Below are 55818 nucleotides of genomic sequence, written 5' to 3'. Positions count from 1 at the left end.
AGGACGTCCGGGCCGGCGCCCGTACGGAGCAGGCCGCGGAATAAGCGGAGCGGGGTGCGGAATTGACTGCCGACATGACCACCACTTCGTTCGATCCGCGTACGCTGCTCGCCGCCGGCCGCTTGGGCGTCCTCGCGACGATCAAGGCGGACGGCCGCCCCCAGCTGTCGCCCGTACAGCCCTACTACGACCCGGAGTCCGACCTCCTCTACGTCTCGATGACCGAGGGGCGCGCCAAGACCGCCAACCTCCGGCGCGACCCCCGCGCCACCCTGGAGGTCACCCGCCCCGACGGCATGGCCTGGGCCACCGCCGAGGGCACCGCCACGCTCGTCGGGCCAGGCACCGACCCGCAAGGGCCCGAGGTCGAGGCGCTGGTGGACTACTACCGGCGCGCCGCCGGGGAGCACCCCGACTGGGACGAGTACCGCTCGGTGATGGTGGCCGACCGGCGGGTCCTGATGGTGATGCCCGTCGAGCACGTCTACGGCGCCGCGATCGGCTGACCCGGCCCGCGACCTGCCCCCCCTGCCCCGGCCCGGACCGGCGCGCCCGTCAGACGGGGCAGGTCGCGTACTCCCTGACGATGCCGGTCGCCTCCCGCCCGGCCGCCTCGTACGGCAGGCCGCGCAGCTCGGTCAGCCGCGCCACGACGTCGCCCACCCACTCGGGGTCGCCGAGGCGGTCGGCCGCCCCGGCCTTGACGGTGATGGGGAAGAGGTGGCCGGCGAGGTAGATGTCCTTGTGGTCGTACTCGCGCCGGTGGTGGGAGTAGCCCACGGTCCAGTACTCGTACGGGTCGCGCAGCAGGCCCGCCATCGAGCAGGCGGCGGGGCCGCCGACCGGACCGGCTGCGCTCGCGCCGTTCAGCATCCCCAGGGGGCGCGCGGCGAGCCAGGTGCGCCGGGTCGCGCGCAGGTGGAGGACCCGGAAGCGGGGCCACGGGATCAGCGTCCGGGTCTCCTGCGGCCCCGGTCTGCGGTGTTCGAGACCCGCGTCGGCGAGGACGAAGCAGGAACCGCCCGCCCGTTTCAGATCTCCGACGACCCACCGGCCGCCGGACAGTTCCAGCGGCCCCAAGCGCGTGCTCATGAGTTCCTCGATCGTACGTGCGTGATACGAACCCGGATAGTAACGCCACTTCCCGGCGTCGTGAACCTTGGAACTCCTTGGTGGACGCGGGAGTTGAAGCGTCCCGTTCGCCCCGGGACGTCCGTTGTGGCGGGGCTGCGTACGGTGGTGTGATGCCCTTGGCGGAGATCACGTATGCGCCCCATGCCGATGAGTCGTTGCTGTTTCAACTGCGTTCTGCACTGTTGTACTTGGTGTCACCGGCCGTGGAGTGTCCCGAGGAGCCGTACGACGGGGATCTGCAACCGGGCGACGTGGACCTGCGGTTCCGGCCGCGTGGCCCGCTGGACGGCGGTGGTCTCGATGTGGTGATCGAAGTGCGTTCCAAGTGGTACGAGAGCCGGGCCGCCGACCGGCAGCGGCGTGTGGACCAGCTCCACGAACGGATCGGCGCCGCCACGGGGTTGGCGGACTTCGGCGTCTACCTGTCCCTGCCGGTGGCGGCCTGGGCGCAGGGGGACTGAGCGGCGGACGGGGGTGATTCGGCCTGGGCCGAAGGTCGTTGCCCGGCGACCCGTCGCGCGCGGAGTATCTGACGGGCGGGCCGGCCGCGCAGGGGGGAGCCGGTCGGCCCGTGGGACCCGATGGACGACGGAGGGAAGACAGAGGATGTCGCTTCGCACGAAAGCAGCCGCCGCGGCGGTGGCCCTGGCCCTCGGCGGGAGCGTGGCCGTCTCCGCCACACCCGCCTCGGCGAACGCGAGCGGCGGTGTCGTACACGGCACCGGCGTCGCCTGGGACGACTGGAACGACGAGGGCCCCATCTCGCAGTCGTCGTACGCGCACAGCAACGTCGCCGCCATGTGGCAGGCGATCCTGTGGGCCGACGGGCAGTTGTCCTCCACCGCCGCCATCGACTGCCGGTTCGGCCCGGCGACCGCCGCCGCCACCAGGACGTGGCAGGCCGACCACGGCACGGCCAGCGACGGCATCGTCGGGTCGGACACCCTGGCCCGCGCCAGCGGGCAGCTCTCCGGGACACCGGGATCGGGGAACCGGATCTCCTACGAGGGCAGGGCGTCCGGCCGGTACGTCACCTTCACCCGCACCGACGACGGGCGTTGGGGGATGTACGTCGGCAACGACCTGCGGACCCTCTGGTACACCGAAGCCACCTTCTCCGCCTGCGCCTGACACGCGGCGGACCCGGACACGGCCCCGCCTCCTCCCCCCAAGGGAGGCAGGGCCGTTCCGCGTCAGCGGTCCGGGGGCGGGAGGGGGCGTTGAGGACGGCCACGCCGAGGGGGGTGCGCGCCAGGTCCTCGACTGTGAAATGGATGCGATACACCATGTTCCCCTCCGAGCCCCCGACCGGCACAGTGCACTGGGCAATGGTGCGGGAACGTGCGTGTGCCGTACAGGCGGACACCGGCCGTGGCGGCGGGGGCGGAAGTGGCGCGTATGGCCGCCCTCCTGGCCCGTGACCGGCAGCGCTGTCCGCGCGGGCCTGCTGGTTGAATGGGCGCCCTGTGTTCCGGCCCGGGACCGCAGGAAGCCTGGGCCACCACTGCAAGGGAAGTGCCCGTGAACGACACGACACCCCCGGGCCCGGCCGGAGTGCTGCGTCCGGAGGTTCTGCGCGAACTGGAACGCCTGCGAGGCACAGTGCCCGACGACTTCGCCCCACGCGACGGGTGGACCGTCACGACGCCGATCGGCGAACGGCTGCTCCCGGCCGACATCCAGGCCCTGCTCTCGACCGACTGGCCCGACGCCCATGTCCTCCTCGACGAGGACGGCATCGGGACGATCGAGTACCCGATGCCGCTCGAAATCGAGGAAGAGGACGGGCCACGGGGGCGGGCGTGGCTTTTCATCGCCATGACCAGCACCCAGTTCTACTGGCTGGTGGACCTCGACGAGGCCGGGACGGGCGACCCCCCGGTCCACGTCATCGATCACGACTGGGATGAAGAGGAGGGAATCCCCGACCCCGATCCCCTGTCGCGGATGCTCGGGGAGCTGGAGGCCGTGCCACCGCCGTCCGCGGCGGACCTCTTCCCGCGAGCCTGCGCGCTCGGGGACATCGCGGCCGTCCGGGAGGCCCTGGCCGGGACACCGGCGCTCGGGCCGCTGAACGCCTCGGGGCTCACCCCCATGCACCTGGCCGTCATCGGGCGTTCCGCCGCTGTCGTGCGCGCTCTGGCCGAAGCCGGCGCCGACCCTGGCGCGGCCCTCCGCGAGACCTACAGGATTCCCTGGACCTATCGGCACCCGCAACGGCACTGCCCCGGCTTCGGGGACGTGAGCGCCGGAACCACCCCGCTGCACCTGGCTCTCACCCCGCGCCTCCGCGTCAAGTCCGCGCCGGACATCGCGCCGGACGTCATCGAGGCGCTCCTCGCCACGGGCGCGGACCCCAGCGCGCCCGACGAGCACGGCCGCACACCGCTCCACGAAGCGGTCACCGCCGAGGGCCCGGACGCGCTCGCGGCCGTCCGGCTCCTCGTGGAGGCCGGCGGCGACCCCGACGCGCACATGGAACACCCGACGCGCCTGCGCCGCCCGGTCAGATCACATACGCCCCTGACCATCGCCCGTGAACTCGGCCGCACCCAGGCGGCCGACCTGCTGGAGAACGCCCGGACAACCCCGTGAGCACCGTCCGCTGACAGCTCTCCGGGATCGGTGGCGGCGGCCTTCGCCGGCCGGCGGGGCAGGACACCGGACAGGTCGGTGCTCTGCTGGGCTCGCGCGGCGGCGAACCCGTCGTCGGTGTCCGCCACGATCGACTCGCGCCTCGACTCGGCCAGGTGACGGACAGCGTTCCGGACATCGACCGATCCCGGTGATGAGTTTTCGCGACCCCGTCCGTCATATGTATGACCGGACAGGGCGGGACGGAGGGATGACGTGATGAGGGCGGACACGATGACTGAGGAGCTGGGTACGAGCGGGCCGGGCGCGCGCAATCCGGGAGAGGCCGACGAGTCCGAGTTCTCGGGGCTGGCCGAGCGGCACCGGCGGGAGCTGCACGTCCACTGCTACCGGATGCTCGGGTCGTTCGAGGACGCCGAGGACACCGTGCAGGAGACGTTCCTGCGTGCCTGGCGGCGGCGGGAGACCTTCCAGGGGCGGTCGACGTTCCGGGCCTGGCTCTACCGCATCGCCACCAACGCCTGCCTGGATCTGCTCGCCACGCGCCGCCCCGAACCCGCGACCGGCGGCGAGGCGCGGTGGCTACAGCCCTACCCGGACCGGCTGCTCGACGAACTGCCCGCGGGTGACGCGGACGAGCCGGAGACCGTCGCCGTCGCGCGGGAGACGATCGAGCTGGCGTACCTGGTTGCGGTCCAGCACCTCGCGCCGCGTCCGCGGGCCGCGCTGATCCTGCGGGACGTGCTCGGCTGGCCGGCGAAGGGCGTCGCGGAACTCCTCGGCGACTCCGTCAACTCCGTGAACAGCGCGTTGCAGCGCGCACGGGCCGGGATGCGGGAGCACCTGCCCGCGGAGCGGCAGGACTGGACCGGCGGGGAGGAGGACGCCACCCTGCGTGAGCTGGTGCGCCGCTACGCCGAGGCCAGCGTGGCCACGGACGTCAGGGCGCTCGCCGCGATGCTGCGGGACGACGTCCGTTTCTCGATGCCGCCCGCGCCCGGCCTGTACGTCGGCCGCGACGCGGTGGTGACGTTCCTGACCGAGAGCGGCTTCGAGGGCATGACCGGCCTGCGCGCCGTTCCCACCTCGGTGAACCGGCAGCCCGCCCTGGCCTTCTACCTCTGGCGGCAGTCCGAGGGCGCGTACCTGCCGCTGACGATCGACGTCCTGCGCGTCACCGGCGGGACGATCACCGAGATCACCACGTTCCACGACGATCGGTTCCCGCGGCTCGGACTCCCGGAGCGCCTGCCGGCCGACGGCACCGAGTGAACCCGGTACGAACGCTCGCGCTGCGCGCCGGCGCACGCATCGCCGTGATCGCGGAGGAACCGCGTTCCGGCTCCGCGGCACCGGCGTCCGCGCCCGGCGCGACCCGACTGTCACACGCCCGAAGTGCGGGTTCGTCACTCCGCCCGGAAGCCAGGCCTTCACCGCATACGGAAGGGAACGGCATGGACAGCACGAAGGAAACGGCCGTCGTGACCCACCCGGGCGCCGACCGCACCGGCCACCCCCACCGGCTCCGCCGCCTCGCCGGCACCGGTTTCCTCGCCACGCTCGCCGCCACGGCGGCCACCACCCTCGCCGCCGCGCTCGGCCGGGCCGCCGGCGCCGACTTCGAGGTCCATGGTGGCGAGACCATCCCGGTGTCCGGCACGCCGTCGCGTCCCCGGGCGATCACTTCCGGCGCATGGACGTTCCCGCTCCTCTTTCGGTCACGCGTTCGGACTATGGAGAGGCCGGGTGCGAAGCGACCCGAGGGCAGGGGGCCGACGGGTTTCCCGGGTGAGGGGGCGTGCGCCGTCGTGTGGTGGATGCGCCCCGAGCGACCCTTGTGCACTCCGTGCGCCTCTGGTGGTGGCCGTGACGCAGTGTTAGCTTGGCGTAGCCATGTGAACGCGGAGCGTGGCGGGGGCGAAGGGGGCAGGGAGATGGGCGACTTCACGGGACCGGTGCGGGTCATCGGCGTGGAGGAGGAGGCGTACCGGCGGGTCTTCGAGGCGTTCCTCGCCGGGACGGACGAGAAGGCGTCGGTGCACCCGTACCTGACGGACATCGTGACCGCGCTGCCCGAGCGGGGCGTATGGGTGGACGCCGGTGCGGGCGAGGGGGTGACGACGCGTCACCTGGCGCCGTACTTCGGGGCGACCGTCGCGATCGAGCCGGGGGAGCACCTGCGGGCGCGGCTACGGGAGGTCTGCCCGGCCGCCGTGATCGTGACCGATCCCTTCCTTCGGGCGGGGCTCGACCTGCGGGCCGACTTCGCGCTCCTCTCGCACGTCCTCTACTACGTGCCGCCGCAGGAGTGGCGCGAGACCGTGCTGCGGCTGCTCGGCTGGGTCAGACCGGGGCGTGAACTGGTCATCATGCTCCAGGACCCGGACGACGACTGCATGAGCATGGTGCGGCACTTCACCGGCGTGCGCATGGACCTCGCCGTCCTCGCGGAGGAACTGGCCGCGTCCGGCGAGGGGATCGTGGGCGACCTCACCCGCGACAAGCTGCCCGCGACCTACCGGGCCGCCGAGGAGGAGACGGCGCTCGCGGTCGCCGAGTTCATGCTGAACGTGCCGCAGCTCGCCGTCATGGAGAAACGGCCGGACCGGGAGGAACTGGCGGAGTACCTCAGGAGCCGGCACGCACAGCCGGGCGGCGGCTACGCCATCGGGCACTCCAGCGACGTCCTCCGGGTACGTCGCGCGGCCGGGCCGGGGTGGGAGGAGGAACGCGTGGGGTGACGGGCGGTGATCCGCGTGCGCGGGCGGGAGTGCGGGGCCGGGGCGGTAGCATCCCGGGCGTAGCGCAACGGACCCGACGCCCGAGGAGAGCACGAACGCCATGCCGGGAGAGCCGCAGGCCGACTGCCTGTTCTGCAAGATCGTCGCCGGAGACGTCCCGGCCACGATCGTCCGGGAGACGGACACCACCGTCGCCTTCCGCGACATCAACCCCCAGGCGCCCACGCACGTCCTGGTGATCCCCCGGGCGCACTACCCGGACGCCGCGGCGCTGGCCGCCGCGTCGCCCGCGATCCTGGCGGACGTCGTGCGCGAGGCACACCAGGTGGCCATGGACGACAAGGTGCTCGACTCCGGGTACCGGATCGTCTTCAACACCGGCAGCGGCGCGGGCCAGACCGTCTTCCACACGCACGCGCACATCCTCGGCGGACGCGGCCTGGAGTGGCCTCCCGGGTGACACCCGGGGGCCGGGCCGTCAGAGTCTCGCGCCGTTGCCTATGGACACATAGGCGTGCGGGCTACAGGTGATGGGCTGGCCCGTGGCACCCTTCTGCACACAGACGGAGAAGGACACGACCCCCGTTTCCTTCATGTTGTAGTTGCAGGTGACGGTGCGGTCGTTGGCCCCGTAGGCGTTGTGGCACTCGCCGCTGCGGTCGTAGTCCGTGTGCCACTCGGCGACCACCCGCGCGCCGTCCGCCCTGTGGTCCTCGACGGTGAAGATGTCGCCGTGGTGGAAGAAACACCCCTCGCCGAGGTCGGAGCCGGTCCCGTTGTACACCGTCATGCAGACGGAACTGGGAAGGGCGGACGCGGGGGACGTGCCGAGGCCTGTGGCGAGGAGGGCGGCGCCGGAGACAGCGAGAGCGAGGCGCTTGAGGAAGCCCATGGAAAGCCTTTCGCGGAGAAACGGAGGGATGCGAGCGGCACGTGGCGGATCATCCGGACGCGGCGCAGGAGCACTATGCATGAGATGTATCCATGAGCAAAGGGAAAGGGGCGAAGTGTCTCCCCGTGAGCTGATTGTCCTGGGCACCGCGAGCCAAGTCCCCACGCGCCACCGCAATCACAACGGTTACGCCCTGCGCTGGGACGACGAGACGATCCTCTTCGACCCCGGCGAGGGCACCCAGCGGCAGATGACGCTCGCCGGGGTCACCGCGCACTCCCTCACCCGCATCTGCGTCACCCACTTCCACGGCGACCACTCGCTCGGCCTCTCCGGCGTCCTCCAGCGGATCAGCCTCGACAAGGTGCCGCACCCGGTGCACGCCCACTACCCGGCAAGCGGCGAGCGGTACTTCGAGCGCCTCAGGTACTCCACCTCCTACCACGAGACGGCCCGCATCGAGCCGCGCCCCGTTGCGGGCGACGGCGAACTGACCGGCGACACCGCCCCGTTCACCCTCACCGCCCACCGCCTGTCCCACCCCGTGGACTGCTTCGGCTACCGCCTCACCGAGCCGGACGGCGTCCGCATGCTGCCCGGCCGGCTCGCTGAGCGCGGCGTCACCGGCCCCGACGTGGGACGCCTCCAGCGTGACGGCCGCCTGCGCGGCGTCACGCTGGCCGAGGTCAGCGAGACCAGGCGCGGACAACGCTTCGCCTTCGTGATGGACACACGGCTGTGCGACGGCGTGTACGCGCTCGCCGAGGGCTGCGACATGCTCGTGATCGAGTCCACCTTCCTTGACGCGGACGCCGCCCTCGCCCACGAGTACGGGCACCTGACCGCCGCGCAGGCGGCCCGCGTCGCGGCCGACGCGGGCGTACGCCACCTCGTCCTGACGCACTTCTCCCAGCGCTACACCGACCCCGGGGCCTTCACCCGCGAAGCGCGCGAAGCGGGCTACGAGGGCGAACTGACCGTCGCCGAAGACCTGATGCGCGTCCCCGTCCCCCGCCGCAGGACCACCTGACACATGCGGCGGGGCGGCGCCGGGACTCATCGGGACGATTCTCCCAGCGGGTTGAGGCGCCAGGGACGGTGGCCCATCCTTGGCGAATGCCGCTCGCCGCTCCTCTCCTCAGTCACTTCCGCGCCACGGATCACGCCCATGACTGGGCGCTGGTCGACGTGGAGACCTCCGGATTGATCGCACGCCGCGACAGGGTGCTGTCCCTCGCGGTCGTGACGCTCGGACCGGACGGCACGCAGACCGGCGAGTTCTCGACACTGCTCGACCCCGGCTGCGATCCCGGCCCCGTCCACATCCACGGGCTGACGGCGGAACGGCTCCTGGGCGCGCCCACGTTCGACCAGGTCGCCGAGCGGGTCGGGGGGATGCTGGAAGGGCGCGTCCTCGTCGCGCACAACGCCCAGTTCGACTACGACTTCCTCGCGCACGAGTTCGCGCGGGTCCGCAGGTGGCTGCCCGTGCAGCGGCGCCTGTGCACACTCGCGCTGAACCGGCGGGTCGATCCCCCCACGGACGACCTGCGGCTCGGCACGCTGGCCGCCCATTACGGCGTCCCGCAGCACAAGGCGCACGACGCCCTGGACGACACCCGCGTACTCGCCGGGGTGCTGCGGGCTTCGCTCGGGGAAGCCGCACGCCTCGACGTGCCGCTGCCGTTCGTCGCCTGCCCGCCGAGGCAGGACGCGCAGTGGGTGCCGCAGCCTCCCAAGACGCCCTGCGCCTATCGCTGCCCGGGTCCGCTGGCGCCGGGGGCGCCGCTGGTCCAGGGCATGAAGGTCGCGATCAGCGGAGGGACCGGCATGTCCCGCGCGGAGCTGGTCGGCAGGTCCGTCGCCGCCGGGCTGAACGTGATGAACTCGGTCAGCCGGCACACCAGCGTCCTGGTGACCAACGAGCCGGCCGGCGCGTCCGCCAAGACCGTTCGCGCGCGGGAGAGCGGCGTACCCGTCATCGATGAGGCGACGTACCTGCGGCTGCTGGCCGAAGTTCACCCCGGAGAACCGCACGCGAAGGCACCAGCGGCGGCCCGCACCGGCGGCACGCTCCCCCCGGCAGCACCGGCAGCACCGGCAGCACCGGCAGCACCGGCAGCACCGGCAGCACCGGCAGCACCGGCAGCACCGGCAGCACCGGCAGCACCGGCAGGCGCGGTCATTCCCGCGCAGGGAGACGGAGCACCCGTGCCCGCGGCCACCGCGCGGGCCCCGCTGGCCGGCCGACGCGTCCTCGTCGTCGGCGGTGACCACGCCCAGGCGGCGGCCGCCCGCGCCAGGATCGCCGGACTCGGTGGCGCGGCGGCGATCAACCTGTCCGCCGGGGTGACCGATGTCGTCCTCCTCCCCGGTGGCGACACCGCGCGCCGCATGCGCCGGATCACCGCTCTCGGCCTCCCCGTCCACGACCCGTCCTGGCTGGACGCGCCCGCCCCGGCCGGACCCACCGCCGCCCGGCAACGCCCCGCAGCGCCGCGGGTGCTTCCGCGCGGCGGTGTGATCGACCTGCCGGACGTCCGCACCCCCGACACCCGGTGGACGGTCACGGCGACCTGGGCGCAGCGGACGGCGTGCGAGGTGGACGTCGTGGCCTTCGTGCTGGACGAGGACGAGCAGGTGCTGTTCGACGAGGACTTCGTCTTCTACGGCGCCCCCGAGAACCCCGGTGGCACGGTCCGGCTCCTCAGCGACGGTCCGACGGAGCAGACGGTGAGCGTCAGCCTGGCGACGCTGCCCCCGTCCGCCCGCAAGGTCGTGGTGGCCGCCGCGATCGACGGCGCGGCCACGTTCGGCGGGGTCGGCGCCGTCGAGACGACCGCGGGCCCCGGCACGAGCGCCGCGCCGCTGATCCGTGCCACGCTCGACGCGGCGACCACGGAACGCACCCTCGTGCTCGCCGAGGTGTACCGCCGGGGCCCGGTGTGGCGGCTGCGCGTGGTGGGCCAGGGGTACGACCACGGTCTCGCCGACCTGGCGCGCGGCTACGGCGTCGACGTGGACGACGACTGACGGGCGTCCGTCAGCCCCGGCTGAAGGTCTCGGACGGTACGCCGTTGACCGTCGTGCCGCCCTGCTGCCAGTTGACGGCCACCTGCTTCAGGAAGGCGGCGGGGAAGTCCAGGTCCGGGGCGGTGAGGCCGTCGAGTTCCGCCAGGTCCTCGTCGGGGATCGTCACGTCGAGGGAGGCCAGGTTCGACTCCAGCTGGTCCACGCGGCGTGCCCCGATGATCGTGGAGGTGACGGGCTCCTGCTGCCGCACCCAGGCCAGCGACACGGCGGCCACCGTCGTGCCGAGACGCGAGCTGACGCGCTGGAGCGCGTCCAGCACGTCGAAGGTGCGGTCGGTCAGGTGGGCGGCGGCCATCGCGCCGCGCCCGGAACCGGACGGCTCCGGGTTCTCCCGGCTGTACTTGCCCGACAGCACACCGGACGCGAGCGGGCTCCACGGCGTGACGCCCAGGCCCAGCTCCCGCGCGGCGCCGAACAGTTCGCCCTCCACCGTGCGGCGCAGCAGCGAGTACTCCACCTGGATGGCCGCCACCGGCGCCCAGCCGCGGAACTCGGCGATCGTCGCCGCCCTCGTCACCGCCCAGGCCGGGGTGTCGGACAGGCCGACGTACCGCACCTTGCCCGCGCGCACCAGGTCGTCCAGCGTGGCGGCGGTCTCCTCCAGCGGGGTGTGGCGGTCCCAGTTGTGCTGCCAGTACAGGTCGATGTAGTCGGTGCCGAGCCGTTCCAGGGAGGCGTGGACCTGGTGCAGGATCGCCTTGCGGCCCGCGCCGCCGCCGTTGGGGTCGCCCGGGTGCATGTTCCCGGCGAACTTGGTCGCGATGACGAGGCGGTCCCGCAGCCCCGGGTGGGCGCGCAGGTACTCGCCGACGACCCGTTCGGAGCGGCCCTCGGTGTAGCCGTTGGCGGAGTCCAGGAAGTTGCCGCCTCCGTCCAGGTAGCGGTCGATGATGGCGGCCGACGTCTCGTCGTCGGCGCCCCAGCTGGGGTCGCCGAACGTCATGGTCCCCAGGGCGAGCGGGCTCACGCGCAGACCGGTGCGGCCCAGGGTGCGGTAGTGGTCGAGTGACGCCACGGCGGTTCCTTCGTCGAGTCCGGGAAGCGGTTCCGCTGGCATGGTGCGGCATATGTCCTGTACGGGGCGGGAGGTCGCGTTCCGCGTGTGTCGTGTGGGTACGGGGCGGCGCCCGCATCCCGGGTGGGGATGCGGGCGCCGTGGTGGTTGGTGCTGTTGGGGTTTTCTGTGGTTCTGTCTGGTCAGTACGCGCTGTTGACGTTGTCCATGGAGCCGTAGCGGTCGGCGGCGTAGTTGCAGGCGGCGGCTATGTTCGCGACCGGGTCGTAGATGTTCTCGCTGGTGCCGTCCACGTGGTACTGCTCGAACGTCGGCTCGATGACCTGGAGCAGGCCCTTGGAGGGGATGTTCTTGTGCGCGTTGGTGTCCCACAGGTTGATCGTCAGGGGGTCACCGCTGGACTCGCGCATCAGGTTGCGGTGGATGCCTTCGTAGGAGCCGGGGATGCCGTTGTCCTCCATGACGTCCAGGGCTTCCTTGATCCACTTGTCGATGTCCTGCGCGGAGGCGGGCTTCGCCTTCGGCTGGTCCTCACGCGGGATCGGGATCACACTGCCGTCGGCGCGGAAGTGGGCGCCGCGGCCCGGGTCCTCGGCCGGAGCACGCTCGGGCTGCGCGTCGGCGACAGGCTTGTCGTCGGTCTTGGGCTTGTCGGGCTTGGCCGTGTCGGCACCGCTGTCGCTGTCCGTGTCGCCGCTGTGCGTGGGCGCGGTCTCGGCCTGCGCGCGGTCGGTCGGGGTGAAGGCGGTGGGGGAGGCGGTCTGTTCGGCGGTCTTCGTGATGTGCTGCGTGGTGGCTTCGTCCGCGCTGGCGTGGGGGGCGAGGGTGGCGGTCAGGGCGGCGCCGGTGGCCAGGATGCCCGCCAGGGTGCCCTTGCGGGTGATGCGGAGGGTGCCGTTGGTGGCGGTCATGGTGTCTACCTCGTTCCTCATGGGGCGGTGCCCGCGAACCGGGCGGAGGGGGAGAGAAGGGGGGCCGCATCGTGCGACGTGGCCCAGTGTGGAGACTGGCGCCGAAGTGCCGCAAAGCAGTGCGATACGACCCCGCCTCGTAGGAGGTTCCACCCGCCGCGCGGCGTCTCCCCGGGGCCCGCACCACATCCGGAGCGGCGCACCGGTGGGGGCTACGGTCGCGCTTCGTAGATGACGAAGGTCCCTGTGCCGGGCCTCACTCCGGGCCCTCTCCGGGCTCACGCTGCGGATCGGTGACCACTACGCTGCGCAACGGCGACAGGGGGTCGGGGAGTTGACGGCGGCCACGGTCCGCATCGCCGCGCACCACGCTGTGTTGAGAACCGGGACCCCCCGAGCGCCGCGCGGCGGCACCCCGCCGGGATGCCGTCACGCGCCTCGTGCTTTCCCTGTCCGGCCCTTCCCCTCTTATGGGTTTCATGGGGTCCCTCCGGGCCCCGTGGGTGCCGTGGGGCTGTGCGCAGGGCTTCAGGAGCCGGCCCCCGCCGTCACGCGTACGGCCTCACCCAGACGCGGGAAGTCGGTGTAACCCTCCGCGCCACCCCCGTACAGGCCGCTGCCGCGCTGCGGGTTCAGCGGCGCCCCCTCCGCGATCCGGCGGGGCAGGTCCGGGTTCGCGAGGAAGAGTCTCCCGAAGGCGTACACGTCCGCGAGGCCCGCCCGCACCGCCTCCTCGGCACGCCGCACGCCGCCGGGCTCCGCGCCGCCGTCGTACGTCGCCACCAGGGTGCCGCTCCAGCGGGGACGCAGGTCCGCGAGGGCGGGGTACGCCCCGGACTCCACCACGTGCAGGTACGCGAGGCCCAGGCCGTCCAGGGCGCCGAGGAGGCGACGGTAACGGGCGGCGGGATCGGACTCGACGGCGCCGAGGTCGCCGTTGCCGGGGGAGACGCGCAGCGCGGTGCGCTCCGGCCCGATCGCGGCGGCGACGGCCTCCGTCACCTCCACGGCGAAACGCACGCGGTCGGCGTACGCGTCGGTGCGGAGGTTGGCGCTGTCGGAGAGGAACTGTGAGCCGAGGTAACCGTACGCGGCGCTGATCTCGACCCCGTCGAAGCCCGCCTCCACCGCGTGCCGGGCGGCGGCCGCGTGCGCGGTGACGATCTCCGCGATCTCCGCCGCCGACAGCGCGCGCGGGACCACGTACTCCCGCTTCCCGGAGGCGGTGTGGATCAGCCCCTCGGGGACGGGCACGGCGGAGGGGGCGACCGGCTGCTCGCCGCCGAGTATCTCCGGGTGGCTGACCCTGCCGACGTGCCACAGCTGCGCGAAGACCCGGCCGCCCGCCGCGTGGACCGCGCCGGTCACGCGGCGCCAGCCCGCGACGTGCTCGGGCCCGGTCAGGCCGGGGACGCTCGGGCCGCCCTTGCCGAGGCGGTGCGGCCAGATGCCCTCGGTGACGACGAGCCCGGCACTGGCGCGCTGGGCGTAGTACTCCGCCATGAGGGGGGTGGGGGTGCCGGTGGCGTCGTCGGCGCGGGAGCGGGTCATGGGGGCCATGGCGACGCGGTTGGGGAGGTGCAGGGCGGGGGTGCGGTGGGGGCGCAGCAGGGGGGATTCCATGGCGGGGTTCCTTGTTTCTCTGTGGGTGCTCTTCTGGACGGAAATGCATGTACCTGCAATGCAGGGGCATGCATATATCGAGGGGTGAGGGATGAACGGGGTGGCCGGGGGAGCGGTGTCAGGTGGGGAGGCGGAGGCGCCTTGTCAGGGCCGCCAGCTCCCGGTCGGTGGAGGCGGCGGCCTCGTCCAGGGCGCCGGAGAGGGTGGCCTCGTAGACGGGGAGCGCCCGCGCCTGGCGTTCGCGCCCCGTGTCGGTGATCCCGAGATAGACCCCGCGCCGGTCGCCGGCGCAGTGGCAGCGCTCGGCGAGTCCGGCCCGTTCGAGTCTGCCCGCGAGCCGGGAGACCGTGCTCTGGTTCAGCCCCACGAGGTCGGCGACCTCCTGCATGCGCAGCTCGCCGTCGGAGGAGGCGGCCAGGTGGCACAGGGCGCGGAACTCGGACAGGCCCAGCGCGGAGTCGCGGTGCAGCGCCTCGGCGAGGCGCTGTTCGACACGGCTGTGCAGCATGATCAGGCGTGTCCAGCGGTCGCTGTCGGCGTGGGCCATGCGTCACCTCCCGTGTCCCGCTGGGGCTAGGGGGAGCATACATGTGACAGCATTATTTGCACACTCATGGATTGCGGGCGCTGCTCAGGCGGGCGGCGGCAGCGCCCCCGCGCGGTCCAGGACGCGGGCAGCCGCGTCGGCCGAGTCCACCAGCGGATGCAGCGCGAGCGCCCGCAGCGCGGCGGCGCGCGAGCCCGTCACGGCCGCCTCGATCGTCGCCCGCTCCACCGCCTTCACCTGGAGCATCAGCCCCGTCTCGGCCAGCCCCGGCGTGACGGTCGGGACCGGGTGGGCGCCGAGTCCGTCCACGTCGCAGACCGTCTCGACGATGGCGTGGCCCGGCAGTTCGGGGACGGTGCCGTTGTTGCGGACGTTCAGGATCAGGCGCGTGCGCCGGTCCCCGGCGATGGCGCGCATCAGGGCGAGCGCCACGTGCTCGTACCCCCCGCCCGCCAGGTCCTCGGCGTCACGCGGCCGGTCGTCGCCGCCCGCCGCGCGGGCCTCGGCGCCGTACGTCTCCTCCCGTTCGCGGCGGATCCGCTCCCACAGGGCCGGCGCGCCCGCCGGGTCGCGCGCCGCCTCCGCGAAGAACGCGCTCTGCTGCCGGTGCAGGAACTCGCCCCGCGTCCGGTCGGCCGCGAGCGCCGCCGCCCGCGTCTCCCGCGCGTAGTAGTAGTAGTGGAGGTACTCGTTCGGCAGCGCGCCCAGCGCACGCAGCCAGCGCGCGCCGAACAGCCTGCCCTCCTCGAACGACGCGAGCGCCGCGTCGTCCGCCAACAAGCCGGGCAGCAGGTCACGCCCCTTGTGGGTGAGCGTCAGCAGCCAGCCCAGGTGGTTCAGCCCGACGTAGCTGAACCCGACCTCGTCCGGATCGGCGCCCGCCGCGCGGGCCGCCCGGCGCACCAGGCCCACCGGCGAGTCGCAGATGCCGATGACGCGGTGCCCCAGCCGCGTCGCCATCGCCTCCGTCACCATGCCCGCCGGATTGGTGAAGTTCACGACCCACGCCTCCGGCGCCACCGCCAGCACGCGATCCGCCAGGCGCAGGGCCGCCGGGATGGTGCGCAGCCCGTACAGCACCCCGCCCGCGCCCACCGTCTCCTGGCCGAGGACGCCCTCGGCCAGCGGCGCCCGTTCGTCCCCGACCCGGCCCGCCGTGCCCCCGGCGCGCAGGGCGCTGAACACGAAGTCCGTGCCACGCAGCGCGTCGTCGAGGTCCTCCGCGACCCGCACGGACGGGGCGTCCGGCAGGCCCGCCTCCGCCGCCTCCTCCGCCTGCCGCGCCAGGACGGACGCGATGACGCGGGCACGCAGCGGGTCGGTGTCGTGGAGCGTCACCTCGGTGCAGCGCGCGTCGCCGGTGGCCGTCTGTGTCAGTAGCGCCCGGTATACCAGGGGTACGCGGAAGCCTCCGCCGCCGATGATCGTGAGCCTCATGGGCCGGAACGTACCGTAGGAGAGAGGGCCGACCATGATCGGGAGCACAGCATGACCGGACGCACAGCATGACCGGGAGCACGGCATGACCGACGGGAACCCCGGCCCGTACGCGGGCCTCGACCACATGCACACCCCGCGGCCCTGCGCGGGCTTCGACCCGCTGGCCGCCCTGCGCACCCCGGACGCGCCCGCCGTCGACGTCTTCCTCACCGGGACGGTCTTCCTCGACATCGTCTTCACCGGCCTGCGCACCGCCCCCGTGCGCGGCGGCGAGACCTGGGCCAGCGGCATGGGGTCGAGCCCCGGCGGCGTGGCCAACATGGCGGCGGCCCTCGCGCGCCTCGGCCTGCGTACGTCGCTCGCCGCCGCGTTCGGCGACGACAAGTACGGCGAGTACTGCTGGGAGACCCTGGAGCGCGGCGAGGGCATCGACCTGTCGCGCTCCCGCATGGTGCCCGGCTGGCACTCGCCGGTCACCGTCTCCATGGCCTACGAGGGCGAACGCACCATGGTCACGCACGGCCACGACGCGCCGTCCGGCTGGGACACCCCGCCCTACGGCCCCGGGGCCGCGCCCGGCGCGCGCTCGTGCGTCGCCTCCCTGCGGCCGGGGCACCCCCAGGAGTGGATCGCGCGGGCCGCGCGCGGCGGCGCGCTGGTCTTCGCCGACGTCGGCTGGGACGACACCGGCTCCTGGGACCTCGCCGCGCTCCCCGACCTGGCGCACTGCGAGGCGTTCCTCCCCAACGCCGCCGAGGCCATGCGCTACACCCGCACCGACTGCCCGCGCGCCGCCGCGCGGGCGCTGACCGAGGCCGTGCCGCTCGCCGTCGTCACCATGGGCGCCGACGGCGCCTACGCGGCGGACGGCAGGACCGGCGAGACCGCCGAGGTGCCCGGGATCGTCGTGGAGGCGCTGGACACGACCGGCGCCGGGGACGTGTTCACCGCCGGGTTCGTCGCCGGGACGCTCGCCGGCTGGCCGCTCGCCGACCGGCTCGCGCTCGCCGGGCTGACGGCGGCGCTGTCCGTCCAGGAGTTCGGCGGCTCGCTGTCGGCGCCCGGCTGGCGCGAGGTCGCGGCCTGGTGGCGCTACGTGTGCTCGTCGCCCCCCGGCGCCGACGGCTACGACCGCGAACTGCGGCGCTACGCCTTCCTCGCCGACCTGCTGCCGGGACCCGCGCCCGGCTGGCCGCGCCGCAGGGCCGTCCCGACGCTCGGCTTCCGGGGGTGAGACGGAAGTGACCAGGGGGACGGCGCGCCCGCCCGGCGTGTCAAGGCCGCGGGGAGCAGGTGCGATCGCCCTCCGTAAGGCTTTCGTGAGTATTTTCCCTGTGGCACCACGGGCCCCGCGTCGTACCCTGGAGGCCCCCGGCGCTCCGGCGCCGGGCACATCCGGCGCAGTTCGTGCAGACCAGTGCAGAGAGGGATGAGCAGGCCGGTCCCGCGGCCACCCATGACGCAGACACCCACACACCAGCCGGCGGCCGGCGCCGCCGAGGCGACCGCCCGGTTCACCGTCCCCGCCAAGCACCCCATGGTCACGGTCCTGGGCTCGGGCGACGCGCTGCTGCGCGTCATCGAGGAAGCCTTCCCCGCCACCGACATCCACGTCCGTGGCAACGAGATCCGCGCCACCGGCGACCAGGCGGAAGTCGCCCTGGTCCAGCGTCTGTTCGACGAGATGATGCTCGTCCTGCGGACCGGCCAGCCGCTCACCGAGGACGCCGTAGAACGCTCCATCGCGATGCTCCGCGGCGCCGAGGGCACCAGCCCCGCGCAGGTGCTGACGCAGAACATCCTGTCCAACCGCGGCAAGACCATCCGCCCCAAGACGCTCAACCAGAAGCGGTACGTCGACGCCATCGACACGCACACCATCGTCTTCGGCATCGGCCCGGCGGGCACCGGCAAGACCTACCTCGCCATGGCCAAGGCCGTGCAGGCGCTCCAGTCCAAGCGCGTCAACCGGATCATCCTCACCCGCCCCGCCGTGGAGGCTGGCGAGCGCCTCGGCTTCCTGCCGGGCACGCTCTACGAGAAGATCGACCCGTACCTGCGCCCCCTGTACGACGCCCTGCACGACATGCTCGACCCCGACTCCATCCCGCGCCTCCTCAGCGCCGGGACCATCGAGGTCGCGCCGCTGGCGTACATGCGCGGCCGGACGCTCAACGACGCGTTCATCATCCTGGACGAGGCGCAGAACACGAACCCCGAGCAGATGAAGATGTTCCTCACCCGCCTCGGCTTCGAGTCCAAGATCGTCATCACCGGCGACGTCACCCAGGTCGATCTCCCGGGCAGCACGAAGAGCGGCCTGCGCCAGGTCCAGGACATCCTCGACGGCGTGGACGACGTCCACTTCTCGCGCCTCACCAGCCAGGACGTCGTCCGCCACAAGCTGGTCGGCCGCATCGTGGACGCGTACGACCGCTTCGACCGCGCCGAGGAGTCCGGCCGGGCAGCCGGGCCGGACAGGCCGGCCAGGACAGACAGAACCGACAGGACCGGAAAGTAGCCGCCCACCACCATGGCGATCGAGGTCAACAACGAGTCCGGCCTGGACATCGACGCACAGGCCCTGCTCGACATCGCGCGCTACACCCTGGCCCGGATGCGCATCCACCCGCTGTCGGAGCTCTCCGTCATCGCGGTCGACGCGGAGGCCATGGAGCAGCTCCACCTCCAGTGGATGGAGCTGCCAGGACCCACCGACGTGATGTCCTTCCCGATGGACGAGCTGCGCCCCCCCGCGAAGGACGACGAGGAGCCCGTGCAGGGACTCCTCGGCGATGTCGTCCTGTGCCCCGAGGTGGCGCGCACCCAGGGCGCCGACGCGCCGACCAGGCACTCCATGGACGCCGAGCTGCAACTCCTCACCGTGCACGGCGTCCTCCACCTCCTCGGGTACGACCACGAGGAGCCAGGCGAGAAGGCCGAGATGTTCGGCCTCCAGAAGGCCATCGTGGACGGCTGGCGCGACGAGCGCGGCCTGCCAGGACCGTCCCCCGCACCCACCACCACATGACCGCCACCCTGCTCATGTCCGTCGTCGGCCTGCTGGTGCTGGCCTGGCTGTCCTCCTGCGCGGAGGCGGGGATCGCGATGATCACCACCTACCGCGCCGACGAGGCCGAACGGGCGGGCCGCCGCGGCGCGCCCCGCCTGGCCGTCATCGCCGCCGACTCCACCCGCTACCTCAACCTGGCACTCCTCCTGCGCATCTGCGGGGAGATGGCCGCCGCCGTCCTCGTCGCGCACGCCTGCCTCCAGGAGTTCGCCGAGGTCTGGGAGGCGCTGCTGGTGGCCTTCGCCGCCATGGTGCTGCTGTCGTTCGTCGCGGTCGGCGTGTCGCCCCGCACCATCGGACGCCAGCACCCCCTGGCGACGGCCACCGCCGCCTCGTACGTCCTGGTGCCGCTGGCCCGCGTCCTGGGCCCGCTCACCCAGTTCCTGATCATCCTGGGCAACGCGCTCACGCCGGGGAGGGGCTTCCGGCGCGGCCCGTTCGCCTCCGAGGCGGAGCTGCGCGCCCTCGTGGACCTCGCCGGGCGCGAGTCGCTGATCGAGGACGACGAACGCCGCATGGTGCACTCCGTCTTCGAACTGGGCGACACCCTGGTCCGCGAGGTGATGGTGCCGCGCACCGACCTGGTGTCCATAGACCGGCACAAGACGCTCCGCCAGGGCCTCACCCTCGCCCTGCGGTCCGGCTTCTCCCGCATCCCCGTCACCGGGGAGAGCGACGACGACATCATCGGCATCGTCTACCTCAAGGACCTCGCCCGGCGGGTGCACGTCAGCCGCGAGGCCGAGACGCGCCTGGTGGAGACCGTCGCCAGGCCCGCCACCTTCGTGCCCGACACGAAGAACGCGGGCGACCTCCTGCGCGAGATGCAGCGCGACCACAGCCATGTCGCCGTCGTCATCGACGAGTACGGCGGCACGGCGGGCCTCGTCACCATCGAGGACATCCTGGAGGAGATCGTCGGCGAGATCACCGACGAGTACGACACCGAGCTGCCGCCCGTCGAGGAACTGGCGGACGGCGCGCGCCGCGTCACCGCCAGGCTCGACATCGGCGCGCTCGGCGAGCTGTACGGGCTGCTGCTGGACGACGAGGACGTGGAGACCGTCGGTGGCCTGCTGGCCAAGGCGCTCGGCCGCGTCCCGATCCCCGGCGCCTCCGCCACGGTGGACATCGCCCCGGAGCAGGCCGCGCCGCACCACCAGGGCACGCTGCCCTCGGCGCTGCGCCTGACCGCCGAGTCCACCGCCGGGCGCCGCAACCGCATCGACCGCGTCCTCGTGGAACCCCTGGCACCGGACCCGGCGGAGTCGTTGCCCGAGTCCTAGGTGTATTGACCCGCAGGGTTGCCGGAACGCCCATGCCTTCCCGGAAGGGGGGCCTCCGGCACGAGGGCATTCCTCCGCCGTGCGGTGCACCGCACCAGCCGCGGTCACCCCGCCTGGCGGCGGACGGCGCACTTCGTCGGACAGGGCCTGGCGCCCCCCACGCGCGGTCACCCGAATGGTCGGCCGCGCGTGGCCGTGCCGTCCTCCGGATGGCGCCATGGAAGTCATGTACACGCATCTGAGGGCCGCGGCCGTCACCGGGGTGGCCCTGCTGGGACTGACCCTGCTGCCCGCCGACCCGTCCGTCGGCACCGACGTGCTGCCGGAGCGGCGGCTGCGGACGGCGCTGCTGGACACGATGGACTTCCCCGAGGGCTGGGCCGGGGACAGCGCGCGCTCGGCGAAGGAACGGGGCTTCGGCGTGCCACGCCCGCAGGAACGGTCCTGCCGCGCCCTGTTCGACAGCTCCGAGGAGACGGCGGCGCGCGCCGGGTTCGCCAAGTCGGAGAGCGGCCCGTTCGTCACCACCGTGCTCGCCGCGCACGAGAGCGAGGACGCGGCCCACGCCGCCGTCGCCGCCTTCGCGCGCACGGCGGCAGAGTGCCGCACGTTCCACACCCGCGAGGGTCCCGGGCGCGGCACGGTCACCGTGGCGTACGACGGCGCGGACGAAGCCGACGGGCCCGGCGTCAGGTCGCTCGGCGAGGAGAGCGCCGCCCTGCGCTTCGAACGGCGCGTCGAGGGCGCCCGCGACCGAACTCCCGTGGTGGCGGACGTGGTGATCGCGCGGGTCGGCGCCCAGGTGCTGCGCGTCGCCCAGGCGGGGCGCGACGACCGGGGCACGGACTCCCTGGCGCCCATAGCCGACCGCGCCGTGGAGAAGCTGGAGCAGGTCGCCGGGGGCGAGGACCCCGCGCCGCCGCCCGACCAGCCGGGCACCACGCGGCTGTGACCACCCGCGGCAGGGCATAGGCTCGTCCGTATGAGTGAAGCCCCCGAGGCCGCCCCCCTCGACCCCGAGGACCGCAAGATCATCACCCTCGCGCGCAGCGCCCGCGCCCGCAACCAGGTCCCCGAGGGCGCTGCCGTCCGCGACGGCACGGGGCGCACGTACGCCGCCTCCACGGTCGCCCTCGACTCGCTGCGGCTGAGCGCGCTGCGCACCGCCGTCGCGATGGCGGTCGCCAGCGGCGCCGACACCCTGGAGGCCGCCGCCGTCGTCAGCGGCGCCGACGCGCTGCCCGCCGACGACCTCGCGGCGGTCCGTGACCTCGGCGGCCCCGGCACCCCCGTGCTGCTGGCTGGCCTCGACGGCACCCTTCGTGCGACGATCCCGGCGTCATGAGCAGCCCCCGCACCCCCAGCAGCCCCGCGCCCGTCCACCGCTCCGGCTTCGCCTGCTTCGTCGGCCGGCCCAACGCGGGCAAGTCCACGCTGACCAACGCCCTGGTCGGCACCAAGGTCGCCATCACCTCCAACCGGCCGCAGACCACGCGCCACTCGGTGCGCGGCATCGTGCACCGCCCCGACGCGCAGCTCGTCCTCGTGGACACCCCGGGCCTCCACCGCCCGCGCACGCTCCTCGGCCAGCGCCTCAACGACGTCGTGCGCACCACCTGGGCCGAGGTGGACGTGATCGGCTTCTGCCTGCCCGCGAACGAGAAGGTCGGCCCCGGCGACCGCTTCATCGCCAAGGAGCTGGCGGCGATCAAGCGCACCCCGAAGATCGCGCTGGTCACCAAGACCGACCTCGTGCAGGGCGACGCGCTCGCCGAGCAGCTGATCGCCGTCGACCAGCTGGGCAAGGAGGCCGGGTTCGAGTTCGCCGAGATCGTGCCGGTCTCGGCGGTCGCGGGCCGCCAGGTCGAGCTGGTCGCCGACCTGCTCGTGCCGCTGCTCCCCGAGGGCCCGCCGCTCTACCCGGAGGGCGACCTCACGGACGAGCCGGAGCAGGTCATGATCGCCGAGCTGATCCGCGAGGCGGCCCTGGAGGGCGTGCGGGACGAGCTGCCGCACTCCATCGCCGTGGTCGTGGAGGAGATGCTGCCGCGCGAGGACCGCCCCGCCGACCGGCCGCTGCTGGACATCCACGCGTTCCTCTACATCGAGCGCACCAGCCAGAAGGGCATCGTCATCGGCCCCAAGGGCCAGCGGCTGCGGGACGTCGGCACCAAGGCGCGCCGCCAGATCGAGGCACTGCTCGGCACGCCCGTCTACCTCGACCTGCACGTGAAGGTCGCCAAGGACTGGCAGCGCGACCCGAAGCAGCTGCGCAAGCTGGGCTTCTGACGGACGACGCCCGGCACGCCGGGCGCTTGACCTTCACACCGGTGTCAGCCCTTACGGTGCGCGTGTCCGCCGCACGCGCCCCCTGAGGAGCCCGCCATGACCGCAGCACCGCCGCCCGCACCCAGCGCGATCGTCGTCGGAGCCGGTCCCGGCATCGGCGCGGCGGTGGCCCGCCGCTTCGCGCGGGAGGGGTACGCCGTCGGGCTCGTCGCGCGGCGCGAGGGGACCGTACGGGACGCCGCCGCCGGTGTCGCGGGCACGGTCGCGACGGCCACGGCGGACGCCACCGACGAGGCAGCCCTCCGCGCCGCGCTCGACACCCTCACCGGCGCGCTGGGGACGCCGCACGCCGTCGTCTACAACGCGGCGCTCATCCGGCCCGACGCCATCGGCGACCTGTCGCTGCGCGAGCACCTCGGCGCGTGGGCGGTCAACGTGGGCGGCGCCCTCGCCACCGCCGCACACCTCGCGCCCGCGATGGCGGAACGCGGCAGCGGCTCGTTCCTCGTCACCTCCGGGATGCCGGAGGCGAAGCCGGAGTACGCCAGCCTGTCGCTGGGCAAGGCGGGCGTACGTGCGCTGGTGTCGCTGCTCGACGGCACGTACGGCCCGGCGGGGGTGCACGCGGCGAGCATCCGCGTGGACGGCCCGGTCGCGCCCGGCACGGCGTTCGACCCGGACGACATCGCGGGCCACTTCTGGCGGCTGCACACCGAGCCGCGCGGGCGGTGGACCCACGAGGCCGTGCACTCCGGCGACGCCTGAGCGTGTCGCCGGTGCGGGGGAGCCCCGGGCCGCTGTGGCAGCCCTCCCGGCCGGACGCCGGGGCCACCGGGCTCACCCCACGCCGTGGACGCCCCTGCGTGCCTTCCCGCGTTCCCGAAGCACCCGCCCACGGGCAAGTCTTCCGGCCCTGGCCGCACGGGAAGGGATCGCGCGTCCGCGTGCCGGCGCCCGTCAGGGACGCGGTGGTGTGCCGGACAGCGGCGGACCGAGGGACCGCCGCCTGCCCTGCGCGCGGCGCGTGCCCGACCGTGGGCGGACGGTGTGGTGACGCGGTTCGGGGTACCGGCGCGCGGCCGTCGTGGCCCGGCACGGCTGCCGCGCGTTCCCTTCGCGTCCGCCCGTCGGGACCGGGGTCGCGTGGAGCAGGCGGCCGGGGCGGCCCCGTGGTTCCCCGGGCACTGACCGGGGCGCGCGATGGTGCGGCGCGGTGCCGTGGCGGCTGACGCGCCCCCGGGCACCGGCGCGGCCGTCGTGGCGGGGGCGGTGACGCGGTACCGGCTTCCGCGTGCCCCCTTCGTGCCTGCCCGTCGGGCCGTGGGTCGTGCCGGGCGTGGTGCGTGCCAGGCCGGGGGGTGTGGTGGTGCGGCGTCACGGGGTTCCCCGGTATCGGCGTGAGGACGGCGACCCCGCCGCCGGCTTTCGCTCGTCCCCTTCGCGCCCGCCCGGGGCGGCTGCCGTGGTTCTCCGCCGGGCATCGACCGGGGCGCGCAGGCCCCGCGCCGCACGGTCCGGCCGCGGGGCGGCGCCGCGCCGTCACGGGACGAGGACGATCCGGCCGCGGACGCCGCCCTCCGCCATCGCCCGGTACGCGCCGGCCGCCTCGGCGAGCGGTACGACGGCGTGGACGCGGGCCGGCAGGTCCCCCTTCGCCACGCGTGCGAGCAGCCGGGTGAGCAGTGCGCCGTCGGGCCGGGCGAACACGACCTCGACGCTCACGCCGCGTTCCTCGGGGAGCCGCGCGGCCGGCTGCACGCCGACGAAACGGCCGCCGTCGCGTACCGCCGCCAGGGCGCGTTCCTGGAGGGCTCCGGCGTCGGCGACGGCGTCCCAGCCCTCGCCCGCCTCGGTGGTGAAGTCCGCGCCCAGGCCGCGGACGAACGTTTCGTCGGCCGCCCTGGCCATTCCCGTCACCTCCCAGCCGCGGTCCCTGGCGAGCACGGCGACGTGCGGGCCCACCGCGCCGGCGGCGCCGGTCACCAGCAGCCGCCCGCCCCCCCTCGGGCGCATCGCCGACGAGATCGACGATCATGGCCGCGGCGGTGGCGTTGAGCGGCACGGTCGCCGCCTCGACCAGGTCCACGCCGTCCGGGACGACGGCGACGTCCGCGGCGGGGACGACGAGGAGTTCGGCGTGGGAGCCGTGGGCGCGGTCGAAGCCGTCGACGAACCCGGCGACACGGGCGCCGGCCGGCAGCCCGGCGCCCGGCCCCGCGGCGTCGATGGTGCCCGCGAAGTCCCAGCCGAGACCGGTGTGTTGCGGCTGGTGGACCATGCCGAGCCGGTGGAACACGCCCCCGGCCACGCCCAGGTCGACCGGGTTGACCGCCGCGCCGGCGATCCTGACGCGGACCTCCCCCGGACCCGGCTCGACCGGCGGGACGTCGGCGATCTCGACCGAACGGGGCCCGGACGGGACGCGGACCACGGCCTGCCGGAACGTCTTCTGCTGCTGCTGCGTCGTCATCTTCTTCTTCTCCTGGCAGCTCTGGTGCGGTGGTCTTGTCTTCGCGGTGGTGCAGGACCACCATGGAGGCGCCCGGTTACCCGGGGGAAGTAGGCACCTTGAAGTGCCTAAGTCACCGACCGGAGGAGATCACCCGTGGCGACCAGCACCGCGTCCGAGCGGAAGGCCGTGGCCAAGGCGGAGTACGACGCGTTCCTCGCGATGTGTCCCAGCCGCCAGCTCCTGGAGCGGATCTCCGACAAGTGGGTCGCCCTCGTGCTCGCCGCGCTGGGCGGCGACGGCCCGGGGCCCGGGGCGGTCCCCGGGAGCGGACCGCGGCCCCTGCGCTTCTCCGAACTGGCGCGCCGGATCTCGGGCGTGAGCCAGAAGATGCTCACCCAGACGCTGCGCTCGCTGGAGCGCGACGGCATCGTGACCAGGACCGTGACGCCGACGGTGCCCGTCACCGTCACGTACGGGCTGACCGCGCTCGGCGGCTCGCTCCAGGGCGTCATGCTGGGGATCAAGGAGTGGGCGGAGGGCCACATGGGTGAGGTCCTGGCCCACCGCGACGGCTACGACCAGGGCCGGGCCGACACCGCCCGCTGAGGCGCCCAGGGCGCCGCGTCAGTTCGAGGCGGCGGTCGCGGCCTCGGTGAGGAGGACGGCCGTCTCGGCCGCGGAGAGGCCGAGGGCGGCGCCGATCGTGCCGAGCGCCGAGCGCTCCGCCGCGCGGTAGGGGCCGTCCGCGAGCGCGACGCGCGCGCCCTGGAACACCAGCGTCCGCCGCCCGGGGCCCGCCAGGTGCGGGGCGAGCGCGCCCAGCGTCTCGTGCACCTCGTGGTCCATCAGCGGCGACTGGCGGCAGCTCAGCGCCGCCTGGAGCGTCAGCAGCCGCTCCTCCGTGCACTCCGCGAAACCGGCGGCCCGCACCGTCTCGACGGCCGCGCGCCGCGCGGCGGCCTCGTCGCCGCCCGCCGCGAGCATCATCAGGGCGACCGAGTGCACCGCGTCCCGCAGCAGACCGGCCAGCCGGGTCGTCGTGGGCTGCTCCAGCGCCGCCACGGGGTGGTGCGTCCGGCACGACACGCACTCCACGACGGGCTCCACCGCGCCGCGCGGCAGCAGCGGTACGCCCAGCAGCGTGAAGCGCCGCCTGCCCGTCATCCGCTGGTAACAACGGTCCCCGCCGCAGCTCGCGCACCAGAAATCACCGTCGTCGACCACGCGCCAGGCCGTGCGGACCCCCGCAACCCTCACCCCGCTGGAGTGCACCACGCCGTACCTCCGTTACCCACCGGCAACATCGCCGTGGGCGTGATGTTAACCACACCACGGGCCCGGCGTCAGTAGTGCGTCGGCACAAACCGGCCACCGGGCCCGGGGAACGGCGCGCGGGCGCCGGGTCGTCAGGCGCGCGTCGCCCTGTTGACGGCCGAGACGACCGCCTTCAGCGAGGCGCGCACGATGTTCGCGTCGATCCCGACGCCCCACAGCACACGGTCACCGACGGCGCACTCGATGTACGCGGCGGCCTGCGAGCCCGCGCCCGCGCTCATGGTGTGCTCGACGTAGTCCAGCAGCCGTACGTCCACGCCGTCCCCGCCGATGACGCCCGCCGACGTCAGCGCGTCGAAGAACGCGGCGAGCGGCCCGTTCCCCGTACCCCGCAGCACGGTGTCGGCGCCGTCCACCACGGCCTCGACGGTCAGCGCGTCCTGGCCCTCGCTGGTCGTGGAAGCCTGCGCGTCCCGCAGTGCGACGCGGCCCCAGTGCGCCTGGCCCTCGCCGGCGGGCAGGTACTCGTCGGTGAACGTGTCCCAGATCTGCGCCGGGGTGACCTCGCCGCCCTCGGCGTCCGTCCTCCCCTGGATGATCTTCGAGAACTCCACCTGCATCCGGCGCGGCAGGTCCAGCTTGTGGTCGTTCTTCAGGACGTACGCGACGCCGCCTTTGCCCGACTGCGAGTTGACCCGGATCACGGCCTCGTACGAGCGGCCGACGTCCTTCGGGTCGATCGGCAGGTACGGGACCTCCCAGGGCTCGTCGGGGCGCTGCGCCTCGAAGCCCTTCTTGATCGCGTCCTGGTGCGAGCCGGAGAACGAGGTGTACACCAGGTCGCCCACGTACGGGTGGCGCGGGTGGACGTCCATCTGGTTGCAGTACTCCCAGGTCCTGCGCACCTCGTCGATCCGCGAGAAGTCGATCTGCGGGTCCACGCCCTGCGAGAACAGGTTCATGCCCAGCGTGACCAGGTCGACGTTGCCCGTCCGCTCGCCCTGGCCGAACAGACAGCCTTCGACGCGGTCGGCGCCCGCCATGACGGCCAGCTCGGCGGCGGCGACGGCGGTGCCCCGGTCGTTGTGCGGGTGCGTGGACAGGCAGACGAACTCGCGGCGCGACAGGTGCCGCGACATCCACTCGAAGCGGTCGGCGTGCGTGGACGGCGTGGAACGCTCGACGGTCGCCGGCAGGTTCAGGATGATCTCGCGCCCCTCGGCGGGCTGCCAGACGTCCATGACGCCCTCGCAGACCTCCAGCGCGAAGTCCAGCTCGGTGTCGGTGAAGATCTCGGGGCTGTACTGGTAGCCGAAGACGGTGCGGTCGTCCAGCAGCTTCTCCGCGTACTCCATCACCAGGCGCGTGCCGTCCACGGCGATGGCCTTGATGTCCTCGCGCCCGCCGCGGAAGACGATGCGGCGGAACGCGGGCGCCGTCGCGTTGTAGAGGTGCACGGTCGCGTGGTGCGCGCCTGCCAGGGACTCCACGGTCCGCTCGATCAGGTCCTCGCGGGCCTGCGTCAGCACGGAGATCGTGACGTCCTCCGGGATCGCGTCCTCCTCGATGATCGAGCGGACGAAGTCGAAGTCGGTCCGGCCCGACGCCGGGAAGCCGATCTCGATCTCCTTGTAGCCCATGCGCACCAGCAGGTCGAACATGGCCCGCTTGCGCACCGGCGACATCGGGTCGATCAGGGCCTGGTTGCCGTCGCGCAGGTCGGTGGACAGCCAGCGGGGGGCGCGGGTGACGCGGTTGCCAGGCCAGGTGCGGTCGGGGATGTCGACGGCCTCGTACGGCCGGTACTTGTAGACCGGCATGCCGGAGGGCTGCTGGCGTGCGGTGGCCGTGGTCAGCGGCGTGCTCTTGTTCATGAGGGGCGACGGTCTCCTTGCGGGGGGTGACTCGGACGGGAAACGGCCGACGGCAGCGCCGCACTCCGCGGGGAGGGGGTCGGCCTGCGACTACAGACCCTCGCCGCGGCGGCTAAGGAGGAGCATCCCGAAACGCATCGCTCAGCCACGATAACCCCGCCACCGGCCCGTTCCGGCCGCGTATCAGCATCCGAGACGCACGCCACACCCGCGCGCCCCGGCACGCGCCGGGCGTACTCCCGGGGGAGTAACGGGCGCCCCCTGCCGCCCCGGGCGGTACGGCCGACCTCGGTCCGGCGGGCGACGCGACGGGCGGCGCGCGCCGGAAGGCTGGTGGGGCACGTCACCGAACGACCCGAACCACTGCCGGAAAGCCTGGAGGCCACCCATGGGGGCCCTGACCCTCGACACCCCGCCCGCGGACTCGCCGCCCGCACCGCCGCCCGCCGGGCGCCGCCGCCTGCTGCCCTGGGCCGTCATCGGCCTGTGGGTCGCGGTCCTGGCGCTCGCCCTCCCGTTCGCCGGGAAGCTCGGCGGCATCACACGCGACGAGAGCGTGGACTACCTGCCCGACAGCGCCGACTCGACCCAGGTCGTCCGGCTCCAGGAGCTGCTGCCGGGCGGCGAGACCACGGACGTGATCCTCGTCTGGGCCAGGGACGGCGGCCTCACCGCCGACGACCTGGCGGCGGCAGGCGAACGGGCCGCCGAGGTCGCCGCCGCCTACGACACCGGCGGCGCGGAGCCCGCGGCCGTACCGTCCGAGGACGGCACGACCGTGATGTACCCGCTGGCCCTGCACGGCATCGACAGCTCCGAGGAACGCGCGGACGCCGTGGAGGACATACGCGAGCGCACCGACGCCGGTCTGCCCGGCGGCCTGACCGCCGAGGTCGGCGGCGCGGGCGCGCTCCAGCACGACAGCACCGCCGTCTTCGAGTCCGTGGACGTGACGCTGATGATGGCGACCGCGCTCATCGTGGCGGTGCTGCTCGTCGTCACCTACCGCAGCCCCGTCCTGTGGCTGCTGCCGCTGCTGTCGGTCGGCGTGGCGGCGGTCTGCTCGATGGCCCTGCTGTACACGATCGCCCAGGTCTTCGACATCACCGTCACCACCATGAGCAGTTCGGTCATGACAGTGCTCGTCTTCGGAGCCGGCACGGACTACGCGCTGCTGTTGACCGCCCGCTACCGCGAGGAACTGCGGCGGGAACGCGTACCCCTGGAGGCCATGCTGCGCGCCGTACGCGGCTGCGGCCCCGCGCTGCTCGCCTCGTCCGGCACCGTCGCCGCAGGGCTGCTGTGCCTGCTCGCCGCCGGACTGAACAGCAGCAAGGGGCTCGGGCCCGTCGGTGCCGTGGCCGTCCTGTCCTCGCTCGCCGTCATGACGACGCTGCTGCCCACGCTGCTCGTGCTCGCCGGGCGCCGCGTCTTCTGGCCGCTCATCCCCCGATATCACAGCCCCCGGTACGGCAGCCCCGACCCGACGGCCAGGGAGCGGCGCACCCTGTTCGCGCGCATGGGCTCCTCCGTCAGCCGCCGCCCGGTCGCCATCCTCACCGGCGGCGTCGTGCTCCTGGGCGCGCTCGCCCTGGGCACGCTCAACCTGCCGGGCGCACCCCGCAGCGAGGACACGTTCACCGACACCCCCGAGTCGATCAGCGCCATGACGCGCCTCGCCGACGCGTACCCCGGGCACGGCACGCAGCCGCTGGCCGTCATGGCGAGGACCGACCACGCCGCCGAGGTCGCCGAGGCAGCCGGGGCGACCGAGGGCGTGGACCGCGTGGCGGAGGGCAGGTCGGCGGCGGGCTGGACGGAACTCGCCGTCTGGGCCACCGCGCCGCCCGAGTCGGACGGCGAGAAGGAGACCATCGGGGCGCTGCGCGGCGCACTGCACGCCGTCGAGGGCGCCGAGGCGGTCGTCGGCGGCTCGACCGCCCAGCAGATCGACCTCGCGGACACGAGCGCCGAGGACCAGGCGCTCGTCCTGCCGCTGGTGCTCGGCGTGGTCCTGCTGATCCTGATGGCGCTGCTGCGCAGCGTCCTCGCGCCGGTGCTGCTGCTCGCGGCGGTCGTCGCCTCGTGGGGGGCGGCGCTCGGGCTCGGCTCGCTCGTGTTCGAGTCGGTGTTCGGCTACAGGGGGATGGATCCGGCGGTGCCGCTGACCACGTTCGTCTTCTGCGTCGCGCTCGGCGTGGACTACGGGATCTTCCTGATGCACCGCATGCGCGAGGAGGCGCTGGGCGGGCTGGCGACGCGTCAGGCGGCGCTCACGGCGCTGCGGACGACGGGCGGCGTCATCGCGTCGGCCGGTGTGGTGCTCGCGGCGACGTTCGGCGTCCTGATGTCGATGCCGGTGGTGATGATGTTCCAGCTGGGCTTCGTGGTGGCGGTCGGCGTGCTGCTGGACACGTTCCTCGTGCGCACGTACATCATCACCGCCGCGACCTGGCTGCTGGGGCGCCGCGTGTGGTGGCCCGGCCCGCTCTCCCGAGGGGCGGATGCCCGATGATGGCGCCATGCCCGCGCCCGCGCTGATACGCCCGTTCTACCCGGAGGAGCCGGGCACCGTCCCGGCCCTCCGGGCAGACGTCCTGGTCGCCGTCGTCACCTTCGCGTTCTGCGCGCTGACGACGCTGGTGCGCGAGCCCGACGGCAAGGGGCTCGACGCAACGGGCTGGCTGCTGCTCGCCGGCCTGGTGCTGCCGCTGGTCTGGCGGCGGCGCGCCCCGCTCGCCGTACTGCTGGCGCATTTCGCGGGCGCGGGCGCGTTCCACGCCCTGGACTACGACCACGTCGCACCGTTCACCGCCACAGGTCTGGCGGTGTACTCGCTCGCGGTGGCCGGCCCGCGCTGGCGGACTGTCACTGTGGCGCACGCGCTGGTCCTCGTCGCACTGTCGGTCTTCCTCTGGCGGGACGTCGCCGCGGGGGTCGCGGTCTTCCGCGTCTTCGGGTGGGTGCTCGCCTTCCTCATCTTCGGCGAACTGGTCAGGCTGCACTGCCAGTACGTGGTCGCCGTCCACGAGCGGGCCGAACGCGCCGTCCGCAGCCGGGAGGAGGAGGCCGCGCGCCGCATCGCCGAGGAACGGCTGCGCATCGCCCGCGACCTGCACGACCTCCTCGCGCACAGCATCACCGTCATCGGGGTCCGCACGTCCGTCGCCTCCCACCTCCTCACCACCGACCCGGGACGCCTCGACCGCCACTCGCTGGCCGAGGCGCTCGACGCCATCGCCGAGACCTGCCGCGAGGCGCGCGCCGAACTGCGCACCACCCTGCGCGTCCTGCGCGGCGACGAGGCGGACGACGAGGGCACGGAGGGCAGCGCGCCGCCGCCGGGGCTCGGGGGCATCCCGGACCTGGTTCGGCACGCGGAGGAGGCGGGGGCGCGCGTGACGCTGGCGGCGGGTGTGCCGGAGGCGCTGCCGCCCGTGGTCGGCGCGGCGGCGTACCGGATCGTGCAGGAGGCGCTGACCAACGCGGTGCGGCACGCGGGGCCCGGTGTCGCGGTCACGGTCGCCGTGGACCGTACGGACGGCGTGCTGCGGATCGCGGTCGTGGACGACGGCGGTGGCGGTGACGGCGGGGACGGCGGGGACGGTGGGGACAAGGCGCAGCCGCCGGGCTTCGGCCTCACGGGGATGCGCGAACGCGCCCGCAGCATCGGCGGCGTCCTGACCGCCGGGCGCCGCGCGGGCGGCTTCGCGGTGACGGCGGACCTGCCCGTCGTGGCGCCGGGCGGAGAGCCGGGGGAGGACGGCGAACGCGTCGTGGAGGCGGTGGGATGAGCGAGCCGGACATCCGTGTGCTGCTCGCCGAGGAGGAGTGAACCCTTGCGTATCTAGCGCCTGACCTGCGGTTTTCTGGCTCTGGGAGTCGTTGCGCTCCCGGTCGTGAGGGGGATCACCTACGACCGGGGACGTGATCACGTCATGCCGAGCGAGCACGCGTGCACCATCTGCGGGAAGAACGAGCCGAACGCAATCGACCTGTACACGCGGAAGTCGAAGCGGCTCAAGAAGGAAGACCACCGCCGGGAACAGAGCACGGACTCTCAGCGGGAGCAGGGGCACCGTTGGGCGCACCGGAACGGCTACGCCGTGCGGAAGGTCTGGAGGGACACTCAGAGCGCTTTCAAGGACGTGACGCGCTCCGATTTCGACCGGGCGCTACGGGCGTTGGTTGAAGCTGAGGTTCCCGCCCTCTGGGCGTACGCGATCGACCGGTTCAGCCGTAAGGGTGCCGAAGACCTCTTGAAGGTGATCGGCAAAGCGCGGGTCATCTTCGACATGGACGGGCTTGACTCGAACGAGTCGCGTGACCGTCGCTGGATCATCAACCGTGCGTAAGAGGCGCGGGAATACTCGGAGAATTTGTCACAGCGGGTGTGTGACACGAAATCCGAGCAGCGCGATAAAGGGCTGTGGGTTGCCGGGCGTCCGCCATGGGGCTTCAAGGTCACCCGTGACCGGTACGGACGTGGTTCGGGAAATCTTCCGTCGCGTGGCGGAAGTTTCAGGGAACGTCGTATCAGTGCGCGGCGGTTGTCGGCGGACGGACGTGTCAGGCACGGGCGGGGGCGCGCGTTGACCGGTTGGAGGAGTACGTATTTCAACGGTGGCTTGCGCGGCTTTCCAACGCTGAGGCTGATGACCCGCTCATGGTCGCTGTCTCGGAGCGTTGGGCGGCTCGTGTGCAGCCAGAGGAATCCGAGGAAGAGCAAGCCGCGCGCGCCGTTCTGCGGGCCGCTGAGACGGACCTTAAGCGCCTTTTGGAAGACCGTCAGGCAGGCGTGTACGACGGTCCGGCAGCGCGGTACTTCGGTCCCATGCCCCGAACACTTCTGACCCTGCCCCCGCATTTGCCCATCGTGGCGGGTGCGGGGGCTTTTGTCGTTCATTCCGCCTCTAGAGCCCGGTGAAGCGCGTCCTTGTGTTCCCAAGACCACGGGGCATCACGTAGTTCTTCGGGAAGTCCCGCCAACCCAGATTTCAAATGGTCGGCAGCTTCGCTGTACCGACCTAGGGCAAGAGTGCAGAGCCCCATGTTCAGGCGGTTGAATGCAGGAGTTAGCCAATAGGCGGTCTCGGGCGGAGCCATTCCAGATGCCTTGTCTGTCAGCCCTTCTGCTTCTTCGACCATGAGGAGAGCCGCGTTAATTTCACCCATGGTGGCCATTCCGGCAGCCGCTTGTAGGAAGTCTCCGATTCGTTGGGCAGGGTGTGCCCCCGGTGTATTCGCTGCCGCAGCGAACCAGCGAGCAATACCCTGCGGCCGGTTCTGCTGACGGGCAATATACCCCTTGAAATTCAGCGCTTGTGCTGCGAGGGTGCCATTTCCGATTTCGTCGGCAAGTTCTAAAGCGTCGTTGAGAAGTCGTACGGCTTCATTGTCCTTACGCGCTTGGGCGAGCATCCATCCCGAGAATTGGACCCACTCTGACGCTACTTCGGCCAGACGGTCCCGATGTGGACCGCGAGCGGCCCGGAGTATCCGGGTTACTTCCTTCATTTGAGCCATGGTCGCTGGGATAACCGACCGTGGCTTTACCGTGTCGTCCAACCGTCGATACGCGGACAGGACTCCGGCAAGAGCATCCACGGTGCCCGCGTCCAAACGAGACGGCTTGGCAGCACTGCGGGCAACCCGCGATGCCTCATCTTCGTTGAGAACAGTTGCCGCCAATGCGCCATCAGTGCCAAGGAGATTGTCCATCAACACTGCAAGCTTTGCCGACGGTTGTTGTTTCCCGTTGAGTACGCGCGACAAATAGGCAGGGTCATAGTTCATGGCCCGTGCGGCAGCCTTCATTGAGTAATCGCTGTCCTGTAGTGCCCTACGGGCAAGATCAGCGAAGTTGTCACGCATAGTGAACCTCTGGGGGTTGACTGCTGGTACTTCCAGAGTAGTCAACCCTGGTCAACTCCCGCGCGAGCCTTGCAGGTCGAAGCATGGACAGATGCAAGACCCCCGCGACCGTCCTACCGGCCCGGGGGCATGGATCACCTGAAAGGAGCAGGCAACCATGGCTGAGTTTACGCATGGTGCCGGTGGATGGCCGCCCACGCCCGGGGCGCGGCTGTTGCCGTGGCGTGACGGAGAGGGGCGCCCCGCGCACCTTGCGCCGGGCAACGAGGGCGGGACGCTCGCTCGTCTCGCTGACTCGTTGGAGGGCGCACAGCTCCACGATGCGGCGATAGTGCTTGATCACTCGTTGGCTGTGTTGGCGAACGGTGGTGCGGCTGATCACGAGTTGCGTTTCGTCGCTGAACGGCTGTCCGAGTGTCTGCACAACGCTCTGAATGTGGCTGAGTCGCGCGGTTTGAGGCTGCACCAGGACGACAACGGGGCGGGTGAGTGATGGGCACGCGCTACCGCTTCCGTAATTGGACGTTGACGCCGAAGCGCGAAGCGGAAGCCGAACCCGTCAAGGTCGCCTACGAATGCGCTGACTGCGGGGAGATGGGGCCGACAGACGAGAACGCCGAAGCAGCGCAGGCATGGACCTTCGACCATCTCAGGGAAAACCCCAGGCACGTCAACTGTCGTCAGCATTCCGTGCTGCCGTACACCATGATTCCCGGGGACTTCCAGTGACCGGGATTTTAGGGTACCGGTGCGAAGTGGCGGCCAGAATCCCGCACGGTGAGCGCAGTATTCACCTTGGGAGCTGTGGCGCAGCGTCGCCAGAATGCGCCCTTGGCTGGCTCCGCTCTCAGGCAGCGCGAATCGCCAACGCCCTTTCCCCTCAACCCGGCGTTGGCCCCATTCCACAGGCAGCGTTACATCCGGTTGCCGAAGAGCTGCCGGACCCTGGGCGCATCTTCCGTGCATGGATTTGGGACTTCGACACCCAGGACCGCCAATTGGCGATTCTGGCATCGGGGCGTCCGATCGGCGCACACGCCGGGGACGTAGGCGTCATCTACGCACTCACGGCTGAACCGGTATCCGCTCCGACTGACATTAGCGCGACGCTGCAATTAGCGGCAGTCGCATAGAGACTCCCGCTCCCTGCCGGGGATGACTGGTCCACCCCACGGCGACAAGCCCTCGGCAGGGGGCGGGCTTCACACCACCCATGGCGACCGCATCGGGTTAGGGTCGCGAACCGCAGAAATGGCCAACGGGAGAAGGAATGCGAGCACTTCCGCTCCGCCCACAGTTCGCATGGCTTGAGATCACTGGATTCTGCAATCTCAACTGCCGACACTGCTACGCGGACTCGTCCCCGCAAGGGGATCACGGCGACATGACCGAAGCCGACTGGAAGCGCGTAATCGATCAGCTCAACGAAATGGGCGTGCGCGACATCCAATTCATCGGTGGAGAACCGACGCTTCACCCCGGACTTCCCGGATTCATCCGCTATGCCGGGAAGTACGCCATGCGTATCGAAGTGTTCAGCAACATGACTCACATCAAGCCGGAGGTGTGGGACGCACTGAAACTGCCCGGCGTGCGACTGGCGTTCAGCTACTACAGCGATGAGGCATCGGACCACGAGGACGTGACCGAAACTCGCGGATCGCACGCGAACACCCGGGCCAACATCCAGCGTGCGCGGGAACTCGGAATCGAGATGCGCGGCAGCATCATCAACGTTCTGGAAGGACAGCGGGGAAAGCAGGCAGAGGGCGAGTTACTGCAACTCGGCATCCGGGATGTTCGCGCGGACCGTATCCGTCCGTTCGGCCGTGGCGCTGACGGCAAGTACCCCCGCCTTGAGAAGCTGTGCGGAATGTGCGGGCGCGCCAAGTTCGCCATTCTCCCCGATGGGCGGGTAACGCCCTGTGTCTTCTCGCGATGGATGGACTTGGGAAACGTCCACCGTCAGACCCTCGCGGAAATCTACGACGGCGAACTCATGAACGCCGCGCGCGCTGAACTGGAAAAGGTGTTCCCGCACACTGCGCCACGCATGGCACCGACGTGCCTTCCGGAGTGCAATCCCAGCTTCGACAGTTGTTCGCCTCAAACCGTGTGTGCCCCTGACGCTGCCTGCGGCCCGACCGGGAGCGGTGGCGGAGACGGAAACGGGGGGAGCGGGGGCAGTAGCGCGCTGCCTCTCCTGTCTCCGCGCCGTTCCGTGCGCTACTCCAACCCGGCGATCTCACGCACCGACTGCTGAACGAGCCGGTACCGCACGCGAGGGAATCCCGCCCACACGCCACCGACCACGGCTGTGGGCGGGTAGCGTGTCGCCACCCGAGTCCGCTTGCGGCACTGGAGTAGCGATGAATGACACCCCCCTCTACCTCGCACGGCTGGACATGTACGCGCGGTTCCTCACCGCAGTTGATGCTGAATCGCACGTGGTATGGCATCGGCAAGACGGCCGTTACGACGATGAACGAGAAGCGATCAGCGCCGTAGACCGTGCGTACGCGGCCACGCGGGCAGCGTTCAACGCCATTGACCTTGAAGGCGTCGGCCCGCACAAGGAAGCCCGTGTAGTCCTCGAACGGCTCAAGTCCATGCACAAGGACGGCGGCGGTAACCCGGACTGGAAGGACTTCAAGGCAGCCCGCGAAGCCTTCGTAGCCGCCGCAAGCACCCACCTGAAAGCCCTACGCGGCGACGAGTGACAACGGCGCCACCCTGCCCCGTTCCTGCGCTGCCCCCGTGGCGCATGGGCGGGGCTTCCTCATGCCCGCCCGCCTACGCTGTGGACATGACCGCGACGCGCCCCGGGGACCCCAACGTAAGATGTGTAAGAGTCCTCCTCGCCGACGACCAGACGCTGGTGCGTTCGGCGTTCGCGCTGCTCGTCGAGTCGGCGCCCGGGATGGCGGTCGTCGGCCAGGCGGCCACCGGCCGGGAGGCGGTGGCGGGGGCGCGCGCCTGCCGGGCCGACCTGGTGGTGATGGACATCCGCATGCCCGACATGGACGGCATCGAGGCGACCCGGGCGATCGCCGCGGACGAGGACCTGGCGGGCGTGCGCGTGCTGGTCCTGACGACGTACGACACCGACGAGCACGTCGTGGAGGCGCTGCGCGCGGGGGCGTCGGGCTTCCTGGTCAAGGACACGCGCCCGGCCGACCTGCTCGACGCGATCCGCACGGTGGCGGCCGGGGAGGCGCTGCTCTCGCCGGGACCCACGGCGCGGCTGATCGCCCGCGCGCTGCGCGCGCCCACGGCGCCCGTCGCGACGGACGCGCCCCCGGCGCTCGACCGGCTCTCGGACCGGGAGCGCCAGGTCCTCGCCCTGGTGGCGCGCGGGCTGAACAACGGGGAGATCGCGGAGACGCTCGCGCTCTCCCCGCTGACGGCCAAGACGCACGTCAGCCGCATCATGGGCAAGCTCGGCGCCCGCGACCGGGCCCAACTGGTCATATCAGCCTACGAGTCGGGGCTGATCACGCCGGGCGGCGGCTGACGGGCCGGTCCAGCGGCGCGCCGCGCCCCTCAGCGGTCCGCCAGTTCGTCAGCCGCCGCCGCGCCCGCTTCCGTCACCCTGCGCAGGAAGCCGGCGAGCAGCGCCAGCTCCTCCTCGGTGTAGCCGGCGCACACCTGGTCGAGCGCGCTGTTCATCCCCGCGTACGCCCGGAACACCTCGGCGGTCCTGCCGGGAACGGCCCGCACGGTCACCGCGCGCCGGTCCGCCGCGTCCGGGTCGCGCTCGCGGACCACCCAGCCGTCGCGCTGGAGCCGGTCGAGGACGCCGGTCATCGTCGCCGGGTGCAGCCCCGCGCGGCGGGCGAGGGCGCTCGGGCTGAGGGGCCCTTCCAGGGCGAGCAGTTCGAGGCAGTCGAGGTCCGCGTCACGGAGTTTCAGGCGGGTGCCGACCTGGTGGCCGAGCAGCGCGAGCCGGCTCTGGAGGGCGCGCAGGGACCCCTTCACCTCGACCGTGGCCCGCCGGTGCCGTCGGGCCGGCTCCCCACCCTCAGGTGATACGGAACTCATACGTTACGCTCCTCGTATTATCTCGTTTGCGTGGTGACGGTGCGCCCGCACCACCGTACGGCGCGCCCGCGCGCCGCCCACGCCCGGAGCGAAGGAGCACTCCGATCTCCACCGCACACCTGGTCGTCACCCTCTTCGCCGCCCTGGCCAACGGCTTCTCGGGCGTGGGCGCGGTCCTGCGCCTCCCCGCCATCCTCCCGGGCATGGCCCGCGCGGGCGTCCCCGAGTCGTGGCTCGTCTTCCCGATCGGCACGCTGAAGCTGGCGGGGGCCGCCGGACTCCTCCTCGGGCTGCTCGGCGTCCCGCTGATCGGCCCGGCCGCGGCCCTCGGTCTCGCCCTCTACTTCCTGTGCGCGATCGGCGTGCACGTCCACGCCCGCGACTTCTCGGCGCAGTTCGGTCTGGCCATCGGCTTCGTCGCGCTCAACACAGCCACCCTCGCGCTCGCCCTCGCCTCGTGACCCGCGCGGGCGGAGGCCCGCCCGGTCCGCCAGGATGACGAGACGCCGGCCGGCGCCCCCTGTGCACGGCTCCTCGACGGCCTCGGCTCCCTCGGCCGTCGTGTCGTCGGCGGTGCCGACGCACCCGCCGCCCGGCCAGGGGCGGAGACGGAGCCGGGCGAGCCGTCCGGCGCCGGCTCCACGCGGCGCTCCTCGGTTCGGGTATCCCCGGTACCGGCCCGCCGTCCATGACGGTCGTCGCCTCTCCTCCACGGGGTGGTGCCACCGGCCGCGTCCACGTACGTGCGCGGCGCGGGGGCGGCCGCGCAGGGGAGTTCGACGGCGACCGCGCCGTCGCGGGCGCCCTCGCCGTCCCGGCCGCCGGTCAGGCACGGGTCACCGTCCCCGGCCCGGCCGACCGCCGTCGGGACCGCTCGGCGCGGGGGAACGGGGGCAACGGCCGCCGGGTCCCGGACAGCCGGACAGCCGGACAGCCGGACCGTCACTGAACGGCGATCGGTCACCCCATGCTGTTCACTTCCGGCACGGCCGCGACCGCCCAGTAAGCTGGCGCGCATGGAGCACAGCGCCACCGCAGGACGCCAGGGCCTCACGCGGCGGGCCAGACTGCGCGCCGAGACGAGCGCCGAGATCAAGGCCGTCGCCCTCCGCCTGATGTCCGAGGGCGGCCCCGACGCCATCTCGCTGCGCGCCATCGCCCGCGAGATGGGCATGACGGCGGGCGCGATCTACGGCTACTACGCCACCCGCGACGACCTGATCACCACCCTCGTCCGCGACCTCTACGGCGCGCTCGCCGACACCGTCGAGGCCGCCCGCGACGCCCTGCCCGCCGAGGACACCGCCGGCCGCGTCATGGCGTGGGCCGGGGCGTTCCGCGACTGGGCGCTCGCCCACCCCGAGGGCTTCCGGCTCGTCTACGGCGACCCCGTCGCGGGCTACCAGGTCCCCGAGGGCGGCGCCGCGCCCGAGGCCGAACGGCGGGCCTGCGCCGGGATCAGCGACCTCGCCGCCGCCGCGTGGCCCCACGCCGAGCCGTTCCAGCCCGCCGTCGCCTGGGACTGGTCCGACTTCGACCCGCACCTCGCCGACGCCGCGCGCGCCGACCACCCCGAGCTGCCGCCCGCCGCGCTCGCCTTGGGCCTGCGCCTGTGGGGCCGCATGCACGGGCTGGTCTCCCTTGAGGTCTACGGGCACCTGCGCACCCAGACCACCGAGCCCGGCAAGCTCTACCGCGCCGAGATGCTGGCGCTCGTCACCTCTCTCGGTCTCGCCGCGCCGGACGCGGTCCGCCCGTGATCTCCGGGCCTTCCGGGCCGTAGTCGGGCGGCGCCGGGTCGGGGGTCGTCTCGCCGGGCGGGCGGAAGCCGCCGCCCGGCGCGAGCGTGACGGCCAGGATCGCCGTGTCGTCCGCCAGCCGCCCGTGCGTGTGCCACATCACCGCGTCCTCGACCGCGCGGACCAGCGGCGCGGGAGAGGTGTCGCCGTCACGGGCCAGGTACTGCTCAAGGCGCTCGCCCAGCGGCAGGAACGTCCCCGCACCGTTGCGCGCCTCCGTCACGCCGTCCGTGAACAGCAGCAGCGTGTCCCGGCGCGAGAACGGCACCCGCAGCACCGGCGGCCGTTCCCCCGTCACGAGCGACAGGCCCATCGGCGGACCCGTCCCCTCCGGCAGCGACCTGACCCCGCCGGGGCCGACGACCAGGGCCGCCGGATGGCCGAAGTTCACCACGTCGATCCAGTCCTCGCCCGCCGCCGGGAAGCCGATCAGCAGGGCCGTCGCGAACCGCTCGAACGGCTGGCCCAGCTCGGAGCTGTACTGGTTGTGGCGCCGCATCCGGTTGTCCAGGCGCTCCGCCACCACCTCGAACTCCTCGTAGTACCCGGCCTCGCGGAACGTGCCGAGCAGCGCCGCCGCCGCGTCCACCGCCGACGCGCCCTTGCCCTGGATGTCGCCGAGCAGCACCCGCGTACCGCGCGGGGACGGCTGGACGTCGAAGAAGTCGCCGCCGACCTGGGCGTCCACGTCCGCCGCGAGGTAGGCGCTGGCCAGCAGCAGATCGCCCGTGTGGACCGGCAGGGGGCGCAGCACGGCCAGCCGTGTCGCCTCCGCGCCGCTCTCCAGGCTCAGCAGCCTCGTGTAGGCGCGCTTGCGCAGCCAGGCCGCCAGCACGCCGAGCAGCCCGCCCGCCACGACCAGCCAGAAGTCCGCCTCGCCCTGCTGGAGGTGGTAGTCCCAGGCGTTGTCCAGCGCCCAGTAACTCACGGCCGACGCGGCGGCGAACAGCGTGGTGACCACCACGCCGCACAGCGCCGCCGCGATACCGGGCACCAGCACGATCCACGTGACCACCCGGAAGTCGCCCGACGAGTTCCAGTCGCCGACGACGATCCCGATCAGCAGGAGCGCGGGCAGGAGCCAGGACAGGTTCCACCGCCCGGCCTGGAGCGGCCGGGCTGTCCGGAACTCCCGTCTGCGACGGCGCCACCTGGCCATCCGCAGCGACACCGTGCGGTCCTCCACCCCTCCACCATCCGGCACCGGCGCGCTCCCCGCCCGGCGGGGCGGGGGCCGGTGGGCCGTCCAGGGCACGCCGCGGGTGCCGGGGGGCATGCGCGAGAATGGCGGCATGACCCTGTTCCGCGACGACGGCATCGTGCTGCGCACCCAGAAGCTGGGCGAGGCGGACCGGATCATCACGATCCTCACGCGCGGGAGCGGGCGCGTGCGCGCCGTCGCGCGCGGCGTGCGCCGTACCAAGTCGAAGTTCGGCGCGCGCCTGGAGCCGTTCACGCACGTCGATGTGCAGTTCTTCGCGCGGGGCAGTGCGCTGGTCGGGCGGAGCCTGCCACTGTGCACCCAGACCGAGACCATCGCGCCGTACGGCCGCGACATCGTCGAGGACTACCCGCGCTACACCGCGGGCACGGCCATGCTGGAGACGGCGGAACGGTTCACCGACCACGAGGGCGAGCCCAACGTCCAGCAGTACCTGCTGCTCGTCGGCGGGCTGCGCACCCTGGCCGCGGGGGCGCACGCCCCGGGGCTCGTGCTCGACGCGTTCCTGCTGCGGTCGCTCGCCGTGGGCGGCTACGCGCCGAGCTTCGACGACTGCGCGCGCTGCGGGCTCCCCGGGCCGAATCGCTTCTTCTCGGTCGCGGCCGGGGGCGCCGTGTGCGGCGACTGCCGGGTGCCGGGCAGCGTGGTCCCCTCGGGCGACGCGCTGCGGCTCCTCGGCGCGCTGCTGACCGGCGACTGGGCCACCGCCGACGCCGCGGAACCCCGCCATGTCCGGGAGGGAAGCGGCCTCGTCTCGGCGTACCTGCACTGGCATCTGGAGCGGGGACTGCGCTCGCTGCGGTTCGTGGAGAAGGGCTGAGAGGGCTACCCTCGGCGGCAGGATCGAACCGACAACTGGAGTTCCCCTATGGCCCCCCGCGGAATGCTGTCTTCCCGTCCCCGGCAGCGTCGCGACCACCGCGTCCCCGAACCGCACCCGTCCGGCGCACAGCCCCCCAAGCTGCCCGGCGAACTGGTCCCGGGGCACGTGGCCATCGTGATGGACGGCAACGGCCGGTGGGCCAAACAGCGCGGCCTGCCGCGCACCGAGGGGCACAAGGTCGGCGAGAGCGTCGTCATCGAGGTGGTCAAGGGCTGTATCGAGCTGGGCATCAAGAACCTGTCGCTGTACGCCTTCTCCACCGAGAACTGGCGGCGCTCCCCCGAGGAGGTGCGCTTCCTGATGGCCTTCAACCGCGAGGTCATCGACCGGCGCACCGACGAACTGGACGCCATGGGCGTGCGCATCCGGTGGGCCGGGCGTGAGCCGAGGCTGTGGAAGTCGGTCGTCCGCAAGCTCCAGACCGCCGAGGAGCGCACGCGCGAGAACGACGTCATGACGCTCTACATGTGCATCAACTACGGCGGCCGTGCCGAGATCGCCGACGCGGCGGCCCGCCTCGCCGAGGACGTGCGGGCCGGCCGGATATCGCCGGACAAGGTGAACGAGAAGACGCTGTCCCGCTACCTGTACTGGCCCGACATGCCGGACGTGGACCTGTTCCTGCGGCCGTCGGGCGAGCAGCGCACCTCCAACTACCTGCTCTGGCAGAGCGCCTACGCCGAGATGGTGTACCAGGACGTGCTGTGGCCCGACTTCGACCGGCGCAACCTGTGGGACGCCTGCGTCGAGTACGCCTCGCGCGACCGCCGGTTCGGCGGTGCGCTGCCGAACGAGATCCCGCCGCAGGCGCAGGGCGGCTGAGCACGCGGGGGAGCGGGGGAGCGGACACGGGCGCCCCCGGTCCCCGCCGGTGAACGGCGGGGACCGGGGGCGCCGTCGTGCCGTGGACGCCGGGTGAAGGCGTGCGCCACAGGGGCCGGGACCTGGACCGGAGGCGGGGGCAGGCAGGGCGGGGGAAGGAAAGGCGGGGCAGGCGCGGCGGGGAGGCCGCGGACCTCGCCGTGCGGGTCAGGGGCGGCCGGAGCGCGCGTACCAGCGGCCGTGCTGCCTGGACACCTCGACGGGCCGCCCGAAACAGGCGGTCAGCCGCTCGCCGGTGAGCACGTCGTCGGCGGCTCCCGTGGCGAGGACGCGGCCGTCGCGCAGGAGCACGGCGTGGCTCGTCGTGGGCGGCAGCTCCTCCAGGTGGTGCGTGACCGTGAGGGTGGTCAGCTCGGGCCGGTCGGCCGCCAGGCGGGTGAGCGCGTCCACGAGGTCTTCGCGCGACGGCAGGTCCAGCGCGTTGAAGGGCTCGTCCAGCAGGAGCAGCGACGGGTCGGGCATCAGGGCGCGGGCGATCAGAATCCGGGCGCGCTGACCGCCGGAGCACACCCGGTACGCGCGGTCGGCGAAGTCCTTGCACTCCAGCTCGGTCAGGAGCGCGCGGGCACGCTCGCGCGTGGTGTCGTCGTACGTGCGCCACAGCGGCTGGACGGTGCCGCTCGCCCCGGTGAGGACGACGGTGTGCGCCGTCTCCTGCTCGGGGACGCGCTGCGCGGAGGAGACATGGCCGAGACGGGCGCGCAGTTCGCGCACGTCCACGCGGCCGAGCCGGTGCCCGAGGACCCTGGCGGTGCCGGTGGTCGGGTGGGACACCGCGCCGACCAGCCGTAGCAGGGACGTCTTGCCCGCGCCGTTCGCGCCGAGCAGGGCCCAGTGCTCCCCGCCGCGCACGGTGAGGGACACGCCGTCGAGGATCACCTGGCCCGTCGTGTGGCGGCGGACGCTGACGTCGTCGAGCTGGACGACCACGGGGCGGCCCACGTTCCCTCCCGATCCCGGAGCGGCCCGGGAATTGATTGTGTGCGCTTCGCAACAATCTATCCCAGCGCGCCGGCGCCGGTCGCCACGCGGGGAGCCCGGGACGGGCGGGGCGGGGGAGCGCGCGGGGGCGCGCGGTCTTCTCTTGTTGTCAAGGTCATGCCATTCTGTTCTCGCTCTCTACCCGTGGGTACCTTTTCGAAGGGCGAACGCATGACCGTACGTACCGGCCGCGCCCGCCGTACGCGCCGTACGCGCCGCTCCTTGGCCGGGGCCGGGGCGGCTCTCACCCTCGCCCTCCTCGGGCCCCTGGCGCTCACCGCCACCGCGGGAGCGGCCGGCACGGGACCACCGGGCGCCGGGCCGTCCGGCGCGGAGGACGCCGATCCGCGGCCGCCGACGGGCTCCGGGCCGCAGGAGCCACGCGCCGAGCGCGGCACCCTCTCGCCGGGCCAACGGGCGGCGGCGGCCCAGGCGTTCCCCGGCCCCGGCGCGCCCGCACCGGCCGGCGGCTATGCGCTGGCGGCGGGCAGCGACCTGAGCGGACGGGTGGCCGCGCTGGACGCGGCGCTTCCCAGGCAGGGCGTGCAGAACCTCATCGCGCAGGCCAACCGCACGCTGGAGACCGGCGGTTCGTGCCCCGACCCGTTCGGGCGCGGCGACCCCGTCTCCGGCACGAACCCGGCGCTGAAGCCGCCGGTCGCGACGGTCGAACGCTACTGCTTCGAGCACGACGACTCCGTCACCACCGAGTGGATACCCCAGGCCGTCACCGGCGTCTCGGACGCGCAGGAGGACGAGGCGTGGGGCGCGGCCACCCGCACCGTGCTGACCGGCTGGTACGACAACAGCAACCCGGGCCGTGAGAACGGCTGCACGTCCGGCGAGAACGACGCGTGCAACGAGAAGGGCGTCCGCGTCACCTTCATCGACCCCGCAGCGCGCGCCTACCGGCACGTGCTCCTCGTCTGGCCGTACTACAACTCGTACGACCACATCTCCTTCGACGCCGTCCACGCGAGCGAGAGCCCGATGCAGAACGGCATCCACGCGGGCGGCATGGTCTGGTACGGCAACTACCTGTACGTCGCCGACACGTTCAACGGTATCCGCGTCTTCGACATGCGCTACGTCATGGACCTCAACCCGGACCAGGACGCCGCCGTGGACGACCCCACCCCGGACGGCCTGCGCAGCAACGTCCGCGACAACCGGCAGGTCGGGCGGCAGAGCAACGTCTGGTACTCCTACGGCTACCGCTATGTCATGCCGCAGGTCGCGACCTGGCGGCTGTCCTCGACGCAGTACAACTCCGGGTCGTCCAGCGCCTGCGCCGACACCGGCGCGCCCCGGATCTCGTACCTCTCGCTCGACCGCACGGGCACCGACCAGCTCGTGGCGGGCGAGTACTGCGCGCCGACGCCGGGTCTGCCCTCGCTCGGCCGCACCGGCTCCTGGCCCGTCGCGGAGCTGGAACGCCGCTCCGGCTCGGTGGCGGGGAACACGAGCTACTTCCTGCCGGTGCACCAGGTGCAGGGCGTCGCGCGGCAGGACGGCACCTGGTACTTCAACCAGAGCCACCGGTACAGCAACGGCAGCCTGTGGCGGGCCAGGATCACCGGCGGGCAGCTGACCCGCACCGGCGGCGAACTGCGCACGGCCGTCGGCCCCGAGGACCTGTACGCCGAACACGGCCGCGGGACGGGCAGGGCGCCCCGCCTGTGGTCGGTCTCCGAACACGCGGAGAACATCGCCGACGCGTCCTGCGCGGCATCCGGCAACACCCCCTGCGGACGCGTCCTCTACGCGCACTTGCTGAGCACGCTCCAGGCGGCCCCCTGACCACCACCCCACCCTCACCCCGGCCCGGCGGTGACCTCCACCCCCCACACCGCCGGGCCGGGACCTCTTCCGCGGCGCCGGAAGCCCGATCGGCGGCAACAGGCCCGCGCGGCCGACCACTTCGTGCGCGTGCACCGTCCCCATGGTCCGCTCCCTCCCCTACCGGCACCCCCTCCGGTGCCCCTGTGTGACCAGCCTGCCCCACGTCGTCCCCTCTTGCTACGGAGAGTAGTCACTTTTCCTTCGAAAGAGTGACGCCAGGGCGTATCGAGGGGAAACCATGCGTCCGCGCCGCGACGACGGCGACCAGCACCGGTTCGCCACGCGTGCCGGGTGTACCCGGGCGATGCGGTAACGCGGCGAGGTGCGGTGACCGGCGGCGCGGGCCAGGAAAGATCCGAACGGCACGGCCTAGGCTGGGCCGATGGGAACGACGACGTATGCCGCGCTCCTGCGCGGGATCAACGTGGGAGGCAGCCGCAAGGTCCCCATGGCCGAGCTGCGCGCCCTGCTCGCCGAGCGGGGCTACGGGCGCGTCCGTACGCACCTCCAGAGCGGGAACGTCGTCCTCGACGCCCCCGCCGACACCCTCGCCGACGCGGGCGGGGACCCCGACGCGGCGCTCGCCGCGCGCCTCGAAACAGCCGTCGAGGAGCGCTTCGGCTTCCCCGTCGGCGTCGTGGTGCGCGACCACGCCTACCTCGCCTCGGTCGTGGACGCCTGCCCCTTCCCCGCGGAGACGCTGGAAGGCGCACAGCTCCACGTCACGTACTACTCCCGCCCGGTGGACCCCGCGCGCTTCGCGGCCGTCGACGCCGCGGCCCACCTCCCCGAACGCTTCCACCTCGGCGACCGCGCGCTGTACCTCCTCGCCCCCGACGGCCTCGGCCGCTCCCGGCTCGCCGACGTGCTCGCCGGGGCGACACCCGCCCGGGACGGCGTCGTCGCCACCAGCCGCAACTGGAACACGGTCCGCCGCCTCCTCGAACTCACCGCGTCCTGACGGCACCCTGGCCTGAAAGAACCGATCACCCGCTCGCCGGGCGACGGTTCGTCAGGTCCCGTGCGCAGCACGCCTGTTGACTTGGCACACTGGTAGGCCCGCGGTCCGGCAGGGCCGCTCGGCGCGGGTGCGGAGGAGGAGAACGGGGTGGTGTGGCGGAAGCCGGTCGGCCGGCTCGGGCGCGCGCCGTTGCGCGCGTGGACCTTGTCCGACACGGAGTTGTGGACCCATGCCGTGTGCGGCCGGGTGCTGCCGGGCTGGGAGGGCCGCGCGGTACCGGGCGGCGCCGGGGGCGGCGCCGACGCGCCCGACACCCCCGAGGCGCCCGACGCCCCTGAGTCCGAGCCGCCGCCCGCCGGGAAGCGCTGAGCGCGCCGCGCGCCCGCCCCGCGCCCTCCGCGCCGGCATCCTCCGCCTGACCGCCGGCACCTCGCCGCCGAGTGCGGAACGGCCGCGCGGGTCCGGCTTGGTCCCGCCCGGTCGCCCCGGAGGCGCGCCGGACTGCTCGCCGGACTGCTCGCCGGACTGCTCGCCTGACTCCGCGTTTCCGGCGTTTCCGGCGTTCGACTACGCCGCCGTGCGCCGTGTCCGGGCGGAAGTCGCCGCTTCTCCGTAACCACTGCGTTAAATAGCAGTGTTGCCCAGATCGGGAAACATAAGAATCCAGTCGCGTCCGATCTGGCATGGCTTCAACAAGACATCCGGTGTTCCCCGACCGGCCACCGGACGGACGCCACCGGCCTGTCAGGGCGCTGATCTCGGCGAGGTAACGCACCGCAGCCTGCCGGGGTTTACGGGCGTAGCGCGGAGCGTGGCGGCACAGACGCGAAACGCCACCCGCGTACGGTCCTGAGGGAGTGACGAACGTGACTCAAATCCGGTCCAGGCCGATCTAGCGCAGGCGTCACTCCACCAACTACGGTTACGCATGCAGCACAGCGCATGCAAATTCCGATCACATTAGGAGTGTTGACGATGGCTTCCTCCCGCGACTCGATCATTGGCATCATCGGCATCATCGGCATCATTGGCTGAAGCTGATCATGTGTCACCGGAGGGTGGCGGGCGGAGAACCGCCCGCCACCCTTTCGTCGTGCCGCCCCGGGGGGAGAGGAGCAGCCGGCACCGTGCACCCCGCGCCGCGCCACCGTGACCAGGCCCGTACCGTCGCGGCCCGCATCCGCGGCACGCTCGCCGACCCCGCCGGCACCACCCCGGGCGCCGCCCCGGGCGTCTCCCTCGCCTTCAGCGGCAGCCCCATCGGCGGCGCCGAGTACGCGCGCCTCGCCCGCCGCTTCCTCGACCTCGCCGCCACGGCCCCCGCGCCCACGGCGGCGACCGGCACCCACGACGGCCACGGCGCCCCCGCGTTCGCCCTCCTCGTCGCCCACCGCGCCACCGGCGACCACCTCGGCGCGCTCGAACGGCTCGACGCCCACCACCGCCGCCTCGCCCGCGCCGCGACCGCGAGGCCGCCCGGCGCGCCCGGCACCCCGTTCGGCGCCCTCGACGGCCTCACCGGCACCGGCCGCTACCTGCTCGCCCGCGGGGACGCCTCCGCCCCCGAACTGCACGCCGTCCTGTCACACCTGATCACCCTCAGCCGCCGGACGATCCGCCACCGCGGCCGAACGGTCCCCGCCTGGTGGTCCGCCCCCGCGGGCCGTCTCCACCTCGGCCTGGCCCACGGCATCGCGGGCCCGCTCGCCCTCCTCGCGCTCGCCCACCGCGCGGGCACCGTCCTCGACGGCCAGCGCGAAGCCGTCGAGAACCTCGTGGGCCTCCTCACCGACTGGGCCGTCCCCCAGGGCGACGGCATCCTGTGGCCCGCCCACCTGACCCTCGACGACTGGGCCGCAGGACCGCGCCACCTCTCCCCGGTGCCCAACCCGCCCACCTGGGCGGACGGCGCCCCCGGCACGGCCCGCGCCGTCCAGCTCGCGGCCCTCGCGCTCGACCGCCCCGACTGGCACACCCTCGCCCACCGCGCGCTGCTGCCGCTCATCACCCAGGAGCCCGAGAAATGGGGCCTGGACGACCCCGGCATCCGGCACGGCTGGAGCGGCGTCCTGCACACCACGGGACTCCTCGGCGCCCACATCGACGACCACCGGCTGCCGCTCCTCCAGGACGAGATCGCCTCCATCGTCCTGGCGCACCACGACCCCAGGGCGCGCTTCGGCTACCGCTTCCCCCGCCCCGGCGGGCCCCCGGCCGACCTCCCGGCCCTCCTGGACGGCGCGGCCGGGGTCTGCCTCGCCCTCGACTCCTACGCGTCCGGCGGCGGCCCGGCCGCGCGCGGCTGGGACATGGCCCTGCTGCTCACCTGACGCCCGCCCACACGCTCACGTCCGCGTCCCACGCCCCGAGCGCCGCCCCCGTCACGATGTGCCGCGGGCGCCGGCATGTCCGTGCGTCCGCAGGTGCGGCGGATTGCCCGCGCCCCGGTGGACCGCCGCGACGCCGCGGGTCGCGTGCGTCAGCGCCGGCGCGCTCCCCGACGGCAGCGCCGCCGTCGGCGGGCCCACGACGACCGCCGGATCGCCCGGCAGGACGGTCTCCGGCGCGCGGCCGAGGAGCGCCGCCGTGTGCGCCAGGGCGACGACGCGGTCGTCGTCCACGTACACCACCCGTGCCCCGGGGGCGACGGACCGCGCGACCTCGTGGAGGTTCGGCGGCGTGGGTATGCCCGTGCCGATGTCGAGCCACTGCCTGCTGCCGTGTCCCGCGGCCAGGACACGCGTCAGGCGGTGCATGAACGCCCGGTCGGCGTGCGCGACGGTCCGCGCGTGCGGAGGGTCACGCAACGCCTGCGCCGCGGCTGCCCGGCCGGGCAGGCTGGGCCGTGTCGTTCGGATCGTGCCTGGCACGCGTCGCCGGTCATCGCACCTCGCCGCGTTACCGCATCGCCCGGGTACACCCGGTACGCCTGGCGATCCGGTGCCTTGCGACGCACGGCGTCCGACGACGCGGACCGATCCGCCAAGTCGTCCTCGCGGCCGGGCAGGTGGTCGTGGACACGGGCCGTACGTTGCGGTCGGGCGTCGCCCCGCCGCGCCTCCCCCGCGTCAGGAACGCGCGGCCGCGCACTCCCCGCAGGTGCCGAAGATCTCGACCGTGTGCCGCACGTCCACGAACCCGTGCTCGCGCGCCATCGCGTCGGCCCACTTCTCCACGGCCGGGCCCTCCACCTCCACCGCCTTGCCGCAGGCGCGGCACACCAGGTGGTGATGGTGGTCGTCACTGCTGCACCGCCGGTAGACGGCCTCGCCCTCGACGGTGCGCAGCACGTCCACCTCGCCCGCGTCGGCGAGGGACTGGAGGGTGCGGTAGACGGTCGTCAGGCCGACCGAGTCGCCCTTGTGCTTGAGCATGTCGTGCAGTTCCTGCGCGCTGCGGAACTCGTCGACCTCCGCGAGCGCCGCCGCGACGGCCGCGCGCTGGCGCGTCGAACGACCGCGTACCGGTGGTCCCACCGTCTCCACGTCTGCCTCCTCGGCTCGCAGCATCCCCGGGCCCGACCCCGCGTGGCCAGGGTAGCCCTTCTCGCGGTGACGGGCACAGTCGGCAGTGGCGTGCCCTGCCGCCCGCCCCCGGCGCGGACCCGGCGGCCTACGCCCCCGGCGCCCCGGCCGGTTCCGCGACCGGCGCGGAGTCCCGTACCGCCTGCCTGCGCGCCCGGCTCCTGGCCAGCGGCAGGGCGAGCAGCGAGACCAGCAGGAACAGGCCCAGGGCGATCAGCACGATCGTCGCGCCCGGCGGCACGTCCGCGTAGTACGAGGTCACCGTCCCCGACAGCGACACCAGCACGCCGAAGACCATGGCGAGGACCAGCGTCATGACGAAGCCGCGCGTCGCCTGCTGGGCGGCGACCACCGGGATCACCATCAGGGCGCTCACCAGCAGCAGCCCCACGACGCGCATCGCCACCGTGACGGTCGCGGCGGCCGTGACGGCGAGCAGCAGGTTCAGCGTCCGCACCGGCAGCCCGGTCACGCGCGCGAACTCCTCGTCCTGGCAGACGGCGAACAGCTGCCGCCGCAACCCCAGCGTCACCACCAGGACGAACACCGACAGCCAGCAGATCGCCGCGATGTCCGCCTCGGAGACGGTCGTGACCGATCCCCACAGGTACGACGTCAGGTTGGCCGTCGAACCGCCGGGCGCCAGGTTGATGATCATCACGCCGCCCGCCATGCCGCCGTAGAACAGCATGGCAAGCGCCACGTCGCCGCGCGCACGCCCCGACGACCGCAGCAGCTCCATCGCCACCGCGCCCACTGTCGAGACCAGCACGGCCGTCCACACCGGGTTCGCGCTCAGCAGGAAGCCGAGCGCCACGCCGGTCAGCGCCACGTGCCCGATGCCGTCGCCCATCAGCGCCTGCTGCCGCTGCACCAGGTAGATGCCGACGGCGGGCGCCGCGAAGCCGATCAGCAGCGCGGCGAGCAGCGCCCGCTGCATGAACGCGTAGTCAAGCACCTCGAACATCAGCGGGCCCTCACAGGATTCCGGTCTGGAGCGACGGCTCGGCGGACGGCGGCAGCTCGTCCGCCGGGTGGCAGGCGTGGCTCTCGGGCAGCTGCGCCGGGTGGTCCACCGTCCGTTCCACGCGGCCGTGTGCCAGGACCACGGCACGGTCGATCAGCGGCTGGAGCGGGCCCAGCTCATGCAGCACCAGCAGCACGGACACGCCCTCGGCGGTCAGCGTCCGCAGCGTCCCCGACAGCACGCGCTGGCTCGCCAGGTCCACGCCCGCGAGCGGCTCGTCCATGATCAGCAGCTCGGGGCCGATGGCCAGCGCCCGCGCGATCAGCACCCGCTGGTGCTGCCCGCCGGACAGCGACGCCACGGGGTCGCGCGCCCGGTCCGCGAGGCCCACCAGGCCGAGCGCCCTGTCCACGGCGGCGCGGTCGGCGCGGCCCAGCGGGCGCAGCCGCCGCAGCGCGAGGCGCCCCGACAGCACGACCTCGCGGACGGTCGCGGGCACGCCGCCCGCCGCCGTCGAACGCTGCGGCACGTACCCGACGCGCCGCCAGTCGCGGAACCGCCGCACGGGCGTCCCGAACAGCGCCAGCTCGCCGCCGCTCACCGGGACCTGGCCCACGGCGGCGCGTACCGCCGTGGACTTGCCCGAGCCGTTCGCGCCCAGCAGGGCGACCACCTCGCCGTGCCGCACGGTCAGGTCCACCCCGCGCAGCACGGGGCGGCCGCCCAGCTCGGCGCGCACGCCCCGCAGGGCTATGACGGGCTCGGACTCCATGGTCGTCTCCCCTTCGCTCAGGCCCTCGGGCCGCTGTCCGCCGTTCCGCTCGTCCCGCCCGTCAGGAGGCCGGGACGCCCAGGGCCTCCTGGAGGGCGGCCAGGTTGGCCCGCATCACGGAGAGGTAGTCCGATCCGGCCGACTCGTCCGTGATGCCTTCCAGCGGGTCGAGTACGTCCGTGCGCAGCCCGGTGTCGTCCGCCAGGGTCCTGGCGGTGTCGTCGCTGACCAGTGTCTCGAAGAAGACGGTGGTGACGCCGTCCGCCTCCGCGATGTCGTGCAGGTCGCGCATCCGGGCGGCGCTCGGCTCCGACTCGGGGTCGATGCCGGTGATGGCCTCCTCGTGCAGACCGTACGCCTCGGCGAGGTAGCCGAAGGCGGCGTGGGTCGTGATGAAGGTGTCGGAGGTGCGGCCTTCGAGGCCGGCCGTGAACTCCTCGTCGAGCGCGGTCAGGTCCGCGAGGAGCGCCTCGGTGTTCCGCTCGTAGTCGGCCGCGTGGCCGGGGTCGGCCTCGGCGAGGGCGTCGCCGACGCCCTGGGCGACCTCGGCGTACTTGGCCGGGTCGAGCCAGATGTGGGGGTCGGCGCCCTCGTGGTCGTGGTCGTGCCCCTCGTGGCCTTCCTCGGCGTGCTCGCCGGCGTGCTCCTCGCCCTCGTCGGCGTGTTCGTCGGCGTGCTCGTCCGCGTGGTCCCCCGAGGCGTCCACGTCGTCGCCGTGCTCCTCAAGCGTCGTGAACGAGGTGGCCTCCACGGCGTGCTCCACGCCCGCCGTCTCCACCGCCTCGTCCACGGTCGGCTGGAGCCCCGCCAGGTAGACCACGAGGTCCGCCTCGCTCACCGCGGCCGTCTGCCGGGGCGACAGCTCCAGGTCGTGCGGCTCCACCCCGGGCTCGGTCAGCGTCGAGACCGAGACATGGTCCCCGCCGATCCGCTCGGCCAGGTACTCCATCGGATAGAAGGAGGCCACCACGTCGAGCCGGTCGCCGCCCGCGCCGTCCCCGCCACCCCCGCCGTCGTCGTCGGAGCCGCAGGCCGTCAGGGCGAGGAGCCCCACGGCCGTGGCTCCCGCGGCGAGCGCGGAGCCGGCTATCCGGGAGCGGGATCGTGATCGGGAACGCGTACCAGCGCGACGGGTGTTCATGACGACCATTTTCAAATCAGATGACAATCATTGTCAAATGGGTCAAGGGGAATGTGACGCCCGCCTCTCCCGGGCCGCGCGGCGCCGTCCGGCGGGCACTCCGCCGATTTGCCGACGCCCCCTCGGACGCCGGTAACCTGATCCAATTCCAACGTCGTCCTTCGTCCGAAGAGAGCACCGTGGCCGCCGACAAGATCGACACCATCGTCAGCCTCAGCAAGCGCCGTGGCTTCGTCTATCCCAGCAGCGAGATCTACGGCGGGCAGCGTGCCGCCTGGGACTACGGACCGCTCGGCGTGGAACTGAAGGAGAACATCAAGCGCCAGTGGTGGCGCGCGATGGTCACCTCGCGCGACGACGTGGTGGGCATCGACTCCTCGGTCATCCTGGCCACCGAGGTCTGGCAGGCCTCCGGCCACGTCGCGACCTTCACGGACCCGCTGACCGAGTGCACCTCCTGCCACAAGCGGTTCCGCGCGGACCACCTGGAGGAGGCGTACGAGGAGAAGCACGGGCACCTCCCCGCCAACGGCCTCACCGACCTCAACTGCCCCAACTGCGGCAACAAGGGCGTCTTCACCGAGCCCAAGCAGTTCTCCGGCCTGCTGTCCACGCACCTCGGCCCGACGCAGGACACCGGCTCCGTCGCCTACCTGCGCCCCGAGACCGCACAGGGCATCTTCACCAACTTCGCCGCCGTCCAGCAGACGTCGCGCCGCAAGCCGCCGTTCGGCATCGCGCAGATGGGCAAGTCGTTCCGGAACGAGATCACGCCCGGCAACTTCATCTTCCGCACCCGCGAGTTCGAGCAGATGGAGATGGAGTTCTTCGTCAAGCCCGGCGAGGACGAGGAGTGGCAGACGTACTGGATGGAGCAGCGCTGGAACTGGTACCGCGACCTCGGCCTGTCCGAGGACAACATGCGGTGGTTCGAGCACCCGAAGGAGAAGCTGTCCCACTACTCGAAGCGCACCGCCGACATCGAGTACCGCTTCAACTTCGCCGGCTCCGAGTTCGGTGAGCTGGAGGGCGTCGCCAACCGCACGGACTACGACCTCGGCGCCCACGCCAAGGCGTCGGGCCAGGACCTCAGCTACTTCGACCAGGAGGCCGGCGAGCGCTGGACCCCCTACGTCATCGAGCCCGCCGCCGGTGTCGGCCGCGCCATGCTCGCGTTCATGCTCGACGCCTACCACGAGGACGAGGCGCCCAACGCCAAGGGCAAGATGGAGAAGCGCGTCGTCATGACGCTCGACCCGCGCCTCGCGCCGGTCAAGGTCGCCGTCCTCCCGCTGTCGCGCAACCCGCAGCTGTCCCCGAAGGCCAAGGACCTCGCGACGGCGCTGCGCAGGCACTGGAACATCGAGTTCGACGACGCGGGCGCCATCGGCCGCCGCTACCGCCGCCAGGACGAGATCGGCACGCCGTTCTGCGTCACCGTCGACTTCGACACCCTGGACGACAACGCGGTGACCGTCCGCGAGCGCGACACGATGAAGCAGGAGCGCGTCTCGCTCGACCAGGTCGAGTCCTACCTCGGCGGGCGCCTCCTCGGCTGCTGAACCGCCGCCGCACGCGCCGCACCCCACACGCTCCCCGGCCCGCCGTACGCGCCCCGCGTCCGGCGGGCCCGCGCGTTCAGGCCGCCGCGTGCGGGCACGGGGTGGCCGGGGTGTCGAGCCACAGGGTGTGCCCGTCGGGGGCCGCCGTGATGCCGAACCGGTCGGGCGCCGGCCGCCCGTGGTGGTCCCACCAGTGCCACGCCGTCTCCACCTCGTCCCACAGCGACCGCGGGCCGTACTGCGCGACCACGAAGCCCACGGAGCCGTCCCGCACGTCCACCGTCGCCCAGGAGCCGCCCGCCTCCTCCTCCAGCCACAGCCGCACCCGCACACCCTTCGGCTCGGGATCGCCGTCCCACACGTGCCGCACCCCCGGCACGCACGCCCCCACCGCGAACTGCGCCCTGTAGTCCTCGCCCGCCACCGCCCACGGCGACAGGCCCGTACGGCTCACGCGCGGCGGCTCGTCCACCCGCCCGGGGCCCGCGTCCCCCGCGTCCAGCAGCGGCATGTACGAGCCGCCTGACGTGAACCTCCCGTCCGCGCCCCCGCCGTCCCGCCGCGTCAGCGTCACCGTCCCGAAGGCGCACCACGCCGTGCTCCACGGCACGACGATCCTGCCCCCCGGCCGCGTCTGCTCCAGCCACGCCCCCGGCACGCGGCGCACCGAGCACGTCGCGAACACCGCGTCGTACGGCCCCCCGTCCGGCCAGCCGGGCGCCCCGTCCGCGCACTCCACGGCGGGCCCGCGCCCGAGCAGCTTGAGGTTGCTGCGCGCCGTCTCCACGAGGTCCGCGTCGAGTTCGAGGCTGATCACGTTCGCGTCGCCGAGGCGGTGCGCGAGCAGGGCGGCCGTGAAGCCGACGCCCGTGCCGATCTCCAGGACGCGGGCCCCGTCGCGCAGCGCAAGGGAGTCGAGCATGCGCACCACCGTGCTCGGCGCGGACAGCGACGACACCGGGCGCTGCCAGCCGTCCGGCTCGGTGTCCAGGCGCGTCACCACCGGCTCGTCGGCGGACGCGGCCGCCCACCAGCGCTCGGCGTGCGCGGCCCGGTCGCACACCTCGTAGCCCCCCTCGCCGTCGCGCAGCCACACCGTCCCCGGCAGGAAGACGTCGCGCGGGACG

Annotated in this window: 55 protein-coding genes and 2 pseudogenes (1 of these 57 only partly in view); 36 read left to right on the top strand and 21 right to left on the bottom strand. The window is 72.9% G+C overall.

The window, feature by feature from the left end:
* Window positions 1–74 precede the first annotated feature (74 nt).
* Window positions 75–506 carry a PPOX class F420-dependent oxidoreductase gene (locus ACL02R_RS07675; protein WP_412796101.1) on the top strand — a complete coding sequence of 144 codons (432 nt, stop codon included), beginning with the start codon at window positions 75–77 and terminating at the stop codon, window positions 504–506.
* Window positions 507–555: 49 nt separating this feature from the next.
* On the opposite strand, the gene ACL02R_RS07670 is transcribed toward ACL02R_RS07675, so the two are convergent.
* Window positions 556–1092, bottom strand: coding sequence for a hypothetical protein (locus tag ACL02R_RS07670; RefSeq protein ID WP_412796100.1), 537 nt, complete (start codon window positions 1090–1092; stop codon window positions 556–558).
* A 152-nt stretch (window positions 1093–1244) separates the two neighbouring features.
* Here ACL02R_RS07670 and ACL02R_RS07665 point away from each other — a divergent pair, with 152 nt between their 5' ends.
* The 7 genes and pseudogenes from ACL02R_RS07665 to ACL02R_RS07635 all read left to right on the top strand — a co-directional run bounded on the left by ACL02R_RS07665 (window position 1245) and on the right by ACL02R_RS07635 (window position 6930).
* Window positions 1245–1595: a hypothetical protein gene (locus ACL02R_RS07665; RefSeq protein WP_412796099.1), complete on the top strand. Its 351-nt coding sequence runs from the start codon at window positions 1245–1247 to the stop codon at window positions 1593–1595.
* Window positions 1596–1740: 145 nt separating this feature from the next.
* Window positions 1741–2265 (top strand): peptidoglycan-binding domain-containing protein, encoded by a 525-nt coding sequence (locus tag ACL02R_RS07660; protein ID WP_412796098.1) that lies wholly within the window; start codon window positions 1741–1743, stop codon window positions 2263–2265.
* Window positions 2266–2655: 390 nt separating this feature from the next.
* The gene (locus ACL02R_RS07655) at window positions 2656–3729 is read left to right on the top strand and encodes an ankyrin repeat domain-containing protein (RefSeq protein WP_412796097.1); all 1074 of its coding nucleotides are present in this window, start codon (window positions 2656–2658) and stop codon (window positions 3727–3729) included.
* A gap of 273 nt (window positions 3730–4002) precedes the next feature.
* A complete protein-coding gene (locus tag ACL02R_RS07650) occupies window positions 4003–5001 on the top strand; it encodes an RNA polymerase subunit sigma-70 (RefSeq protein WP_412796096.1) in 999 nt (332 codons plus the stop codon).
* Window positions 5002–5183: 182 nt separating this feature from the next.
* Window positions 5184–5321 (top strand): annotated as a pseudogene (locus ACL02R_RS07645) (hypothetical protein); the annotation flags it as partial.
* Window positions 5322–5663: 342 nt separating this feature from the next.
* Window positions 5664–6470, top strand: a complete 807-nt coding sequence (locus tag ACL02R_RS07640; protein ID WP_412796188.1) for a methyltransferase domain-containing protein — start codon at window positions 5664–5666, stop codon at window positions 6468–6470.
* Between the two features lie 100 nt (window positions 6471–6570).
* Window positions 6571–6930: a histidine triad nucleotide-binding protein gene (locus ACL02R_RS07635; protein ID WP_412796095.1), complete on the top strand. Its 360-nt coding sequence runs from the start codon at window positions 6571–6573 to the stop codon at window positions 6928–6930.
* Between the two features lie 18 nt (window positions 6931–6948).
* Here ACL02R_RS07635 and ACL02R_RS07630 read toward each other — a convergent pair whose 3' ends face one another.
* Window positions 6949–7362, bottom strand: a complete 414-nt coding sequence (locus ACL02R_RS07630; RefSeq protein ID WP_412796094.1) for a hypothetical protein — start codon at window positions 7360–7362, stop codon at window positions 6949–6951.
* Window positions 7363–7477: 115 nt separating this feature from the next.
* Between ACL02R_RS07630 and ACL02R_RS07625 the strand changes: the two genes are divergently transcribed.
* Both ACL02R_RS07625 and ACL02R_RS07620 read left to right on the top strand, forming a co-directional pair.
* Window positions 7478–8392 (top strand): ribonuclease Z, encoded by a 915-nt coding sequence (locus ACL02R_RS07625; RefSeq protein ID WP_412796093.1) that lies wholly within the window; start codon window positions 7478–7480, stop codon window positions 8390–8392.
* Window positions 8393–8478: 86 nt separating this feature from the next.
* On the top strand, window positions 8479–10395 hold the full coding sequence (locus ACL02R_RS07620; RefSeq protein WP_412796092.1) for a TerD family protein: 1917 nt from the start codon (window positions 8479–8481) through the stop codon (window positions 10393–10395).
* 10 nt (window positions 10396–10405) lie between these two features.
* On the opposite strand, the gene ACL02R_RS07615 is transcribed toward ACL02R_RS07620, so the two are convergent.
* The 5 genes from ACL02R_RS07615 to ACL02R_RS07595 form a co-directional block, all read right to left on the bottom strand.
* On the bottom strand, window positions 10406–11470 hold the full coding sequence (locus ACL02R_RS07615) for an aldo/keto reductase (RefSeq protein ID WP_412796091.1): 1065 nt from the start codon (window positions 11468–11470) through the stop codon (window positions 10406–10408).
* 182 nt (window positions 11471–11652) lie between these two features.
* Window positions 11653–12381 (bottom strand): transglycosylase SLT domain-containing protein, encoded by a 729-nt coding sequence (locus ACL02R_RS07610; protein WP_412796090.1) that lies wholly within the window; start codon window positions 12379–12381, stop codon window positions 11653–11655.
* A gap of 528 nt (window positions 12382–12909) precedes the next feature.
* Window positions 12910–14004, bottom strand: coding sequence for an alkene reductase (locus ACL02R_RS07605; RefSeq protein ID WP_412796089.1), 1095 nt, complete (start codon window positions 14002–14004; stop codon window positions 12910–12912).
* A gap of 118 nt (window positions 14005–14122) precedes the next feature.
* Window positions 14123–14551: a MarR family winged helix-turn-helix transcriptional regulator gene (locus ACL02R_RS07600; protein WP_412796088.1), complete on the bottom strand. Its 429-nt coding sequence runs from the start codon at window positions 14549–14551 to the stop codon at window positions 14123–14125.
* Window positions 14552–14635: 84 nt separating this feature from the next.
* Complete coding sequence (locus tag ACL02R_RS07595) at window positions 14636–15988, bottom strand: 6-phospho-beta-glucosidase (protein ID WP_412796087.1); 1353 nt, start codon at window positions 15986–15988, stop codon at window positions 14636–14638.
* A 127-nt stretch (window positions 15989–16115) separates the two neighbouring features.
* On the opposite strand from ACL02R_RS07595, the gene ACL02R_RS07590 reads away from it, so the two are divergent.
* The 8 genes from ACL02R_RS07590 to ACL02R_RS07555 all read left to right on the top strand — a co-directional run bounded on the left by ACL02R_RS07590 (window position 16116) and on the right by ACL02R_RS07555 (window position 23404).
* A complete protein-coding gene (locus ACL02R_RS07590; protein WP_412796187.1) occupies window positions 16116–17225 on the top strand; it encodes a carbohydrate kinase family protein in 1110 nt (369 codons plus the stop codon).
* Between the two features lie 222 nt (window positions 17226–17447).
* Window positions 17448–18512, top strand: a complete 1065-nt coding sequence (locus tag ACL02R_RS07585) for a PhoH family protein (protein WP_412796086.1) — start codon at window positions 17448–17450, stop codon at window positions 18510–18512.
* Between the two features lie 12 nt (window positions 18513–18524).
* Complete coding sequence (ybeY, locus tag ACL02R_RS07580; RefSeq protein WP_412796085.1) at window positions 18525–19022, top strand: rRNA maturation RNase YbeY; 498 nt, start codon at window positions 18525–18527, stop codon at window positions 19020–19022.
* A complete protein-coding gene (locus tag ACL02R_RS07575) occupies window positions 19019–20350 on the top strand; it encodes a hemolysin family protein (protein ID WP_412796084.1) in 1332 nt (443 codons plus the stop codon). Before ybeY ends, ACL02R_RS07575 begins: the two co-directional genes overlap by 4 nt.
* 226 nt (window positions 20351–20576) lie before the next feature.
* Entirely contained in the window at window positions 20577–21302 is a 726-nt protein-coding gene (locus tag ACL02R_RS07570; protein WP_412796083.1) for a hypothetical protein, read from the top strand.
* A gap of 30 nt (window positions 21303–21332) precedes the next feature.
* Window positions 21333–21695 carry a cytidine deaminase gene (locus tag ACL02R_RS07565; protein WP_412796082.1) on the top strand — a complete coding sequence of 121 codons (363 nt, stop codon included), beginning with the start codon at window positions 21333–21335 and terminating at the stop codon, window positions 21693–21695.
* Window positions 21692–22639 (top strand): GTPase Era, encoded by a 948-nt coding sequence (gene era, locus ACL02R_RS07560; protein ID WP_412796081.1) that lies wholly within the window; start codon window positions 21692–21694, stop codon window positions 22637–22639. Before ACL02R_RS07565 ends, era begins: the two co-directional genes overlap by 4 nt.
* A 96-nt stretch (window positions 22640–22735) precedes the next feature.
* The gene (locus ACL02R_RS07555) at window positions 22736–23404 is read left to right on the top strand and encodes an SDR family NAD(P)-dependent oxidoreductase (protein WP_412796080.1); all 669 of its coding nucleotides are present in this window, start codon (window positions 22736–22738) and stop codon (window positions 23402–23404) included.
* A 774-nt stretch (window positions 23405–24178) separates the two neighbouring features.
* Here ACL02R_RS07555 and ACL02R_RS07550 read toward each other — a convergent pair.
* On the bottom strand, window positions 24179–24652 hold the full coding sequence (locus ACL02R_RS07550) for a zinc-binding dehydrogenase (protein ID WP_412796079.1): 474 nt from the start codon (window positions 24650–24652) through the stop codon (window positions 24179–24181).
* A gap of 136 nt (window positions 24653–24788) precedes the next feature.
* Window positions 24789–25109, bottom strand: a pseudogene (locus tag ACL02R_RS07545) (alcohol dehydrogenase catalytic domain-containing protein); the annotation flags it as partial.
* Between the two features lie 135 nt (window positions 25110–25244).
* Between ACL02R_RS07545 and ACL02R_RS07540 the strand changes: the two are divergent.
* Window positions 25245–25697, top strand: a complete 453-nt coding sequence (locus ACL02R_RS07540; RefSeq protein ID WP_412796078.1) for a winged helix-turn-helix transcriptional regulator — start codon at window positions 25245–25247, stop codon at window positions 25695–25697.
* Between the two features lie 18 nt (window positions 25698–25715).
* Here the strand turns inward: ACL02R_RS07540 and ACL02R_RS07535 are convergent, their stop codons facing one another.
* Both ACL02R_RS07535 and leuA read right to left on the bottom strand, forming a co-directional pair.
* Window positions 25716–26315 carry a TerB family tellurite resistance protein gene (locus tag ACL02R_RS07535; RefSeq protein ID WP_412796077.1) on the bottom strand — a complete coding sequence of 200 codons (600 nt, stop codon included), beginning with the start codon at window positions 26313–26315 and terminating at the stop codon, window positions 25716–25718.
* A 182-nt stretch (window positions 26316–26497) separates the two neighbouring features.
* Window positions 26498–28240: a 2-isopropylmalate synthase gene (gene leuA, locus ACL02R_RS07530; protein ID WP_412796076.1), complete on the bottom strand. Its 1743-nt coding sequence runs from the start codon at window positions 28238–28240 to the stop codon at window positions 26498–26500.
* Window positions 28241–28628: 388 nt separating this feature from the next.
* Between leuA and ACL02R_RS07525 the strand changes: the two genes are divergently transcribed.
* The 3 genes from ACL02R_RS07525 (at window position 28629) to ACL02R_RS07515 (ending at window position 32595) form a co-directional block, all read left to right on the top strand.
* The gene (locus ACL02R_RS07525; protein ID WP_412796075.1) at window positions 28629–30755 is read left to right on the top strand and encodes an MMPL family transporter; all 2127 of its coding nucleotides are present in this window, start codon (window positions 28629–28631) and stop codon (window positions 30753–30755) included.
* A 7-nt stretch (window positions 30756–30762) separates the two neighbouring features.
* Window positions 30763–32034, top strand: a complete 1272-nt coding sequence (locus ACL02R_RS07520) for a sensor histidine kinase (RefSeq protein ID WP_412796074.1) — start codon at window positions 30763–30765, stop codon at window positions 32032–32034.
* 144 nt (window positions 32035–32178) lie between these two features.
* On the top strand, window positions 32179–32595 hold the full coding sequence (locus ACL02R_RS07515; protein ID WP_412796073.1) for a recombinase family protein: 417 nt from the start codon (window positions 32179–32181) through the stop codon (window positions 32593–32595).
* Between the two features lie 547 nt (window positions 32596–33142).
* Here ACL02R_RS07515 and ACL02R_RS07510 read toward each other — a convergent pair.
* Window positions 33143–34114, bottom strand: coding sequence for a helix-turn-helix domain-containing protein (locus ACL02R_RS07510; protein ID WP_412796072.1), 972 nt, complete (start codon window positions 34112–34114; stop codon window positions 33143–33145).
* A 157-nt stretch (window positions 34115–34271) separates the two neighbouring features.
* On the opposite strand from ACL02R_RS07510, the gene ACL02R_RS07505 reads away from it, so the two are divergent.
* The 5 genes from ACL02R_RS07505 (at window position 34272) to ACL02R_RS07485 (ending at window position 37628) form a co-directional block, all read left to right on the top strand.
* The gene (locus tag ACL02R_RS07505; RefSeq protein ID WP_412796071.1) at window positions 34272–34607 is read left to right on the top strand and encodes a hypothetical protein; all 336 of its coding nucleotides are present in this window, start codon (window positions 34272–34274) and stop codon (window positions 34605–34607) included.
* On the top strand, window positions 34607–34843 hold the full coding sequence (locus tag ACL02R_RS07500; RefSeq protein ID WP_412796070.1) for a hypothetical protein: 237 nt from the start codon (window positions 34607–34609) through the stop codon (window positions 34841–34843). The genes ACL02R_RS07505 and ACL02R_RS07500 overlap by 1 nt, the downstream gene beginning before the upstream one ends.
* A 541-nt stretch (window positions 34844–35384) precedes the next feature.
* Entirely contained in the window at window positions 35385–36377 is a 993-nt protein-coding gene (locus tag ACL02R_RS07495; RefSeq protein WP_412796069.1) for a radical SAM/SPASM domain-containing protein, read from the top strand.
* 106 nt (window positions 36378–36483) lie between these two features.
* The gene (locus ACL02R_RS07490) at window positions 36484–36834 is read left to right on the top strand and encodes a hypothetical protein (protein WP_412796068.1); all 351 of its coding nucleotides are present in this window, start codon (window positions 36484–36486) and stop codon (window positions 36832–36834) included.
* Between the two features lie 86 nt (window positions 36835–36920).
* Window positions 36921–37628: a response regulator gene (locus ACL02R_RS07485; protein ID WP_412796067.1), complete on the top strand. Its 708-nt coding sequence runs from the start codon at window positions 36921–36923 to the stop codon at window positions 37626–37628.
* 29 nt (window positions 37629–37657) lie between these two features.
* Here ACL02R_RS07485 and ACL02R_RS07480 read toward each other — a convergent pair whose 3' ends face one another.
* On the bottom strand, window positions 37658–38155 hold the full coding sequence (locus ACL02R_RS07480; RefSeq protein ID WP_412796066.1) for a MarR family transcriptional regulator: 498 nt from the start codon (window positions 38153–38155) through the stop codon (window positions 37658–37660).
* A gap of 26 nt (window positions 38156–38181) precedes the next feature.
* Between ACL02R_RS07480 and ACL02R_RS07475 the strand changes: the two genes are divergently transcribed.
* A complete protein-coding gene (locus ACL02R_RS07475; RefSeq protein WP_412796065.1) occupies window positions 38182–38616 on the top strand; it encodes a DoxX family protein in 435 nt (144 codons plus the stop codon).
* Window positions 38617–39171: 555 nt separating this feature from the next.
* On the top strand, window positions 39172–39915 hold the full coding sequence (locus ACL02R_RS07470) for a TetR/AcrR family transcriptional regulator (RefSeq protein WP_412796064.1): 744 nt from the start codon (window positions 39172–39174) through the stop codon (window positions 39913–39915).
* On the opposite strand, the gene ACL02R_RS07465 is transcribed toward ACL02R_RS07470, so the two are convergent.
* Window positions 39872–41140 carry a PP2C family protein-serine/threonine phosphatase gene (locus ACL02R_RS07465; RefSeq protein WP_412796063.1) on the bottom strand — a complete coding sequence of 423 codons (1269 nt, stop codon included), beginning with the start codon at window positions 41138–41140 and terminating at the stop codon, window positions 39872–39874. The genes ACL02R_RS07470 and ACL02R_RS07465 overlap by 44 nt on opposite strands.
* A 106-nt stretch (window positions 41141–41246) precedes the next feature.
* Between ACL02R_RS07465 and recO the strand changes: the two genes are divergently transcribed.
* Both recO and ACL02R_RS07455 read left to right on the top strand, forming a co-directional pair.
* The gene (recO, locus tag ACL02R_RS07460) at window positions 41247–41996 is read left to right on the top strand and encodes a DNA repair protein RecO (RefSeq protein WP_412796062.1); all 750 of its coding nucleotides are present in this window, start codon (window positions 41247–41249) and stop codon (window positions 41994–41996) included.
* A 48-nt stretch (window positions 41997–42044) separates the two neighbouring features.
* Window positions 42045–42881 carry an isoprenyl transferase gene (locus tag ACL02R_RS07455; protein WP_412796061.1) on the top strand — a complete coding sequence of 279 codons (837 nt, stop codon included), beginning with the start codon at window positions 42045–42047 and terminating at the stop codon, window positions 42879–42881.
* Window positions 42882–43088: 207 nt separating this feature from the next.
* On the opposite strand, the gene ACL02R_RS07450 is transcribed toward ACL02R_RS07455, so the two are convergent.
* A complete protein-coding gene (locus tag ACL02R_RS07450; RefSeq protein ID WP_412796060.1) occupies window positions 43089–43883 on the bottom strand; it encodes an ABC transporter ATP-binding protein in 795 nt (264 codons plus the stop codon).
* A 210-nt stretch (window positions 43884–44093) separates the two neighbouring features.
* On the opposite strand from ACL02R_RS07450, the gene ACL02R_RS07445 reads away from it, so the two are divergent.
* The 4 genes from ACL02R_RS07445 to ACL02R_RS07430 all read left to right on the top strand — a co-directional run bounded on the left by ACL02R_RS07445 (window position 44094) and on the right by ACL02R_RS07430 (window position 49055).
* Entirely contained in the window at window positions 44094–45722 is a 1629-nt protein-coding gene (locus tag ACL02R_RS07445; protein WP_412796059.1) for a hypothetical protein, read from the top strand.
* A 424-nt stretch (window positions 45723–46146) separates the two neighbouring features.
* Complete coding sequence (locus ACL02R_RS07440) at window positions 46147–46725, top strand: DUF1697 domain-containing protein (RefSeq protein ID WP_412796058.1); 579 nt, start codon at window positions 46147–46149, stop codon at window positions 46723–46725.
* 147 nt (window positions 46726–46872) lie between these two features.
* Entirely contained in the window at window positions 46873–47094 is a 222-nt protein-coding gene (locus tag ACL02R_RS07435; protein WP_412796057.1) for a hypothetical protein, read from the top strand.
* A gap of 758 nt (window positions 47095–47852) precedes the next feature.
* Window positions 47853–49055: a lanthionine synthetase LanC family protein gene (locus ACL02R_RS07430; protein WP_412796056.1), complete on the top strand. Its 1203-nt coding sequence runs from the start codon at window positions 47853–47855 to the stop codon at window positions 49053–49055.
* 51 nt (window positions 49056–49106) lie between these two features.
* Here ACL02R_RS07430 and ACL02R_RS07425 read toward each other — a convergent pair whose 3' ends face one another.
* The 5 genes from ACL02R_RS07425 to ACL02R_RS07405 form a co-directional block, all read right to left on the bottom strand.
* A complete protein-coding gene (locus ACL02R_RS07425) occupies window positions 49107–49595 on the bottom strand; it encodes an SAM-dependent methyltransferase (RefSeq protein WP_412796055.1) in 489 nt (162 codons plus the stop codon).
* A gap of 198 nt (window positions 49596–49793) precedes the next feature.
* Complete coding sequence (locus ACL02R_RS07420; protein ID WP_412796054.1) at window positions 49794–50210, bottom strand: Fur family transcriptional regulator; 417 nt, start codon at window positions 50208–50210, stop codon at window positions 49794–49796.
* A 127-nt stretch (window positions 50211–50337) separates the two neighbouring features.
* Window positions 50338–51216, bottom strand: a complete 879-nt coding sequence (locus ACL02R_RS07415; RefSeq protein ID WP_412796053.1) for a metal ABC transporter permease — start codon at window positions 51214–51216, stop codon at window positions 50338–50340.
* 10 nt (window positions 51217–51226) lie between these two features.
* Entirely contained in the window at window positions 51227–51988 is a 762-nt protein-coding gene (locus ACL02R_RS07410; protein WP_412796052.1) for a metal ABC transporter ATP-binding protein, read from the bottom strand.
* Between the two features lie 61 nt (window positions 51989–52049).
* Window positions 52050–53138 carry a metal ABC transporter substrate-binding protein gene (locus ACL02R_RS07405; RefSeq protein ID WP_412796051.1) on the bottom strand — a complete coding sequence of 363 codons (1089 nt, stop codon included), beginning with the start codon at window positions 53136–53138 and terminating at the stop codon, window positions 52050–52052.
* Between the two features lie 170 nt (window positions 53139–53308).
* Between ACL02R_RS07405 and ACL02R_RS07400 the strand changes: the two genes are divergently transcribed.
* Window positions 53309–54691 (top strand): glycine--tRNA ligase, encoded by a 1383-nt coding sequence (locus tag ACL02R_RS07400; protein WP_412796050.1) that lies wholly within the window; start codon window positions 53309–53311, stop codon window positions 54689–54691.
* Window positions 54692–54767: 76 nt separating this feature from the next.
* Here ACL02R_RS07400 and ACL02R_RS07395 read toward each other — a convergent pair whose 3' ends face one another.
* Window positions 54768–55818 carry the 3' portion of a methyltransferase domain-containing protein gene (locus ACL02R_RS07395; protein WP_412796049.1) on the bottom strand. It continues 173 nt past the right edge of the window, so 1051 of the gene's 1224 nt are visible here — the last part of the coding sequence; its start codon lies beyond the right edge, outside the window — the gene reads right to left on this strand; the stop codon is at window positions 54768–54770.

The sequence above is a fragment of the Streptomyces sp. MS19 genome (assembly GCF_047200595.1).
In the GTDB taxonomy this organism is placed as follows: Bacteria; Actinomycetota; Actinomycetes; order Streptomycetales; family Streptomycetaceae; genus Streptomyces.
Note: the sequence above shows the minus strand (reverse complement) of the source record. Positions and strands in the feature narration are given on the sequence as shown.

Bases quoted from the DNA above. Each gene is read 5' to 3' on its own strand.
- ACL02R_RS07675 (WP_412796101.1), top strand. From the start codon at position 75: ATGACCACCACTTCGTTCGATCCGCGTACGCTGCTCGCCGCCGGCCGC.
- ACL02R_RS07670 (WP_412796100.1), bottom strand. From the start codon at position 1,092: ATGAGCACGCGCTTGGGGCCGCTGGAACTGTCCGGCGGCCGGTGGGTC.
- ACL02R_RS07665 (WP_412796099.1), top strand. From the start codon at position 1,245: ATGCCCTTGGCGGAGATCACGTATGCGCCCCATGCCGATGAGTCGTTG.
- ACL02R_RS07660 (WP_412796098.1), top strand. From the start codon at position 1,741: ATGTCGCTTCGCACGAAAGCAGCCGCCGCGGCGGTGGCCCTGGCCCTC.
- ACL02R_RS07650 (WP_412796096.1), top strand. From the start codon at position 4,003: ATGACTGAGGAGCTGGGTACGAGCGGGCCGGGCGCGCGCAATCCGGGA.
- ACL02R_RS07640 (WP_412796188.1), top strand. From the start codon at position 5,664: ATGGGCGACTTCACGGGACCGGTGCGGGTCATCGGCGTGGAGGAGGAG.
- ACL02R_RS07635 (WP_412796095.1), top strand. From the start codon at position 6,571: ATGCCGGGAGAGCCGCAGGCCGACTGCCTGTTCTGCAAGATCGTCGCC.
- ACL02R_RS07630 (WP_412796094.1), bottom strand. From the start codon at position 7,362: ATGGGCTTCCTCAAGCGCCTCGCTCTCGCTGTCTCCGGCGCCGCCCTC.
- ACL02R_RS07620 (WP_412796092.1), top strand. From the start codon at position 8,479: ATGCCGCTCGCCGCTCCTCTCCTCAGTCACTTCCGCGCCACGGATCAC.
- ACL02R_RS07610 (WP_412796090.1), bottom strand. From the start codon at position 12,381: ATGACCGCCACCAACGGCACCCTCCGCATCACCCGCAAGGGCACCCTG.
- ACL02R_RS07605 (WP_412796089.1), bottom strand. From the start codon at position 14,004: ATGGAATCCCCCCTGCTGCGCCCCCACCGCACCCCCGCCCTGCACCTC.
- ACL02R_RS07600 (WP_412796088.1), bottom strand. From the start codon at position 14,551: ATGGCCCACGCCGACAGCGACCGCTGGACACGCCTGATCATGCTGCAC.
- ACL02R_RS07595 (WP_412796087.1), bottom strand. From the start codon at position 15,988: ATGAGGCTCACGATCATCGGCGGCGGAGGCTTCCGCGTACCCCTGGTA.
- ACL02R_RS07590 (WP_412796187.1), top strand. From the start codon at position 16,116: ATGCACACCCCGCGGCCCTGCGCGGGCTTCGACCCGCTGGCCGCCCTG.
- ACL02R_RS07585 (WP_412796086.1), top strand. From the start codon at position 17,448: ATGACGCAGACACCCACACACCAGCCGGCGGCCGGCGCCGCCGAGGCG.
- ybeY (WP_412796085.1), top strand. From the start codon at position 18,525: ATGGCGATCGAGGTCAACAACGAGTCCGGCCTGGACATCGACGCACAG.
- ACL02R_RS07575 (WP_412796084.1), top strand. From the start codon at position 19,019: ATGACCGCCACCCTGCTCATGTCCGTCGTCGGCCTGCTGGTGCTGGCC.
- ACL02R_RS07570 (WP_412796083.1), top strand. From the start codon at position 20,577: ATGTACACGCATCTGAGGGCCGCGGCCGTCACCGGGGTGGCCCTGCTG.
- ACL02R_RS07565 (WP_412796082.1), top strand. From the start codon at position 21,333: ATGAGTGAAGCCCCCGAGGCCGCCCCCCTCGACCCCGAGGACCGCAAG.
- era (WP_412796081.1), top strand. From the start codon at position 21,692: ATGAGCAGCCCCCGCACCCCCAGCAGCCCCGCGCCCGTCCACCGCTCC.
- ACL02R_RS07555 (WP_412796080.1), top strand. From the start codon at position 22,736: ATGACCGCAGCACCGCCGCCCGCACCCAGCGCGATCGTCGTCGGAGCC.
- ACL02R_RS07550 (WP_412796079.1), bottom strand. From the start codon at position 24,652: ATGCGCCCGAGGGGGGGCGGGCGGCTGCTGGTGACCGGCGCCGCCGGC.
- leuA (WP_412796076.1), bottom strand. From the start codon at position 28,240: ATGAACAAGAGCACGCCGCTGACCACGGCCACCGCACGCCAGCAGCCC.
- ACL02R_RS07525 (WP_412796075.1), top strand. From the start codon at position 28,629: ATGGGGGCCCTGACCCTCGACACCCCGCCCGCGGACTCGCCGCCCGCA.
- ACL02R_RS07520 (WP_412796074.1), top strand. From the start codon at position 30,763: ATGCCCGCGCCCGCGCTGATACGCCCGTTCTACCCGGAGGAGCCGGGC.
- ACL02R_RS07515 (WP_412796073.1), top strand. From the start codon at position 32,179: ATGCCGAGCGAGCACGCGTGCACCATCTGCGGGAAGAACGAGCCGAAC.
- ACL02R_RS07510 (WP_412796072.1), bottom strand. From the start codon at position 34,114: ATGCGTGACAACTTCGCTGATCTTGCCCGTAGGGCACTACAGGACAGC.
- ACL02R_RS07505 (WP_412796071.1), top strand. From the start codon at position 34,272: ATGGCTGAGTTTACGCATGGTGCCGGTGGATGGCCGCCCACGCCCGGG.
- ACL02R_RS07500 (WP_412796070.1), top strand. From the start codon at position 34,607: ATGGGCACGCGCTACCGCTTCCGTAATTGGACGTTGACGCCGAAGCGC.
- ACL02R_RS07495 (WP_412796069.1), top strand. From the start codon at position 35,385: ATGCGAGCACTTCCGCTCCGCCCACAGTTCGCATGGCTTGAGATCACT.
- ACL02R_RS07490 (WP_412796068.1), top strand. From the start codon at position 36,484: ATGAATGACACCCCCCTCTACCTCGCACGGCTGGACATGTACGCGCGG.
- ACL02R_RS07485 (WP_412796067.1), top strand. From the start codon at position 36,921: ATGACCGCGACGCGCCCCGGGGACCCCAACGTAAGATGTGTAAGAGTC.
- ACL02R_RS07480 (WP_412796066.1), bottom strand. From the start codon at position 38,155: ATGAGTTCCGTATCACCTGAGGGTGGGGAGCCGGCCCGACGGCACCGG.
- ACL02R_RS07470 (WP_412796064.1), top strand. From the start codon at position 39,172: ATGGAGCACAGCGCCACCGCAGGACGCCAGGGCCTCACGCGGCGGGCC.
- recO (WP_412796062.1), top strand. From the start codon at position 41,247: ATGACCCTGTTCCGCGACGACGGCATCGTGCTGCGCACCCAGAAGCTG.
- ACL02R_RS07455 (WP_412796061.1), top strand. From the start codon at position 42,045: ATGGCCCCCCGCGGAATGCTGTCTTCCCGTCCCCGGCAGCGTCGCGAC.
- ACL02R_RS07445 (WP_412796059.1), top strand. From the start codon at position 44,094: ATGACCGTACGTACCGGCCGCGCCCGCCGTACGCGCCGTACGCGCCGC.
- ACL02R_RS07440 (WP_412796058.1), top strand. From the start codon at position 46,147: ATGGGAACGACGACGTATGCCGCGCTCCTGCGCGGGATCAACGTGGGA.
- ACL02R_RS07415 (WP_412796053.1), bottom strand. From the start codon at position 51,216: ATGTTCGAGGTGCTTGACTACGCGTTCATGCAGCGGGCGCTGCTCGCC.
- ACL02R_RS07410 (WP_412796052.1), bottom strand. From the start codon at position 51,988: ATGGAGTCCGAGCCCGTCATAGCCCTGCGGGGCGTGCGCGCCGAGCTG.
- ACL02R_RS07405 (WP_412796051.1), bottom strand. From the start codon at position 53,138: ATGGTCGTCATGAACACCCGTCGCGCTGGTACGCGTTCCCGATCACGA.